This window comes from Burkholderia sp. KBS0801 (assembly GCF_005937855.2).
Taxonomy (GTDB): Bacteria; Pseudomonadota; Gammaproteobacteria; order Burkholderiales; family Burkholderiaceae; genus Burkholderia; species Burkholderia ambifaria.
Map to the genome: position 1 here is coordinate 915,840 of NZ_CP042179.1, position 55,859 is coordinate 971,698.

The following is a 55,859-nucleotide window of genomic DNA, read 5'->3' on the forward strand; positions in this document are numbered from 1 at the left end:
TCGTCATTCATCGCCATGCGGCCGAACGCCTCGCGAATGTCCTTTGCCGCGGCGACGGGATCGGGGTTGCCGTTCGGACCTTCCGGGTTCACGTAGATCAGCCCCATCTGGGTGGCCGCCAGCGGCTTCTCGAGCTTGCCGTTCTTGTCGCGGTTATCCGACATGAATTTCGTGCCGGCGCCCCAGTAAACCAGATCCGATTGCCAGTCGTCTTCCCGGCCGCCGCCAAAGCCGAAGGTTTGAAAACCCATGGATTCAAGTGCGACATTGCCGGTGAGGACCATCAAATCGCCCCACGAAATATTCTGGCCATATTTCTTCTTGATCGGCCACAACAAACGGCGCGCCTTGTCGAGATTGGCGTTATCCGGCCAGCTGTTCAGCGGCTCGAATCGCTGCTGCGCGCCGCCGGCGCCGCCCCGGCCGTCGTACGTGCGATAGGTGCCCGCTCCGTGCCACGCCATCCGGATGAAGAACGGTCCATAGTTGCCGTAGTCTGCCGGCCACCAGTCCTGCGACGTCGTCAGGGTCGCGCGGATATCCTTCTTCACGGCCTCGATATCGAGCTTGTTGAAGGCCTGCGCATAGTCGAAATCCTTCCCGTACGGATTCGACTCGACGTCGTGCTGACGCAGCGGCGAAAGATCGAGCCGCTCCGGCCACCAGAAGTCATTCGTGCGCGGCGCACCGTCGGCCCACGCGGCAATGGTGCCGGCACTCATCGCGATGATGGCGAGCGCGGCCACGACCGATTTTCCGATACGTTTTTTCTGCATATGACCCCTCCGTAATTGGGCGTAATGTTGGAATGCCGGAGGATTGTGGTCTTTGATGGAATTCGTCGGCCAATCGGTAGTTTTTATTCTTCCGATTAATGCGGACTATGGGCGCGATCCGGATGCCACGGGTTCAGATGGCACCGGGCGAGAACGAAGGCGCTCACGCAGAACGCGAACCGTCCGCGGTGAGCATGTAGCCAGAGCTACCGTGTCAGACCGCGCGAGCCTCGCGCAGACAGAAATAAAGTGGTCACCGTTTGCGACGTAAAGATGTCACTTCGCCGAGTGCCCCAGAAACCGCTCCACCAACCTCACGAAATAACTCGCCCCCACCGGCAGCAACGCATCGTTGAAGTCGTAACTGGCGTTATGCAGCAGGCAAGGCCCGCCGCCATGCCCATGCACGCGATGATCGCCCGCCCCGTTCCCGAGGAACGCATAACAACCCGGCTTCTCGCGCAGCATGAACGAGAAATCCTCCGCCGCCATGGTCGGATCGACGGCGGCGTTCACATGCGCGTCGCCCACCAGCTCGCGCATCACCGCCACCGCCACCGCGGTCTGCTCGGCGTCGTTCACGGTAGCCGGATACTGGCGCTGGAAATCCACGTCGCTCTCGCAATCGAAGGCCGTGGCCGTCGCGGCCACCACGGCGCGCATGCGCGTCTCGATCAGGTCGAGCGCCGCATCGGAGAAGGTCCGCACCGTGCCGCCGAGCCAGGCATCGGTCGGCACCACGTTCATCGCCTCGCCCGCATGCACCTGCGTGACCGACAGCACCGCGCCGTCGATCGGATTTCGGTTGCGCGTGACGATCCCCTGCAGAGCACTCAGCACCTGCCCCGCCGCGAACACCGGATCGCGGCCCAGGTGCGGCATGGCCGCGTGGCAGCCGGCACCGCGCAAGTTGATCCGGAACAGGCTGGTCGATGCCATCAGCGGCCCCGGCCGCACCGCGAAATCGCCGGCCGCGATGCCGGGCCAGTTGTGCAGCCCGAACACGGCATCCACCGGGAAACGCTCGAACAGGCCGTCCTCGATCATCGCGCGCGCGCCGCCGCCCGACTCCTCGGCCGGCTGGAAGAACAGCTGAACGGTGCCGTCGAACTCGCCATGCCGCGCCAGATGGCGCGCGGCCCCCAACAGCATGGTGGTGTGCCCGTCGTGGCCGCACGCATGCATCGCGCCGGCCACCGTCGAACGATGCGCGAAGGTGTTGGCCTCCTGCACGGGCAGCGCATCCATGTCGGCGCGCAGGCCGATCGCGCGCACGCTGCCGCCGCGCTTCAAGGTGCCGACCACGCCGGTGCGGCCGACGCCGCGCGTGACGGCATAACCCCATTGCTCGAGCCGCTCGGCGACGAGTTCGGCGGTGCGGAACACGTCGTAGCCCACCTCGGGATGGGCATGGATATCGCGGCGTAGCGCCGTCAGTTCGTCGGCGTGCGCGACGATGGAATCGATCAGTTTCATGCGGATGGGAGCGCTCTTGTCGGTCGTCGCGGCACGGCGGCAGGCCAGCCCATGCCGGCCGCCGCCGTGCCGCGAGGCATCAGATATGGAACAGCTGCGCCACCAGGGTCGCGCCGATGAAGGTACCGGCATTGGCCACGAAGGACACCAGCACGATGCGCCAGCCGAGCCGGCGGAAGGCCGGAATGTCCTTGGCGATCGACAGCCCCGCGAACACCAGCATCGGCGTGGTCACCCCCAGGAAATCGTTGTGCGAGCTGAGCGCGGCGATCTGCGAAGCCCATGGGCACCACGGCGAGGTCAGGAACATCGCCACCACCGATACCCAGCAGACCGCCGGAATCCGCCGCCCCGTCACACGCGCCAGCGCATCGCCGACGATCGTCGCGCACACCATGATCGCGATCCCCGGCAGTCCCGCCAGCGGTGTGGTGCCGTGGGCGATCCAGTCGCACACCAGCGCCATCGCGGCCGTCACGAGCCAGGCCAGCAGCTTGCCGCCGTAGCCGAGCGCGGGCGCCTCGGTCCGCACGTCGCCCAGCGACGGGCTGGCGACTTCGGGCTGCGCCGATGCCTTGGTGGTGCGGCCGATCAGCGGCTCCAGCACGCGATAGCCCCAGACCGCGAGCGGCAGCGAGATGAACAGCGTGAAGTAGGTACCGATGGTGGTGGTGATCAGGTTGCTGGCCGCGGCGAAGGCGAGCACGGATTTCGCCGTCTCCGGGTCCTGCTGCGCGGCGATCGCGCCCGAGGCGGCCGCCATCATGCTGCCCGAGCCGACGCCCGAGCCCATCGCCAGCGCGAGCGGATCGAAGATGCCGAGACTGCTCACGAAACCCGCGAACACGGCGATGAACACCGCACCGAACACGGTACCGGTCAGGTACTCGGCCAGCACGCCGCGGCCCTCGGCCGAATCCATGCCGTACTTCTCGCCGATGATCGCGAGGCTCGGCTCGCGGCCCACCGAGAAGGTCGCGCCGATCGCCTCGCGCTTGATGCCGAGCAGCAACGCGAGCGGCAGGCCGAGCAGGATGGTGCCGACGAAGTGGCCGAATTCCTGGAAGGCCAGCGCCCAGCCCGCCGACGCCAGCTTGGGCAGCGCGCTGCCCACCATCAGCCCGAGCTTGGAGACGAACAGCAGCAGCGCCGGCTGCAGGATCGCGGCCGCGAAGAACTGGTCGGGCACGCTCAGGCGCGCGCTGCTGTTCCAGCGCGCGCTGGCCAGCCCCACCGCGGCGCCGAGCAGCAGTGCCCAGATCATCGGCAGCAGCACGACCTTGCCCGGCCCGAGCTTGAACGTGAACGAGCCGATCCATTCGGCGACCAGCAGGATGCCGGCCGCGTAAAGCAGGACCTTGGCGGTGGCCGCGCCGCCAAGCTCGCGGCGCTCGATACCCAGTGCGTGTTCCATGACGAATCTCCCCTTGAAGCCCGGCTGCCGTCGAATGCGGGCCGGTGGTTACAGATAACCGAACGCGGTGGGCGGCGCTTCGGCCGTCTCGACCCACACGCTCTTGGTCTGCGTGTATTCGTACAGCGCCTCGACCCCGCTCGAGCGGCCATAGCCGCTCATGCCGTAGCCGCCGAACGGCGAGGCCACGTTGATGGTCTTGTAGCCGTTGACCCAGAAGGTGCCGGCATTCACCTGCGCGGCCACGCGATGCGCGCGCGCCACGTCGGTGGTCCAGGCCGCGCCGGCCAGGCCGAAGTCGGTGTCGTTGGCGATCGCGATCGCCTCGTCCTCGGTGTCGAACGGGATGGCGGCCACCACCGGCCCGAAGATCTCGGTGCGCGCCACCTCCATCGCGTTCGACACGCCGGCCAGCACGGTGGGCGCCACGAAGTAGCCGCCGCGGCCCTCTCCGACACGCTCGGCCGAGCCGGCGGCGAGCGTGGCGCCAGCCGCCACGCCGCGCGCGATCATCGACATCACGTGGTCGTACTGCTTGCGATTGTTGATCGGGCCCACCTCGGTCGCATCGTCGAGCGGTGCGCCGACGCGGATCTTCTTCGCGCCGGCAGCGACCATCGCGACGAATTCGTCGTAGACGGCACGCTGCACCAGCAGACGCGAGCCGGCCACGCAGCTCTGGCCCGCGCCGGCGAAGATCGCCGCCTGCGCGGTCAGCGCGGCGCGCTTGAGGTCGGCGTCGGCGAACACGATATTGGCCGACTTGCCGCCGAGCTCCAGCACGCAGGGCAGCACGCGGCGCGCGGCGGCCTCGGCGATGCGCGCGCCGGTGGCCGGCGAGCCGACGAATACCACCTTGCTCACCACGCGATGCGCGATCGCGGCCTGCCCGACGGTGTGACCGAAGCCGGCCAGCACGTTGACCAGGCCGCGTGGCAGCCCGGCCCGCTCGCCGAGGCTGGCGACCGCCAGCGAGGTGAAGGGCGTCAGCTCCGAGGGCTTGAGCAGCACGCCGTTGCCCATCGCCACCGCGGGCGCCACCTGCCAGCCGCAGGTGAACACCGGCGCGTTCCAGGGTGTGATCTGCAGCACCACGCCGGCCGGCTCGCGGCGCGTGTAGTTGAGGTGCGAGGTCGGTACCGGGATCACGCTGCCGTAGAACTTGTCGGTCCAGCCCGCGTAGTACTCGAACATCTCGGCGACCTTGCCCACCTCGCCCCGGCAGTCGCGGATCGGCTTGCCCGAGCCCAGCGCCTCCAGCCGCGCGATCGCCTCGGCCTCGGCGCGGATCGCGCGCGCCACCTCCTGCATCACGCGGCCGCGCGCGGCATGCGTGAGCGCCCACCATTCGCGCTGCGCGCGGCGCGCGCTTTCGGCGGCATGGCCGATCACCGCTGCGCCGGCGTCGCGATAGGCGAGCGTGGCCTCGCCCGTCGCCGCATCGTAAAGCTGGATCGTGTCGCCCTGGCCGGCGACGAGCTCCCCGTCGATATACGAGCCGATCGTGGCGGCGCCGGGGAAGAAATGCGCGAAGGCGGCGAGCAACTGGTCTGCGTGCTGGGTCATGTCAGGTTTCCGTATCTGTGGGTCGAGCGGGATCGTGGCGCGGGCTGCCCGGCCTCAGGCCGGGTCGAGGAAGTCGACGATGCGGTTAAAGTCCTCGCCGTCGGCGACGGATACCTCGCTGGCGGCCCACACGCGCGCCGCCTCGCGCGCTACCGGCGCGACGCTGTCGAACTGGTCGAGCAACCCTAGCGCGAGCCGCACGTCCTTGCGCATCAGCTTCATGGTGAAGCCGGAATCGAACTTGCCGTTGAAGATCCAGGTCGGGTAGTTGGTCAGCGTCGCGCTGTTGCGGCCGGAGCCGCCGTTGAGCGCCTCGACCAGCTTTTCCGGATCGACGCCGGCCGCGCGCGCGGTGCGCACCGCCTCGCTGGCGGCCAGCAGGTGCACACCGGTCAGCAGATTGTTGAGCAGCTTGGTGACATGGCCGGCGCCCACCGGGCCCACATGCACGCGCTTGGCGCTGATCGCTGCGAGGATCGGCTCGATGGCCGCGATATCGCTGTCCGAGCCGCCCAGCACCATGGTCATGGTGGCGGTGGCCGCGCCCTTCGGGCCGCCACTCACCGGGCCGTCGACGAAGCCGATGCCGCGCTCGGCCAGGGCCCCCGCCACGCGCCGCGTGCTGTCCGGATCGGCCGTGGTGGTGTCGATCACGATGCTGCCCGGCCTCGCGTTCTCGAGCACGCCGCCCGCACCCAGCACCACCGCCTCGACCACCGCCGACGTCGGCAGCGACAGCAGCAGCACGTCGGCGTCGCGCGCGATCCCGGCCACCGAATCGCGCGCCGACAGCACCACCTGCTCGGCCAGCGCGAGCGCCACCCCCGGCGCCGCGTCGTAGCCGAGCACCGTGTAGCCGCCGCGCCGCAGCGAACCTGCCATCCCGCGCCCCATGTTGCCCAAACCGATCACGCCCACCGTTTTCATCCGACGACTCCTGATAGCTGTTGGTTCGAGGCCGGCGCGCCAGCGTGGCGCCCGCCTTGCATGGCTACGATGTTCGGTCCGGCGATCCGTATAATCAATCAACGCCAATATTGAGATTGTTCTCTTTTTTAGAACACCTGGATCATGAGCGAAACCCTTACCGACAGCCGGATCGTCTATTTCTACGAGGCCGTGCGCTGCGGCACGATCCGCGCCGCGGCCGACTGGCTCGACGTGGCGCCCTCGGCCGTGAGCCGCCAGATCGGATTGCTGGAGAAGGAGCTCGACGCCACCCTGGTCGAGCGCCACGCGCGCGGCGTGACGCCCACCGACGCTGGACGCTGCGTGATCGAGTATTTCCGCGAGCAGCTCGCGCACCGCGACGACCTGATCTCGCGCCTGCAGGAACTGCGCGGGCTCAAGACCGGCCAGGTCAGCCTTGTGCTCGGCGAGGGCTTCGTCTCCGATCTACTGGCCGGGCCGATGCAGCAGTTCTGCCGGCAGTTCCCCGGAATCCGTGTCAACCTCGACGTGGGCAGCACCAACGACGTGATCCGCAAGATCTCGAACGACGAGGGCGAGATCGGCCTGGTCTACAACCCGCCCGCCGAGCCCAAGCTGGTGTCGCGCGCGTCGAAGCGGCAGCCGATGATGGCGATCGTCGGCCCCGACTTCCCGCGCCGCAGCCACAAGGTGCTGACGGTGCAGCAGCTCGCCACCTACCCGCTGGCGGCCACCCATCCGTCCTACGGCACGCGGCAGATGATGGAGGCCGTGGAATACGCCGAGCGCGTACGGCTCGCGCCGATCATCACCACCAATTCCTTCGCGATCCTGAAGGAATTCGTGAAATCGGGGCTCGGCATCTCGGTGATGCCGGCTTTCGCGGTGGCGGCCGAACTGCAGAACAAGGAACTGTTCGCGATCGAGATCGCGCATCCGATCCTCGAGAACGCCGAGGCGCACATGGTCACGCGCGTGGGCCGCAAGCTCTCGGTGGCCGCCAACAAGATGCTGCAGATGATGACGGGGCAGATGCGGGCGTTCCGTTAGCGGCTCTGCTCCTGCCGGCGACGCGAGGCCGGGCTGTCTCGCCAGCCTTCCCGGCGAAGCGTCACGTGCACGCGGGGTGCGCCGTAATGTCCAGCGACGGATCGGCCACGAGTCTGCCAAGCGCCGATGCCCGCATATCCGGACTGCGGATACCGGCAGCGTTTTACGGGCGCTCCACGACGGGCGCCGCAAGCAAGGCGTGAGCGGTGCGCGTCGCCATGACGTCGTCGGATCGGTAAGCCGCCGCATAGGCATAGGTGCGCCACGCCGCATCGCCAAGCGCATACAGGCAAACGGCCGCGAGCGCCATGCCGCGCGACGAAAGCACGCCGCCGCGCTCGACGCGGCGCAATTCGCTCAACGCCTCGCCCCACGCACGCGCGCGCACATGCCACCACGCCAGCACTTCGCGCATTTCCCCGTTCCCGGGGCGCAGCACCGCCATGGCGTCGAGCAGGTCCAGTACGTCGGACAACGTATCGAGCGCCGCACCGGCCCACAGCACGTCCATCATTCCCGTAGCGATCTGGTCGTCTTTCAACGTCTCGATCATATTCTTCTCCAAGCTGCTGCACGCAATGACCATCCGACGCGTGCACGCCCTTTCGGTGGCGCGCGCTTTATCTGCCGCCCGCGATCGCCCGTGCCTCGGCGGCCACGCCCACGAGCGAAAGCTGATCGCGCACCTGATCGATGAAGATGGCCGCCAGCAGCGCAAGCATCAGAATCGTAAGCGCGCCCTTCACGGGCTGCGCGAGCGACGGCAGATCGAGCTTTTGCGATACCTTTCCCGTAAAGCCGAAGCCGATGTCGATCAACAGCAGCATCAGCATCATCGGCGTTGCCAGCTTCGCCACCGTTTCCATCAGCGAATCGGTCTTCAACAGCACGAACGATTCGAGTACCGAGCCGCCCGCGGGCGCGAGGCTGCCGAGCGGCCACCAGGTGTACGACTCGTAAATCGCGCCGAGCAGAAACGTCATGCCGCCGAGGCACCAGAACGCCGCAATCGCGAACTGGCTCAGGAGCGTCGACGTCAGCGACGTCTGCTGCCCCTGGCTCGGGTTCTGCATCTGCAGTTGATTGAAGCCGGTCAGATCGTCGACGTACGTGCCGACGCTTTCCGCGGCCCAGAACACCGTCGATGCCGCGAAGCCGAGCCCAACGCCGATCAGCGCCTCCTTCAGGCCGATACCGACGAGTATCGTCGCATCCCCCTGCTCGAGCAGGCCGCGCTGCCCGTAGGCGACGAAGCTGCCCCACAGCAGCGCGAGCGCGGTGCGCACGCGGCCCTGCACGACGTTGTCGGACGTGGGCGGAAAGATCATCATCAGCACCATCAATCGCTCGCTGCAAAGGCCGAGCACGATCAGAAACCTGACCAGTTGGTGGCTCGATTCGATCGATGCAAAGGTGATTTCGCTCATGTCAGTCGTCTGTCGTTCAACGGATGTTTGCCTGCGAGCAAGCTCGCTGCTTCAAAACGCCGGGCTGGGCCGGCGGCTCTCCGATGTTTCCTCGTCCTGCGCGTCCTCGATCGCCAGCTCGATGGCCTTGACGAGCGCGTCGCGCCGCTTGCCGTAGATGTCGATGCGCGCGCGGTTGCGCAGAATTTCCGTGCGCATCGCACCGATCTGCGCCTGCTTCGCCGCCAGCGCCTGCGCGGCCTGATCCGCCTGTGCTTCGAGCATTGCTTGCTGCTCGGCCGCATGCGAGCGGAATTCGCGCAGCGTCAGATACGCGTCGGCCCTGAACGAAGCGCCGCCGAGCATCGTGTCGATCTTGCCGTCGTGCGCAGCCAGCTCGGCCGCATGCGCGCGCACCGCCGCCCGGCACTCTTCCAATACGCCCGCGAGCGCCTGCAACTCGCCGCGCAAAGCGCCGAGCGCCGCATTGAGCTTGCGATCGAGCTGGCGGCGGCGCGAGAGCACGCGCTCGAACGCGGCAACACGGCGGTCTTTCATCGCTCGCCTCCGGCATCAGGACTGGACGATCTCGCCCAGGGTCGCGATTGTGTCGTCCGGATCGACGAGCAGATCGGTCGGCTGCCCGAGGAAATCCCGAATCGCGTCGATCTTTGCAATGGCTTCGTCGGCAAGCGCATCGGTGCCGCTCTGATACTCGCCCACCTGCAGCAGCAGTTCGACCTCCTTGTGCTTGGCCATCAGCCGCCGCACGTGCCCGGCCGCCGCCACGTGCTCGCGCGAAACGACCTGCGTCATCACGCGCGAGAGGCTGCCCAGCACGTCGATCGCCGGATAGCGGTTCTGTGCGGCGATCTCGCGCGACAGAATCATGTGGCCATCGAGAATCCCCCGCACTTCCTCGGCGATCGGGTCGCCGCCCGATTCGTCCTCGGCCAGCACCGTATAGAGCGCGGTGATCGAGCCGAGCGCCGAGCGGCCCGCACGCTCGAGCAGCCGCGGCAACTCCGCGAAGATCGACGGCGGAAAGCCGCGCCGTGTCGGCGGCTCGCCCATCGCGAGGCCGATTTCGCGCTGCGCGCGCGCAAAGCGCGTCAGCGAATCCATCATCAGCAGCACGCGCATGCCGCGGTCGCGGAAGTATTCGGCCACCGCCGTTGCCGCATAAGCGGCCTTCGCGCGCTCGATCGACGAGCGGTCCGAGGTGGCGCAGACCACCACGGAGCGGGCCATTCCGTCGGGCCCGAGAATGTGCTCGCAGAATTCGCGCACTTCGCGGCCCCGCTCCCCGATCAGCGCGATGACGTTGACGTCGCAGCGCGCACCGCGCGCGAACATACCCATCAACGTGCTCTTGCCCACGCCCGCCGGTGCGAAGATGCCCATGCGCTGCCCCTCGGCCAGCGTCATCATGCCGTCGACGACGCGCACGCCCGTGGGCATCGGCGTGTCGACGACGGGCCGCGACATCGGATCGGGCGGATCGGCGATCACGGGCTGCCACTCGTCGCATTCGAGCGGCCCCTTGCCGTCGATCGGCTCGCCGAGGCTGTCGATCACGCGGCCGAGCAGGCGAGGGCCGATGCGCAGCGAAAGCGGCCGCCGAAGCCCCACCACGCGCGTGGCCCGCGACACGCTGCCGAGCCGGCCGAACGGCGAAAGCAGCGCGACGTCGCGCGAGAATCCGACCACTTCCGCACGCTGCAGCAATGCGCCTTCGGGCGAGCGCAGCTCGCACAGCTCGCCGAGCGTCGCGTCGAGGCCCGATACGCGTACCAGCGTGCCGATCACTTCCTGCACCTTGCCGCATGCCGCGGGTTGCGCGCGGGCGCGCAGTTCGCGCTCCATCGCATCCGCCAGCGCCGAAAAACCGCGCACGGCATGGTGTTGCGCTTCCGGCGTCCCGCTCGCTTCGCCGGTTCGGAGATCGTCCGCGCTGTCGATCATGGCGCTTCCTTCGTTGTCATGTGCTCTTCCGTGTGCCGTGTGAAGCGCGCTCAGACGGACATCGCGTCGGCGTCTTCATGCGCGACGTCGGCCGAACCATCAGCGGGCAGGTCGGCCGCCGTTTGCATGGCGCCACCGTCTTGCCAGCCTTCTTCGACGTCGATGTTCCCGCCCGCGTCGTCGCCAGCGCGTTCATCTGCTTCCTCGCGGCCCTCGCCAGCGCCGATGGCGTGCTCGCCGGTCGGCGTGCCGGCGTGCGCCGCGACATCCGCCAACGCGCCGAAATCGCGTTCGTCGGAGACTTGCGCATCACCCTCCGGCCGCGCATCGGGCGCGTCGCACCCGGGTGCCGGCGCCACGCTGCGCACCGCGCGCGCCAGTGCGCCGCGCATCGCGGCCAGGTGCAACGACAAGCTCGCGTCGATCGCACCAAGATCGGTTTCGGCGATGCACGCGCCGGGCGCGAGCGCCGCATCGGCCACGGCGCTCAGCCGCACGGCGCGCCCGGCCTCGCGCCATGCCAACGCGGCTTCCTCGAACGCCGCGCTCGCCGCGGCCAGATCCGACGGATGAACGCGCAGATGAATCGGGCTGCCGTCCGCGACGATGCGCTCGACCGTCGCGGACGCGCGCGCGAAGAGCGCCTTGGGATCCGCCGACGCAATGATCTGCTCCACGGCAAGCGTCACGAGTTCGGCCAGCCGGTTCTGCTGCCCGGGCTCGATCCGGCAGGCTTCGGCGCGCGCCGCCGCCGCGCGTTCGTGCCAATCGGTCAGCCCTCGCCGCAAGCCGTCGTCGTAACCCCGCTCGGCCGCCTGCGCAAACTCGCGCATGGCTCGCTCGACGAGGTCGTCCGCGCGGGCCTGCGCATCGTCGAGCAGCATGCGCGCTCGGGCGCGCGCCGCGTCCAGCGCCTCGTCGCATTGGCGATGCATCTCGGCATACGCCGCATCGATCTCGACGATCGCCGCGAGATCGGCATGACGCAGCACGTCGCCTTCGACACCCACGCCGAGGCCCGTGCCTTCGGCCTGCGGATTACGTAACCAGATCACCATGACCACTCCGGAAACAAGTCGGGCAGTTGCGAGACGATCGAAAGGCTCGGGTTCGAGCCCTCCGAAGGCAGTAATGAAGTCGGCAACGAAGGTGGCGGCAGCGCCCCCGCGTCGTCGCGCGCCGGCATGGCCAACTGCATGATCGCGAGCGGGCCGCTCGGCGCCCACCGGCAGTCGCGCTCGAAGAGCCGAAAACCGAGCCACGCGAGCGCATCGCCATCAGCCGAGTCGAGCGACACGTGCATGGCCGATGACGTGTCATGCGTGCGCGCGGCAAGCAAGCGGGCATCCCCGCCAAGGTCGCGCCCGCGCGCCAGGAGCAGCTTCACGCCGCGCGCCCCGATCCAGCTCGCCAATTTCTCGCGGCGCGGCCGGTCGATCCACGCGCGCAACGCGTCGGCCTGCTCCACGAGCGCGCGCAAGCGGAACACGGTCATACAATCCTGTGCCGGCAGCACGGCCAGTGCCGAGTCCGGCGCGTCGAACGCGGCGAGCGGCGGCACCGGCACGCCCCATTCGTCGAGCAGCGCGGCGGCGAGCGCCTCGACCTGCCCCGGGCCACATGCGTCGAGCAGGTCCGCGCAGGGCACCTGCGCGCGGCGCGCAGGATGCATCCAGTCGAATAGCGTGCGCCGGCGCCGATGATGGCTATCCAGCCGGGCCGCAACGGCCGCCGGCACCGCGACGCAGTCAAGCGCCGTCGCGCCGCTTGCGGCGGCGAGGCTGTCGTCAGTTGCGTCGTATGTGCTCATCGTGGGCTCACCCTGCTTGCCATGCCAGTCGTGCGATCGCGCGGGCCGACCGTCATGCCGGCGCTTTCGCCGCGCGCCCTGGCCGGCGCGCGAGCAGGCCCGCCAGGCCGCCGCCGCCCTTGAGCAGGGTGCCGCGCAAGAGCGCAAAGCCGCCGGCGATCATCAACAACAGCATGCCGAGCGCGCCGCCCGCATAAACGATCCACCCGCCCTGCCGGCGCGGACGGGCAGGCGCATCGGGGGCATCGGCCGGCACGCTCGTCACGCTGACCTGATCGTAGGTCAGCCCCTCTATGCTGTGCACGACGAGGTTCTTGATCGCGGGGGTCATCCGCTCGAGATTCGCATCGGGCCGGTACTTGATGAAGACCGACGCAGACGACGGCTTGACCGACTGCGCCAGCGGATCGTTGTTCGGCAGCACGATCTGCACGCGCGCCACGACCACGCCGTCGATCTTCGACAAGGTATCGTCGAGCTCCTGCGACAGCCCGTAGATGAAGCGCACGCGCTCCTCGGTCGGCGTGGATACGAGCCCGTCCTTCTTGAAGAGCGAGCCGAGGTCGTCGAACTTCTTGCGCGGAATGCCGCGTGCGCGCAGCACTTCCACGGCATGCACGATCTGCTTTTCGTCGACGCTGACCGACCAGGTCTTGCCGCCGTCCGGCGTGCTCTTTTGCGCATCGACGCCCGAGCTCAGCAGCGCGGCGACCATCTCGTTGCAGTCGCTTTCGCTCAACTGGCCGTACAGCTCCTGCTTGCAGGCCGCGAGCGACAGCACGAGCACCGCCGCCGCGACGAGCCGCCATGAAGCGCGCGGCCTTGAAGGCACGAGGTTCGATTTCATGTCATTGGTTCTTCATGAGCGTCTGCACGGCGTCCTTCGACGACTGGACGGTCGCCATCTTCACCTGCAGGTCGGCGTTCAGGCTCGCGATCTCGAGCTGGATCGTCATATCGGCGGCGGCGAGGCGCTCCATCGACAGCGCGCTCATGTGCTGGGTCATGTAGAGCACGTCGTTCGGCACCTGCCGGTAATAGTCGGCCTGCTCCTCGACCGCTTTCGTCACGAGGTCCGCGCGCTCGGTCGGGTGAACGGCTGCCGCGTGCTGCTGCGCCGAGGCCATCATCGCCTGGAATTTATCGACGAGGGGTTGCGACACGGCGTCCGCATTCGGCGCCGCGGACGACGTGCCGGTCACGCGGGCCAGCTCGTACTCGAGTTGCGATGCTGTCGTGATGCTCATTTCGTTTCTCCTGGTAGCGGCAACAGGCTCAGACGCGCATGTACTGCATCGTCAGCAGCATGTCGCTGGATGAGGGCGACGGCGTCGCGTCCGCCACGCTGTCCTCGGCATGCGCTCCGTTCTCGAACGCGAGCGCGGAATCCGGCGCAACGAAGCGCCCCGTGCGCTTCGCCGTCGCGACCGCCTGCTTCAGTTCCTCGCTCGCGAGCAACACCTTGGCGAGCCGTTCGACGTCTTCGTTGCCGCCTTCCTCCAGGAGGGTCCGGGCCTCCTCCTGCCACCCGAACTCCTGGCGGGCCTTCAGGCACTGCAGCAACATTCCCTTGCTCGCCGGCAGGCACACCGAGCGCTCGACCAAGTCTCGAAAGAGCCATTCGGCTTCGCTCCATTCCTGGCGCACCATATGCAGCCAGCCGTCGAAAAACGCGAATTCGGCGGAATCAGGGCGCAGCAGATGCAGCCCTTCGACGAGGTGCTCCAGATCGTCGATGTCAACTTGCTCCGGCGTGCCGGCGCGGGCCAATGCGACCCTGACCAGGTCGACGATCGCGCCGACGACTCCCGACGGGCACTGCGGCCGATCCTTCAGAACGTCCATCCTTTCCCCCAAGGAAATCAGATTCGATCCGATGAGCCGCACCCGATGGGGCCCGGCCTTCCGTTGACGCTAAGTTACGCAACGCGCCGCGGGTGCCGCGTGCCGCGCACGAAGTCGCACAACGAATTGCGAAGCTGCTGCAAGCGACAGGCGACGGCCAGCGTCGCTTTCGCTTCCGTCCGCGCTCACGCTGCGTCGCGTTGCACGTTGCCTCGTGCGTTGCCCGATTCGCGCAGTCCGCGCTTACCGTGAAGCGACCTTCCGTCACCTCGCTTCGCAGCCCTTGTCCTTGCTTCGCGTCGCCATCGCGCCGGCCGCGGCGCCGCCGCTAACGTTGCATCGGGGCGCCCCATCCCGGGTACCCGCCTGCGAACAGCAAAGGACAGTCCGTCATGAGCGACGAGAAAACCGAAGAGCCCACAGACAAGAAGCTGGACAAAGTCCGCGAGGAAGGTCAGGTCGCGAAGAGTTCCGACCTCGTCGAAGTCGCGTCGCTGGGCTCGATCGTGCTCGTGCTGACGGCGGGCCAGCACTACCTTGCCGATACACTGCGCGCGGTCGTCAAGGAGGCGATCGATTTCACGCACGGCCCGCGCGAGTTGCAGGACCTCTCGGTCGCGCTCGTTCATATGGGCCTGCAGGCGCTCGGCCTGCTGTGCGGGATCGCGGCCGTCGCGCTCGTCGCGGCCTTCCTCGCGCTTGCCCCGCAAACGGGGCTCAAGATCTCGCTGAAAGCCGTCATGCCGAAGCTCGCGTCGGTCAGCCCCGGGTCCGGCTTTCAGCGGATCTTCTCGATGAACTCGGCCATCGATCTCGTCAAGATGGTCGTCAAGGCCGCGATTCTCGTCGCCGTCATGTGGCAGACGATCAAAAGCGCGATGCCCGTCGTCGCGAGCGCGCTCGACCAGTCGGTACCCCAGTTGATCGCCGTGCTGTGGTCCGTGCTCATGCATGTCGTCGTGGTCGCGCTCGGCGTGTTCATCGCCATCGGCGCATTCGACTACAAGCTGCAGAAGTGGCTCTTCATCCGCAAGAACCGGATGTCGAAAGACGAGGTGAAGCGCGAGCACAAGGAAAGCGACGGCAACCCGGAAGTCAAGGGCGAACGCAAGCGCATGGCCAGGGAAATGTCGCAGGAAGGCCCGAAAGGCGGCGTATCGCGTGCGAACGTCGTGGTCGTCAACCCGGTTCACTACGCCGTCGCGCTGCGCTACGACCCGACGGAGTTTCCGCTGCCCGTCGTGCTCGCCAAGGGCCTCGACGAGCAGGCGCTGCGGCTGCGCCAGCAGGCGATGCACGCGCGCGTGCCCATCGTCGCGAACCCGCCCGTCGCGCGGATGCTGCACAAGGTACCGCTCAATCAGCCGATTCCCGAAGAACTGTTCGAAGTCGTCGCCGCGATTCTTCGCTGGGTGGACGGCCTCGCGCCTCAAACCGCCATCACGGAGTAGTGGACATGCTGAAGACCATCAAGCTGCCCGGCATCGGCGAGGCCGGCATCGCCATCCTGCTGATCGCGATCGTCTCGCTGATGATCCTGCCGCTGCCGCCCGCCATCATCGATGGTTTGCTCGCCATCAACATCGCGATCAGCATCACGCTGCTCATGGTGACGATGTACGTCGGCCATATCGCGACGCTTTCGGCGTTCCCGTCGGTACTGCTTTTCACGACGCTTTACCGGCTCTCGCTGAACATCGCGTCGACGAAGTCGATCCTGCTGCATGCCGATGCCGGCGAAATCATCGAGAGCTTCGGGCAGCTCGTCGTGGGCGGCAATCTCGTCGTCGGCCTCGTCGTGTTCGTCATCATTTCGGTCGTGCAGTTCATCGTCATCGCCAAAGGCTCGGAACGCGTCGCCGAAGTGGGGGCGCGCTTCACGCTCGATGCGCTGCCCGGCAAGCAGATGAGCATCGACGCCGATCTGCGCGCGAACATCCTGACACCGGAGGAGGCGCGCAGCAAACGCGCGCGGCTCGCTATCGAAAGCCAGCTGCACGGCGGCATGGACGGTGCGATGAAGTTCGTGAAAGGCGATGCGATCGCCGGCCTCATGATCACCATGATCAACATCGTCGCGGGCATTGCCGTGGGGGTCGCCTATCACGGCATGTCCGCCGGCGAGGCGGCCAACCGCTTCTCGGTCCTCTCGATCGGCGACGCCATGGTCTCGCAGATTCCGTCGCTGCTGATCTCGGTGGCCGCGGGCGTCATGATCACGCGCGTGGACGAAGGCGGCGAGCACGGAAACGCCTCGCTCGGCGAGGACATCCGGCGCCAGTTTACGAGCAGCTCGCGCGCGCTCTACTTCGCGTCGCTGCTGCTGCTCGGTTTCGCGGCCGTTCCCGGCTTTCCAGCGGCGCTCTTCGCGTTGCTCGCCGGGCTGCTCGGCTTCGTCGGCTACCGGCTGCAGAAAAAGCAGCACGGCCCCGCCAAAGGCGGCGGCAAGCCCGTCGTCGCTCTGCAGCGTGCCGGCGCCAGGGGCGACGCGCCCTCGATCCTGCCGCGCCCGCCGCAGTTCACCTGCCCGCTCGGCGTGCGGCTCGCGCCCGACGTCAGCACCCGGCTCGCGGCCGACGCGCTCGACCGCGCGTTCGATGTGCAGCGCCATGCGCTGCAGTCGGAAGTCGGCCTGCCGTTCCCGGGCATCATGATGTGGACCGACGGCAAGCTGCCCGAGGACAGTTACGAAGTGCTCATCTTCGACGTGCCCCAAGGGCGGTCCACACTCGCCGAAACACGCGCCGTACACGCAGCGGCCCACACGGGCGACGCGAAGCCCGATGCGGCTGCGGCCACGCCCGAGGGATTGATCGCTCGCCACACGATCGACCTGCTGCGGCGCAATGCCCATCTCTTTCTCGGCATACAGGAAGCGCAGTGGATGCTCGATCAGCTCAACGAGGACTACCCGGGCCTCGTCGCCGAGGTGCAAAAGGCGCTGCCGCTGCAGAAGATGGCGGACGTGCTGCGCCGGCTGCTGGAGGAGGACGTGCCCGTGCGCAACATCCGCAGCATTACCGAAAGCCTGATCGTCTGGGGGCCGAAGGAGAAGGACATGCTGATGTTGACCGAATACATCCGCATGGAGCTCGGCCGGCTCATCGCCTATCGCGCGACGGGCGGCCCACGGGATCTGCCCGTCCTGCTCGTGGACGTTCAGTTGGAGCAGCACATCCGGCAGTCGATCAAGCAGACGCCCACGGGCAACTTCCTCGCGCTGCCGCCCGACGAGATCGCCGGACTCGTCGGCAAAATCGCGGAGATCGTCGGCGACACGCCACGCCAGCCACTCGCGCTCGTCGCCTCGATGGATATCCGGCGCTACATCAAGCGCATGATCGAGGCGCGGCTGCCCTGGCTGCCCGTCTACTCGTACCAGGAGCTCGGCGCTCACGTCGATCTCCAGCCCGTCGGCCGCCTGGCGATGTGATCGAGCGAGCCGCGCCATGCACACCTCCCCTCATCGCGCACGCATCATCGCCGCGCCGACGCAGCATGACGAGCCGGCACCCGACATGCCGGCCGCGCAATTGAGCCGCCAGGCCGCGCTGTTTCAGCGCCTGCGCGAAGGCGCCCGCGCCCACGCATCGGAAACGGACGGCGACGAGCAACCCTGCTCCGCGCCCGCCGAACCGCAGGCCGCCAGTCCAGCCGATGCGGCTTACCCGATCGCCGGTCTCGCCGCCGACGAAGATCGCGACAATGCCGGCGGCGGCGAACGTGACGACGATGCACCGGCCGGTGCCGGCAACGAACACGACGAGCCTGACGCGCACGCCGGATCGGCCATGTCAGTATCCGCGCAGATTCATCCATTCATGCATTTTTCGACGCATTTGCCGGTCCGTTCATCCATGCACCCGCCCATGGACGTGCCGACGCGTCCGACAACGCCGACTTCACCTTCGCTTTCGACTTCGACCTCGATGCGCGGCGCGACGCCGCCTTCGTTGCCGATGCCGCCGAAAGGACCGGTGCCGACATCAGCGCTCACCGTACCTACCGTGCCCCGAGCGCAGGCCGCCAGTGAGACGCCAAGCCGGCAAGTCGGCGGCCCGCGCGTCGTGGCGGCCATCGCGGCACCGGCGCGAGCGGGCCAGGACATGAACCGGTTCGTCGACTCGATCGTCGCCGAAGTGTCCGACTTCTGCGCCAACCCGATCGTCCTCGAAAGCGGCGACTGGCAACTGACGATTCCCATCGATCCGGCGCTGCTGCCGGGCTGTACGTTGAACCTCGTGCTTTCGCATTTCCAATTGACGCTTCGCTTCGACACCACGGACGAACGGTCGCGCGAACTAATCTCACAACATGCGACGACGTTGCGCGAAAGCCTCGAGGAAGTGATGCAAAGCCGCTTCGACGGCACGCGCAGCGTCGAAATCATCGTCACGTAAAGCCAATATGGACACCACACGAACGCTACCGACCAACGACGTTCCCGCAGGCGGGCAACCGCACGCGGTTGCCGTTTCGCTCGATCCCGCACGGCTGCCCGCGCTTGCGGCCGCCACCGCGCGCCAGCATCGGCTCGCCGTCGACGAGCGCTTGAGCGCGCTTCTCACTCACACGCTCGGCGTCTCTGCCTTCGGCGTCGGCGCGCGCGATCTCGTGGACCCGGCGCGCGCCGCCATCGTGCGCCTGCGCTGGGGCATCGAAATGGCAGCGGTGCGCATCGACGTCGGACAGCACGCGGGGCTCGCGAGCGTGGTCGCATCGGACGAGCCCGCCAACGAGCCGCTGCGCCAGGCCGTGTGCGCCATTCTGCTCGATCCGGTGCGACGCGCGCTGCAGGCGCTCGGGTTCGACGGCGTGGACGTGCTCTCGCTCGAACGCGCCGCGCCGCAGACGCTGCGTGCGCCTTGCTGCGCGTTCACGTTCCGCGTGGGCGACGCACGCTTCGACGCAGCCATCGAGCACATCGACGGTGGCTGGCTCGACGCCCTCGAGGCACTCGTGGCCCGCCAATGCACGCCGTTCGCCACGCACGTCAGCGAGATCGCCGTTCCCGGCCGGCTGCAGATCGGCGAGAAAACGATGAACGTGACGACGCTCGATTCGCTGCGCGCGGGGGACGTCATCTTGCGTGCCGTACCCGAAGCCACTCGCGCGCTCTTCGCGAGCGAGCGCCCATCCGCCCCGATGCCAGTCGTCTGGGGCCGCTACGGGACGCGGCAACTGCGCGCCGTGGCAGACGTCACCCACCATCTGATGACCTTGAGCGAGGACCCAACCATGAGCCATGACACGCAGTTCAATGCGCCGCTTACCGATTCGATCGACACGCCCGTCGACATCAGCCAGCTGGACCTGCCGCTGAAGCTCGAGATCGACACGGTTTCGATGCCGGTCGCCCAGCTCTCGGCGCTGCGCGCGGGCTACGTGCTCGAGCTTCCCACCGCGCTGCCCGATGCACGCGTGCGGCTCGTCACCTACGGGCAGACGATCGGCTTCGGCGAACTCGTGAGCGTCGGCGATCATCTCGGCGTGCGTCTCGTTCAGCTGTCGCGCGGCCATGGTTCAGTTTAGCGATCTCACCGGGCTGCTGATCACCGTCGTCGCGATCAGCCTGATCCCGTTCGTCGCCATGGTCGCGACCTCGTACGCGAAGATCGTGGTCGTGCTCGGGCTGTTGCGCAACGCGCTCGGCGTGCAGCAGGTGCCGCCGAACATGGTGCTCAACGGCATCGCGGTCCTCGTCTCCGCTTACGTGATGGCGCCGATCGGCATGCAGGCCATGCAAACCATGCAGACGATGCACCGTACACCCGGCAGCGACACGTCGCTCGTCGTGCTCGATGCCTTCGATGCGGCAAAGGAGCCGTTTCGCGCCTTTCTGAAGAAGCACGCGCACGAGCGCGAAAAGCGGTTCTTCGTGCGCTCGGCAACCGTGGTCTGGCCGAAGGACATGGCGGCGAAGGTCCGTGAGGACGACCTCATCGTCCTCGCCCCGGCCTTCACGCTGACCGAGATGACCGACGCGTTCAAGATCGGCTTTCTGCTGTATATCGCATTCATCGTCGTCGATCTCGTCATCGCCAACGTGCTGATGGCGATGGGCCTGAACCAGGTCCAGCCGACGAACGTCGCGATTCCGTTCAAGCTGCTCTTGTTCGTCGTCATGAGCGGCTGGTCCACATTGATTCACGGTCTTGTCATGACCTATCGCTGAGGCACGCGCCATGGAAACCGATACGCTCGTTCGCATCACCTCGCAGGGCCTGCTGCTCTGCCTGTCCGTCTCGATGCCGGTGGTGGCCGTCGCCGCGCTCTCCGGCCTCGCGATTTCGTTCGTGCAGGCCATCACGTCGATGCAGGACCAAAGCATCTCGTACGCGGTGAAGCTCGTGGCCGTCGTGGCCACCGTGCTCATGACCGGCGCCTGGGGCGCCGCCGCGATCCTGCGCTTCGCCAATCAGATCGTCACGCTCGCGGTGCCGTCGTGAATTCGCCGATCCGCAACAACCACGGCCACCACGCCGCCGCTCTCGTGCAGCAGACGCAGGCCGGCGCCGAGCACATGGGGCAGCTGACCCAGGCGCGCGGCTTCACGGGCGTGAAGGTGCAGCACACGAAGATGCAGCGCGCGCGCATGCAGCACAACAAGATGCTCGCCGCCGCTTTCTACCGCGGCAAGCGTTTTGCCGAAGGCATGCACAAGCCGCCGCCCCCTTCCGCGCAAAAGCTGATGCGCCAGCTCGGCCAACGGCCGCGGCCGGCGGGCTCGGCGAAGGCGCAAGGCAAAGAGGCATCGGCTCACGAGCGGCCGGACGGCCAGCACGCGCTCGAGCCCCGGCACGAGCATGAGCACGAACACCCGCACGAGCGCGAACGCGAGCACGAGCAGGGTCGGCAGCAAAAGCACGGACAGCAGCAAAAGCGCGAGCGCGATCAGCAACACGGCGACGGGCAGCAACAACATCGCAACGGCCATGGGCACGATCGCGGCTCGAATCGGCAGGGCGAAGAGCAGGGACAGGGACAGGGGCAGCAGAGTGCGCCGCGCGACGGGCAGCCTCGGCGCGACAGCCGTCAGTCCGGCGAGGGCCGCGACAAACCGCGCAAGTTCGCGATCGGCAAGGCGGGCCGGGCCAAGGCCGCCGCGCGCAGCCAGCCGCTCGCGGCCACGATGCAGCTGCTCGCGAGGCAAAGGCTCGGTGCGCCGGACTTGCCGGCCGAACTCGCGGCGGCGTGCGCGAAGGAGGTGCTGCGGCTTGCCGCGCAGATCGAGCTGGGGCCCTTGCTGGCGGTGCCGATGCTGCTCGCGATGCGCTCGCCGATGGCGCTCCGGCGCAATGCTGCCCGGCTTCACGCGCACCGCCATGCGGCACTGATGCAAAGCGCGGCGACCCCGGGCAAGGCCGCCGCGGTGGCGGGGCTTCTCGGCGTATCGCTCGACAACACGCTCGCGCGCCAGAGCGCGGGCATCGAATACTCGTACGACGATCAATCGATCGCGGCAGTGAAGCAACGCATTCTCGACACGCAAGCCGCGCTGCCGGCCCGCGGGGCGCCAGCCGGTGGCGCCGTCACGGGCGGCGCGACGGGCGGCGCGATCGGTGGTCAAACCGGCGCCGCGCGGCAAGGGGCGGCCAAGCCCACGGCCGGCGCTTCGGATAAGACGTTCGAAGTTCGCATGGCGCCGGCTGCGCCAGCGGCAAAACCCTAAACTGATTTTGACGGTCAAGGCCCGGCGGCCCGATGCGCGAAGCAGCGAAACGCCGGAGCGGCGACCAGGAAGAGCAACCGCAACCGCATGACCCACGGCACGACCCACGTCGGATACACGGATACCACGATCATGAAAGCGCTTCGAGTACTGACCGGCACCCACGCCGGAGCCCAGGTCCGGCTCACGAGCGGCACCTACCGGATCGGCGCGACCGAGCACTTGGATGTCTGCATCAGCGACTGGACGGTCGAGGACATCGAGCTTTGCGTGGGCGAGGACGGTGTGGCGCGGATCCGCTCGGCGAACGGCGATGAGGTGCTCGTGGCGGACTTCGTGGCCGTGCCGTTCGGCGATGTCGTGTTGTGCGTGGGCCCCGATGGCGAAGCCTGGCCGCGCGATCTCGATTTGCTGGCGGGCCTCTGGAAGACGGCCGAGCCGCCTGCCGCCGACACCGCGGCGGAGGCTGACGCGGATAGAGACGCGCCGGATCGGGACCCGGCCCATGCGGACGAACCCGGCGCCGGCCATGCGCCGGCCGCTTCGCCCAAGGTGCCCTGGCGCACGGCCGTGCTGGCGCTCGCCTGCACCGCCGCGATCGGCGGCATCGCCGTGGCCGGTGTGATGTTCGCGGGCACGCAGTCGAGCGAAGCGGCGAGCGTGAGGTTCGACGCCGACGCACTCGCACGGCAGTTGCAGGAGGCCCTGCACCGCGAAGGCCTCGGCGATCTGCAGGCAACCGCACGCAAGGACAGTGTGGCGGTGCGCGGCATCGTGACGAGCGCCGACGAAAGCGCGAAGGCGCAGCGGATCATGGACAGCCTCGCGCGCGGCAAGGTGCGGCGCGAATACGACGTCGCGCAGCAAGACGTGGACAACATCCAGCAGTCGCTCGCCGGCACGGGCGCGGCAGTGAGTTACCAAGGCCACGGCATCTTCCGCGTGAGCGGCAGCGTGCAGTCGATGACGACCTTCCGCACGCTGATAGCAGGTGTCAGGGCCGACCTCGGCGACAACGTCAAGCGCGTCGACGTCGATGTCAAGGAAGCGCAGGCGCTCGCGCCCGATGTCGAGTACACGGCGGTGATCGCCACGGGCGGGCTGCGTTACATCGAGACGCCCGACGGCACGAAGCATCTGTTCGCGGGCAGCAAGGACGAAGCAAACAATTGACCTCGACCACCAAAGGAACCGACATGTACGACGCATTGCTTCCCATCGCGCAGGATCTGAACGCGCTGGATGCCACGCTCTCGGCGCCCGACGGCGCGCAACGGGTCGCGCGCATCGCGGCGGCCTTCGACGAAACCGCGCGCCGGATCAGTACGGCCACGCAGTCCGCGGCCGACGAGCGCGAGCGGCTCGATCTGCAAAAGCTCTATCGCGGGATGATCGCGGCGCGCCGCATCGTGCTCACGCTGCAGGAGCGCCACAGCGCCCGTGGCGCGGCGCTTTGACGGCATCCGCGGCGATACGGAAGACGGTTGAACAGTTTGCAGTTGCAGCATCCGGCTGCGCGTCAGCCGGTCCGGACCGGCGGCCACCACGGCCAAGGGCCTTTTACCGAAGCATCAGGCATCAACCAACAGCAGTGCTTTTTACATCACTTTCTTGATAAGGGGAATACATCATGTCTTCATCGATCGGAAGCTCGGGCGTCTCGCAAGCCGGTTCGCAAAACGCCGACATGGTCGGCCAGATGCAGGCCATGGCCAACCAGAACAACGCCATGACGATGGCCGCCATGCAGATCAACATGCAGCAGCAGGAAACGTCGGCGCTCGCGTCCGTCGGCAACAACGGCGCGAAGAACATCGCCGACGCCGCGAAGGGCCAGTAAGCCCCTCGCCTTCCGCAGTCCGTCCGCGCGGGGGCACGAAAGCGGAAAGCCCGGCTTTCCGGCTACGTGCCCCCGCTTTTTTGCAACCGGGCCGCCCTATTTTCGCCGGAGATTGCCGCCCATGAGCAGGGAACGTTTCGTCGAGTTGATTCACGAGGTTTGCGCGGTGGTCGGGCTGCCCGACGCCGAGTATGTCGTCGAGACGCAAACGCTCGAGATCGAAGGGTTCGACGTCCATCTCGACCACCACGAGACCGACCCCGATTCGGTCTATGTCAGCTTTCATTACGGCGCCGTCACGCCCGGCCGGTCGCTCGTCGTTTTCCGGCTCATGCTCGAGGCCAACCTGCTCGTCTACGCGCAGGACCAGGCGCAACTGTGCCTCGAATCCGATACGGGCAACATCGTGCTGCTCGTCCATCTGCCGATGGGCCCGACGATCACCGGCGATTATCTCGCCGATCTCTTCTCGCACTACGCCGAACACGGCCGCTACTGGCAAAACAACATCCTCGAGTCGCCCGACGAAATGTTCGAGGGCATCGCGTCGGGCAATTTCATGTGGCTACGGGCGTAAGCCCGGTGAGCGCAAGCGCGCGTCAGGCAACGGGCGCATCCGCGCGCGCATCGATGCCTGGCCAGCCGTCGCATCCGTTCGTACACGGCACGTCGCTTCGCACTCACGCCATCGCGGGCGCTCGCCCGATCGGCGCTATGCTGCCACGCGCGGTATCAGCAAGACGAGGCGGCGGCGCATGTCCCCCTCTCCCGCACCGCCGGAATCGGTATCGTCCACGCGACGCTCGACATCGCCCCTGTGCCGCGCCGGTCCCTCGATGACGAGGCACTCGCCCGGCGCCAGGCTTTCGTCGACGGCCCGATAGCCGCGCGCATCGTGGCGGCGCCCCAGTTCCACGCGCAAGCCGATACGCGGCATCGACGCGGCGCCTTCGACCGTCGGTGCAATCGAGAGCCAGAGATCGCGGGCGCCGTCATCGGACAGGTCATCCTCATCGCGGCGTGCGAGACGTGCCTCGTGGCGGTCGATGACGGCCGGCGAGCGATCGTGCGTCAGCGCCGTTTGCGACACCTGGATTTCGGCGCGGCCGCTCCTGGCCAATGCCTTGAGCTGCGCGAGCAGCGCGCGGCCGCCGTCGGGCGCGATACCTGCATCGCGGTGCTCGCGCGCGTCCGCCGTCGCCTGCGCCGCGCCTGCCCCGTCGGCCATGGCCGGCGGCAGCGCGGGCCGCAACGCGTCGAGCGCGTCGCCGTCGACATCCACCACCCACGTTTGGACCGATACGAGCTGCGCACGCACGTCCAGGCTGGCGACGAGCGCGCCGTCGGCGTCGATGCGCTCGGCCCGATCGCGTATCAGGATGGAATTCGTGGTCGCATCCGCTTCGATCGCCGGCAACGCCACATCGAACTCGACGATCCGCGGTGCATCGGAAACGGCGGTCCCGCTCGCCACGGCCGGGCGCTCGAAACGGCGCCGCAAGAGCGTGGCCACGCCGGGCACGACGAGCGTGCGGCCATCGACCACGCGCGTTTCGTCGGCGGCATTCGCGGCACTCAGGCGAAACACCCGCACGGACAAACGCACGCGCTTTTGCGCGTCGCGCTCGAAGCGCTCGGCCGCGGCACGAATGCGCTCCACGTAGGTCGCTGGCCCGCGCACGTTCACCGTTTGCGCGGCGGCATCCACCGCCAACGGAAAGTGCGTATCGGCAAGACCTGCCTGCTCGAGCGACGCACGCAGCGCATTCGCAGCAAGGAAGTGAGGCCGGATGGCGATATGCGCCTGCTCGTTCGCGGGCGACACATGCAGGACCGCACCGTCGTAGTACCAGACGAATCCGTACGAACGGCTCATGACATCGAGAAAGCGCTGCGGCGGCATGGCGAAACGGCCGCTCACGACACCCTCCACTTGACCGTCGATGCGCAGGGCAACGTGCTGCCCCGCTGCGAACGCATTCAGGACCTCCGCGAGGCCCGCGCCGTTCGTCACGTAGACGAAGCGGGCGCCGGGGCCGCCGGCCCACTCCATGCTCGCCGCCTGCGCATGCACGGCGGCCGCGCAGGCGAAGGCAGCGACGGCGCAGCGCGCGAGCGCTCGCGTTCGTGCCGCGCTCATGCGGCGCCTTCCGGCGACGCACCGGCGCCCGACGCATCGGCGCCCGACGCACCGGCGCCCGACTGATCCACATCCGGCTTGAGGGTCAGGCGGTAACCCGTCGCATAGACCGATTGCACGGTCCAGCCGACGCCGGCCGCCTTCAGGCTCGCACGCAGGCGGCTCACGTACATGTCGACGGAGCGGCTTTGCACGGCCGCATCCCAGCCCCAGACCACGCTCATCAGATCCTGCCTCAGCACGACGGCGCCCGTGTGCCGGGCGAGATGCCAGAGAATGTCGAACTCCTTGGTGCCGAGCTTGTGCGCCACGCCCGCCACCACGAGCGAGCGCGCCTGCTGATCGAGCGCGCATTCGTCGTCGACGAACATCTTGCGGCCCTGCACGTTCATCGGCGCGAAGCGCCGCAGCAGGGCGCGCATGCGCGCGAGCAGCACCTGCCTGTCGTAGGGCTTCACGAGATAGTCGTCGGCACCCGCATCGAGTATGCGCACGATGTCGGACTCCGCCGAGTGCACGGTCTGAAAAATCACGGGCATGATCGATTGCGAGCGGCTGCGGATCTTTTGCAGCAGCTTGTCGCCGGAAACGCCCGGCAGGTCCCAGTCGAGAATCGCGAGATCGGCCCACTGCTCCGAGAGAAATTGCTGCGCGTCGAGCCCGCTGTGAAAAGCGTCGATGTGGTAGCCCTCGCTCTTGAGCCAGGAATGGATGAGCGCGTGGTGCGCGACGTCGTCCTCGACGAACAGAATGCGTACGGGTTTGCCTGCAAGCGATTTCATTGTGAACCCTTGGTTCTGACGGCCGCGCGGGAGCCGGCGCCGGTCCGCGCAACGCGTGCCAAACGAATACGGGCCGCGCTCTGACGCCTCACTCGCGGCCCGCCGTGCGCAACGCGCGGTCGGCATCGACAAGCGATGTCGCGTGCGGCTTCGCGGCGACAGGATTCAGGCACGGCAGACGCAGCACGAACATGGTACCGCCTTGTCCGTTGAGCTCGGCGTAAAGTGCGCCGCCGTGCATGCCGACGATCTGCACGGCGAGCTTGAGCCCGAGACCGAAGCCCGTTGCCGTCCGCTTGCCGAGCTTCTCGAAGTCGGTCAGCCGATCGCCCTCGACGAGACCCGGCAGCCCGCCCGCGCGATCGTGGACGACCACCTCTGCGAAACCGTCGGCCTGCCGGACCGACACCGTCACCGCCTCGCCGCGCGGCGACGCGCGAACGGCATTGTCGATGACGTTCTGGACGGCGCGCGCCACGAAGTTGCGCATGCCGCTCACCCAGAGCGGCGCGCTGTCGGGCAGCCACAAGTGTAGCGCGACGCCGCAATAGACGGCGGTGACCTCCAGCTGCGAGATGATCTGGCGCAGCGTCGCGCGCAGATCGAACCGTTTGAAGTCGCGCGCCTGCAAATGCTCGGTCACCGACGAGAAGATGAACTGCTCGCCGAGCGAGAGCACGTACTGCGCGAGCGAGGTGATCTGCTGCATGCCGCCGCAGCGCTCGAACGCGTCGGGGTCGCTCGCATCGAGCTGCGTGAGCGCGCTGATCGAATTGAGCGGCGAGCGCAGATCGTGCAGCAAAAAGCGCAGCGACATGGCCCGCTCGTCGAGCGAGCGCGCGAACGGCGTCACGTCCGTCACGGCGATGACGGATTCGCCCGCCCCCGCACTGGCGCATGCACCGGCGGGGCCCTCCTGAATCCAGAAGGTCGAATCGTCCACGCGTACCTCGCGGCCCGCTTCGAGATCGCGCAGCCGCGGCACGTCCGTCATCTCGAAGCGCTCGCTCAGCGCCACGCTGAAATCGACGCCCGCGGGCAGCGTCATCGCCAGCATCTCGAGCGCGCGCGCGTTCGCGTGAACGACCGCGCCCGCGCGATCGAGCACGATCACCCCGCACGGCAGCCCGTGCAGCGTGCCGCGCAGGCGGCGCGCGTCGTCGTCGGACAGGCGGCGATCGGCGGCGCCCTCGCCGCATGCGTCGGCGGGCAAGCCCGATTGAGCGGGCCGCGGCTCGGGCTGCTGCCCGGGCTGCACGCCGGGCAGCGAATGCGGCTGAGCATCGAATTCGTTCACATGGCCTCCTGCATTCCCCGGTGCGGGCGGTTGCGGTGAATCACGGCGAGATGACGCGCGGCGACAGCAGGAAGAGCCGCTCCATGTGGCTCTTCTGGCGGCTGTCGGTCCTGAAGAGCGCGCCGATCAACGGAATCTTCGAGAGCCCGGGCACCCCGGTCACGCCCATCGTCGCGGTGTCGGCGCGATAGCCGGCGATGAGCAGCGCCTGCCCCTCCTCGATGAACGCCTGCGTGTTGATCGTGCTGTTCTGGATCACCGGCAGGTTGCTGACCGTACGATCGGTGAGCTGGCCGTCCTGAATCGCCACGTCGAGCTTGATACGCGTGCGCCCGTCCTCCTCCACGACCATCGGCAGCACACGCAGCGAGATGCCCGTCGACACGCTGTAGAGATCGCCCGACGTGTATCCCGACACCGGCACGAAAAACTGCGTCTGGTTGTCCATCACGGCCTCGATGTTGTTGAGCGTGACGACCTTCGGGCTCGCGTCGATCTTGGCGGCCTTCGTCTCCTGCAGCGCCGAGATGCGTGCCATCAGATAGCGGCCGGCGTCGCCGAGCACGGCGGCCACCGATGCGCCCACGGGCGTTGCCGCCGCGAGCACGTTGCCCGCCAGCGCCGTCTGGCCGAAGTTCTGCGAGAGCGTGCCGTTGTAGGTGTTCTGTCCGAGCGTGCCGGTACCGGTCTGCACGTCGATGTGGCTGTTGTGCGCGGTCCAGTCGACGCCGAGCTGACGCAGCGCGTCGTCGTCGATCTCGATGATGTGCGCCTCGATCTCGATCAGTTGCGGTTTGACGTCGAGGCGATCGATCAGTTTGCCGTACTGATCCATCCGGTCGGCCGTATCGCGAATCACGACGGAGTTCGTGCGCTGGTCCGCGACGATGACGGGCAGTTGATCGTCGCTCGCCGGCGCGGTGCTCGTGTTCTGCGGCGGCGGCGGCTCGCCCACCGCCGCCGCCACGGCCGGCGAAGGCTGCCCGGTGAGCCCGGCGAACATGCCCTTGCCGGCCGCGCCCGACGGCACCGGCGGCGGAATGTACGGGCCGTTGTAGGCGTTGCCGTTCACGTCGTTGATCGGCGTGTTGCGTTTCACGCCGCCCGCCGCGCGGCCGCCCTCGCCCTCGCCGCGCTTGTCGGCGGCCTTGGCCATGTGCGGGTGGTAGATGCCGTTGAGCACGGCCACCACGCCCTGCAGCGTGACCTGCCGGCCGTCGATGGGCACCGTGCGGTCGTGCGCCCACGCGTGAAAGAGCGGAAAGACGCGTACCTGCGTGCCGCTTCGATGCGCCGCGTTGTTGTCGAGCCGCGAGGCCACGTTCGTCACCATCTGCACGTAGCGAGGCGGCCCGCTCACGAGCGCCGTGCCCTGCGCGCTGTCGTAGACGATCGGAAAGCGCTCGTCGGAGATGCGCAGGCGGTCGAGCGCATCGCGCAGCGCGCCCGTATCGGCCGAATCGAGCTTCACGAGCGTGCTCTGCAGTTCGGCGGCCGTCGTGATGTCAAGCACTTCGCCGTCGTAGTACCACACGAAGCCGAACGACGACGCGAGCGTATCGAGAAAGCGCCGCGGCGGCAGATGGAACTTGCCGCTCACGGTGCCGCTCACATCGGCGGCGATGCGCGTGGGGATGCCCTGGCTCGCGCCGAAGTCGCGCAGCACATCCTTGATGTCCTTGCCCTGCGCTTCGTAATCGACGATCGACGCCTTCCAGCGCACGGCCGCCGCCTCGGCGACGGGGGCCGTCGCCCCGAATGCGAGCGCGGCGGCGAGGGCCACGGTGCCCAGTCGGCGAGCCCAGTTCATGACGCGCCGCCTGCGATGAAACGTACGCGGCGCCGCCCGGTGCTTCTCCGACACATAGACAAAGTTTTCATGTAAGTTCCGACTATCTTTCATAGGAAGGGCATTGACGATGAACGTTCCGAGTCACGAACGTCGCGACCTGACGCGCGAGATTCTCGAATTGATCGACCTGCGGCAGACTTTCACCGACATCCATATCGAGCAGGACCGGCCGATCATGATCAAGGCGCCGCGCGGCTGGCTCGCCGTCGGCGAGGAGCCCGTGCTCCACGACGAAATGCTGCCCACACTGGCCTCGATCGAACCGGACTGGGAGGCGCTGCTTCAGCACGGCGCGATCGATCGCCCGTTCGTGCTCACGCGCTGCCGCCTTCGCTGCAACATCTACCGCACCAATGGCGGCCGCAAGCTCGTCATCTCGATCCGCCGCCTGCCGCTGCAGCCGCTCGCGCTCGACAAGCTCGGCCTGCCCGCCTACGTGCGCTCGATGATCGACAGCGCCAAGGGGCTGATCCTCGTGACGGGCCCGACCGGCTCGGGAAAGACGACGACCATCGCCTCGCTGCTCGAGCACATCAACCGCACGCGCAACAGCCATATCGTCACGATCGAAGAGCCGATCGAATACGAACTCGAGGGCCGCACGTCGATCGTCTCGCAGCGGCAAGTGCCCACCGACACGCCGAGCTTCTCGGCCGGCCTGCGCGAGGCGCTGCGGCAAAAACCCGACGTCATCATGGTGGGCGAGGTGCGCGACCCCGAGACGGCGGAGACGGCGCTGCAGGCCGGCGAATCGGGCCATCTCGTGCTCGCGACGATGCACACGGGCAGCGCGATCGGCACGCTCACGCGTCTGCTGTCGTTTTTTCCGGCCGAGCAGCGCGAGCGCTATGCGGCCGCGCTCGCGAACTGCCTCATCGGCGTGATCTGCCAATGCCTCGTGCCGACGGAGGATGGCGAGAACTTCGTGCTCGCGAGCGAACTGCTCTTCAACAATAATCAGCAGATCAGCGGCCTGCTGACCGATCCGGGCAAGCTGCCGTACCTTGCCGAGTTCATGAAGCGCAAGGAAGACAACATGTCGCGCATGCTCAACGATCACCTCTTCAGCCTCGTATCGAAGCAGCAATGCCTGCCGCGCGACGTGCTGCGCGCGACCTACAACCGGCTCGAGCTGCACGAAATGCTGCAGACGCTCGCGCCGCACTGAGCCCGCGCGAAGGCTGTGGCGGCGCAATGGCGCCGCTTGCGCCGGTCGCGACGTGCGTGGCGGTGCTGCGAAGGTGTGCGGTGTCGATGGGCTCACGGTCGGGCGCTCAGTAGTAGGAGTTGATCGTCCAGCCCGCCGCGACGGGCGTGTTCCAGACCGTCTGGCCGGACTCCCCGCAAAAGCTGCTGACCCACGGCGTCGTGATACCGGCGTACGTCGCCCAGTTCGTCGTCACGACGATCGTATAGGCGCCAGATGTGCCCGCCTGGGACAGCGCGTTGTTGATCCCGCCCGAATCGTCCTGAAGCGTCGGCGTCTGGCTCTCCGTATGCCCGAGGTTGTGGTTGCCGCTGTCGGTGATGTCGATGCTCTGCGAGAGCTGCGCCCGGTTGCCGGTGGGGCCGTTGCACATGCCGTCGTTCAAGTGCGCCCAGGTGGACGCGACGATGATCCCCGGCTTGGTGAGGTTGACGGTCGTCCTGAACGTATACGAGTACGTACCGTTGCTGCCGTTGTACGAATAGGCGCCCGATTGGAAGTTCGTCGCCGGCTGGCCCGTGCAGGCCGAGTAATCGCCCGCGCCGTTCGGGTTGGCCATCACGAGCTGACAGCCCGTGAGCGATGACGCCGGCTCGATTTCGCTTTGCGTTTGCCACTTGCCGCCGCGGCACGACAGCACGCGCCCGTTCGCATCGGTGGAGACGAGCGTCGTGCTCGCCGACGCGGGGGCGATGGCCGAATTCTGCGGCGCGGGCGGGCACGGGTCGCCGACGTTGTGCGCGTTGCCGAGCGCGAGATTGCCCGCTTCGTCCACCGCCAGCGCCTCCCATGTGGCGCCGTTGTACGCATAGGCCCGATTCGTCGCGGTGGTGAGCCGCACGTCGCCCTGATGCGCGGCAACGCCCCCGAGCGCCGCTTCGTCGGCCACCGGTTCGCGCCAGTGATAGGCCGCCTGCGGCACCCAGAGATTCTGCGTTCCATCGCAATTCAGGACGTTGCCCGAAGCGTCGGCCGCGATGGCGCCGGGCTGCGTGCAGGCGGCATAGTCGATCTGCCGCGCGAGCACGATCGGCACTTGCATCGTGTTCGCCTGCGGATTGCCCGGCACGGCCACGCGGTACAGATAGTCGACGTTCTGCGCCTGCGTGCCGTCGTAGAAAATCAGGCTCGCCAGATGTCCCGTGCCCGTTTTCGTGCCTGTGCAGGATGTATTCGCCGGGTTGGGCGCATCGATCTTCCAGGTGCCGAAGGCGCCGATGGCCGCGCCGATCGCATTGTTCGCCGCCTGGATCGAACCGCCACCGGGGCCGGCGTTCGCCGCGATGTAGCCGAGTTCGGGATCGGCAATGGTCCGGCCGCCCTCCGTGACGAGCAGCGCCTGCAACGCCGCCGGGTTGGCGCCGCCCGGAGCCGCGTAGACGAGCAGGCACGGCACCTGACCATAGGGGTTCGTGCCGCTCAACGCATTCGACAGGTAGGTCGACAGCTGATACGTCGAGCCGGTCATTTTCGCGATCACCGGCGAGGTGGTCGTGGCCTGGGCCGCGAGCGCCGTGTAGTTCTGTTGAATGAGCCGCGTGGCAGCCGCCGTCAGCTGCGACTGATAAAGCGCGGCCTGCTGCGCGCGCGTATCGTCGAGCGACGAGTTCGTGAGCGTTACGACGCCCGCCATCATCAACGCGGCGAGCGCAAGCACGGCCAGCATCTCCACCATCGTGAAGCCGGACATGCGGCGACCCGGCCGCACACGGGGGCCGGGGCGCCGCATGCCGTTGCGGGCAAGGGTGCGGGTGCGGGTGCGGGTGCGCTCAGTCATACGCTTGCGCCATCCATACCGGCATGCCGTTCGGGATCGTGTTCGCCAATGCGGCCGGCAGCGGCACGGCCGGGTTGCCGGGGGACACGAGGTTGGCGCCGAGCGCCACGCCGGCCAGCGCCGAGCCCTGCGCAATCTGCTCGATGCCGTCGACCGCGGCTGCGGCCGACGCCGACGCCGCATAGACCACGACCAGGCTGCCCGCATAGCCGGTATTGGGCTGGACGTAGTTCCGCCACACCGGATTGGGAACGCTCGCCCCGAGGTAGGGCGCGAGGCTCGCCGCCGGCACGCTGCCAGCGAACGACGGGTTGGCGCGCGCGAAGGCCACCACGGCCTGCCGGTAGGCGCTCATGTTCGCCGCGAGCGCCATCGCCGACGGTGCGAGCGGTGCCGGCGCCGCCTCGGCGCCGAGCAGCGCGTAGGCACCGGTAAGCATCGCGAAGGCGGCGACGATCCAGATCAGGAACATGGCGGGCGGCTCGTGGCGTCAATCGGAGCGAAGGCCGATACTCGGGCCTCGATCAGGCGGAGGTCCAGATGATGTTCTTCGCACCACCGGCACAAGCCGCCTGAGCGGCGGCGGGCGTGACCGGCACGGTTTGCGCCGAGCCGCCGATCGAGACGGCTGTCCAGGTTCCGCCAGCAGATGCCGCGTTGATGCATACGTCCGTCGGCACGGAATCGAATTCGATCGTGAATGTACCGGTGCCAGTGCCCGTAATGGTTACGGCGCCACCCCAGGCATCGGTGACGGTATTTGCCGCGGTGTCGATGACGAGCGTAGTCGGGATGATGCCGGCGCCAATGGCGACGGTGGTCGTCAACCCGGTGTAGCCGTTGGTCTGCCCCATATACAGCTTCTTGACGCCGGTTTGGATAGCCGTCACCTGCTCGGCCGTCTGATTCGACGAAGCACTGCCGAATGCGCCGCGCAGCAGCGCAATGGCACCGATGACGACGATTGCGGCGATCCCGAGATAGGCGATCGCTTCGAGCAGGGTGGCCCCACGCTGCATGCGCCGCGACCTACGGCTACCCACCCTGGCGCGAATCGATGCGACGGTCTTGACATTCATGTTGCTCTCCTTGGTTTCCTCAATCGACACTAGAGAAAGACGTGCCATCTGCTTTCAACACCCGTTCGTTTGCACTGCGTCCGCACTGCGCTTGCACGTCATTACACGGCACGCTCAATGCAGACTCCGAGCCAAAGCCGCAATTTCCTGCTGAATTCCGAAGAAGCCGCTGATGAGCCACGACAGCACGAGCGCGAGCACGACGATCGCCGCGCCGTTGACCACGCGCATCTGCGCCTCGATCGTCTCCACGCCGTCGGTCATCCATTCGCTGGCGATCGCGTGCAGCGCCTCGGCGAAGCCCTTGTATTCGGCATACACACACAGATCGTCGACGATCTCCTCCGAAGGAAACCGGTAGCCGGCGTTCTTCATCGCCTCGCCGACGTTGAGCCCCGACTTCACGCCGAAGAGCATGTCGTCGATTCGCTGCCTGAGCCACGGCTTCGCATCGGTGGCCAGCCGCGCGAGCGAGCGTTCGACCGTGAAGCCCGCCGCCTGCAGCGACGAAAACGCGACGAGAAAACCGCAGCCCGTAATGAGCCGATAGATCGAGTAAGGCGGGTAGCGGTCGAGCCAGACCCGCACGTTGCCGGACCAGCGCGGCATCGAGTAAAAGAGCGCCGCGACGAGGATCGCGAGCACCACGAGGCAGTAGATCATGCCGCCCTGCACGAACCGGGACAGCTCGTAGAGCGACTTCGCCACGCCGTGCCAGCGCTCCGGGCTCACGATCGACGCGAAGCGCGGAATCACGAGCTTGCCGAACAGGTACACGTACCCGATCGTCATCGCCACGATCACGCACGGGTAGGTCAACCCGCCGACGATGGCCGTGCGGATCCGGCGGCTGTACTGCACGACGGTGCACACGTTCAGCAGCGCGGCCTCGAGGCGTCCCGACTGCTCGCCGGCCATGACGATCATCTGCTCGGTATGCGGCACCCACCACGCCATCGCCTCGGCCAGCATGCCGCCGTTTTGCACGACGCTGCGCCAGTCCGCGAGCGTCAATGCCAGCGGCTCGTTCGGCTTGCGGCCCTCGTGCGACGCACGCAACTCGAGCTCCTCGAGAATCTTGAGCAACGGCAAACCGTTCGCGAGCATTTTCGCGATCTTGCGATAGAGCCGCAGGCGCGGCTGCGTCGTGAATTGCAGGCGCGCCCAGCGTCGGTTGAGCTCAAGTGCCATAGCCGCTTCCGAGCGGCTGCGGCCGCCCCCCGCTGCCCTGCATGAACGGGCCGACCACGCGCTCCGCCATGCGCGGATCGATGAGGCCCGCCGCCACTTTTTCGAGCGCGTGCTGCGCGACCGTCTGCCCCGCGAGCTCGCTGAGCCAGTACGCCTGTGCATCGGGCTTGCGCCCGGCGCGCAGCAATTCGCAAAACGTCGCGTCGGTACGCACGACCTCGGCCACCACGGTCCGGCCGACCGTGCCGTTCTTGCAATGCGGGCAACCGGGCCCGGCCACGCGCACCGCGTCGAACCGCGCGCCGACGGCCCGCCTCACGCGCGCGACGAGCCCCATGTCGAGCTGTGCCATCGCCTCGGCCAGCGGGCGCGAGCAGTGCGGACACAGCAGCTTGGCGAGCCGCTGGCTGATGAGCCCCGTGACGAGCGATTCGTCCGTCACCATCGCGATCGGCAAGCCGAGATCGACGAGACGGTCCACGATCGCGAGCGCGCCGTTCGCGTGCACCGTCGTCCAGACCTGATGGCCCGTCATCGCGGCGCGCAACGCGCTTTGCGCCGAAGCGCGGTCGCGCACCTCGCCGATCATGATCGTATCGGGATCGAGCCGCATCGCATTCGCGATCGCGGCGGCGAACGCGAGCGAGCGCGCCTCTTCTGTCGGCGCGTTGACGACGGGCGTCTGCACGGCGCCCTCGATCGGGTACTCCACCGGGTCTTCCACGGTGATGACGTGGATCGAGCCGGCCATCTCGCGGAGTTGCTTCGTCAGCACGCGCTGCAACGTCGTGGATTTGCCCGAGCCGGTCGGCCCGCTGATGATGTTCATGCCGTGCGGCTGCTGCGCGAGCAGCTCGAACGCGTTCGCCTGCGCCACCGTGAAGCCGAGCTCGGTCAGGGCCGTCGCCTCGCCCGCATCGTTGTAGAGCAGCCGCAGCACCATGACGCTGCCGACGCTCGTGGGCGCCGTCGCGATCCGCACGCCGAAAAGCCGGTCCGGCAGCTTGTCGCGATCGCCGATGGCCGCGTCCTGGCGTTCGTTCGGCTTGTAGGTGTTGTCCGATACGCTCGACATCGCCGCATAAAGCGTGGCGAGCAGCCGCTCGCCGTACTCGCGCGTCTGCTCCGAAATGCGCACGAGTTCGTTGTGGATGCGAAAAAGAATCTCCGTGCTGAAGCGGTTCACACGGATATGGATATCCGACGCACGCTCGTCGCACGCCCGCGCGATCAGGTTCTTCGCGAGGACCTGCATCCGCGTGTGATCGATGCGCTCGGCACTGCCGTCGCGGCGCTGGCCCTGATAGCTGCGTCGGATCGCATCGAGTGTCACGAGCCGCGTCGCATAGCGGCAATTGAGCCGTTCGAGCCTCGCGCAGTACGACAGTACGAACGGATTCATTTCGTGCCCTTCGGCAACGAGCAGCGTACCGTCGTCGAGCAGACAGAGAAACTTGCGCTCCTCGTCGCTCGCGGCGAACTCGCCGCTGTCGGAAAGCGGGCGCGCCACTGCGGCGAGCGGCAGCGCCTGCCCCTGCGGCTGGCTTTGCGACGCTGCTTGCGCGGGCTGCACCGAAGCGGCGGCGGCAGCGGCCACGGCGCTCAGCACCGGCTCGCGTGGCCGCGCAACGGGCGCGAGAGCCGGCCCGGCCGGGGCCGCCGGCTGACCCTGCGTGAGAGACGGATCGGTTTCGACCGGCTTCACGGCGCGCGAGAGAATCAGTGGCGTCACGCTTGTGCGCGTCTTGCCCGGAGGTGTCGGAGACGAACTCATGGCGTCACCTCGCAGGCATCGGCAAAGCAGGCAGCGTCGGCACCGGCGGCACGCCGGGCGAGCCTGTCGACGCCACGTTGCTGCGCGCGGGCTGCTGCCGCGCGCTCGCGGAGACGGTCAGCGTCGTGCGCCGTCCGTCTTGCGATGCAAGGACGATCGCACCCGGGCGAATGGCCGCCACGCGCATGCCGTTGGGCAGCGCATCGCCGGGCCCGACGTCGAACTCCGCGCCGTCGCTCGTGGCCACCGTTGCGCTGAGCTTCTTGCCGAGCCCTTGTGTCGCCACGAGCGACACGTCCGAATACGAGGAGACGGTGCTGCCCATCCGGTGCAGCGCTTCTTGCCGCTCCGCCACTTGCGCCTGCGCATCGAGCTTTTTCAGCTGTGCCTTGAGGATCATCGTTTCCTCCTGCAGCCGCATCAGTTCGTTGGCTGCCTGCACGGCGGCCGGTGTCGGAACGACGTTCATGCGCGGCGCCGCTTCAGCCGGCGCGGCGGCCGTGGCAGCCGCGGCGCTGGCCGCGCCGGACGCGGCCAACGGCCACGCCCAGCAGCAGGCGAGCACCAGCACAGTCAATGCATCGTCATTTCTCATAGAGCACTCCGTCGAGCGTCCACTGCCCGGATTTGTATGAAAGCGTCTCGACGCGCACGCCCGGCTCGTCGAGATACCTGATGAGGCTGTCGGGCCGCACGCCGCCCAGTTGCGCCGACATGCGCCAGGTCTGCCAGCTCGGCGCCGGGGGCGGGCCGCCGCCCGGATGCAGCCGGTCCAGCGTTTGCGAAGCGAGGCTGCGCTGCGGCGCGCTTGCCGGCTGCAGCGTGAACGTCAGGCCGATGCCCAGCAACTGGAAGGCGGACAGCATGCGCAAGCGCACGCCGCGCACGCCATCGATCACTTCGTCTCCCCCCGCGGGCAATGCCAGCGGCTCCACGTAGCTCGCATGCTCGCCGTTGCCGTCGATCGTCGCGCGCGGCTCCGCCGCCATCAGCATCGCCACGTTCGATCCGTCCCGCGACCAGCTGTAGCTGACGTTCGACGCGCGGCAAACGTAGTCGTCGAGTTCCCACCCGCCCGGCGCGATGTGCGTGAAGTGATCGACGCACGCGCGAACGAACGCATCGGGCCGCGGCTCGCCGGCCCACGGGTGCGCGGCTTCGGGCGGTGCCGCGGGCTTGGGCGGATGCAGCGCGAGCTCCGCGCGCATCCGCTCGAACGCCTGCTGCCGCTCGACTTCCATACGGTGGCGCCGGTACGCGACGATGCCGGCCACGACCGCGGCCGCCACCACGATCGCGACGGCGGCCAGCAGCACCTCGCGCCGCGGTGCGCGCCGCGAGACACGCGACAGATTGAGCCAGCGCGGCAAATGCGGCTTGCCGCCCCGGCGCGGGATCATGTCCTCGATGCGCCGCGCGTAGAAGTTGTGGAACCCCTGCACTTCCAGCTGCGGATCGCCGATGACGACGTTCCAGCCGCCGAGGCTGTAATCGCTGTGCAGCCGCTCGAACACTTCTTCGCTGGAACCGATCCGATCGCCGTTCGGCAGGAATGCGCCGTCGCGCACGGCGAAGTAGGCCCAGCGCCCGTCGGGCAGATGGAACGCACCGAGCCAGTTGGGCGCCGGCTGCTGGCGTCCGTCGTAGAACGCCCCTTCGGCCGCGATCGTCTTCGACACGAGCGCGCCGAGCGACGGCAAGCCCAGTTGCGCGCCCTCGCGCGTGCTCGCGAAACCCGCGCCCGCGAAGGTGCGATCGATACGCAGCACCATCGCATCGAAATTCAGGCGCGCGGCGAGTTCCACTGCCTCCGCGCGCAGCGCGTGCCGGCGCGACAGCGATTGCCAGAAAAGGCCGCATATGAAACGCTGCCGGCCGATCTGGATGACTTGCGTCGCCATGAAGGATCCTGTGCCCGAGCGCGCTTCAAGCGCCGTTGATCGCGATCGGCGAGAGCAGGATGACGATCACCTCGCGCGTGCCGGAGGCGTTGAACCCGCCCATCGCGTAGTTCGACGGATGGCCGACGCCTTGCCGGTTATCCTGATCGGTGATCCCCTCGTAGCCGCTGATGACGAGCGTCTGCCCCGACTTCACGGCGATGCGCTGCAGGAAGTTGCGCGTATCGACGGTCGGCAGCTGGATCTGCTGGTTCGCCGGGCCGAACGGCACAAGGTTCACGAGCGACGAAATGTTGCTGTAGAACTGCATCATGATCGTGCCGTCGTCGAGGATGTGCGGCAGCACCGTGAGGTTGAAGCCGGTCGTGATCGTGCCCGGCGTGAGCGACGTCTGGCTGCCGATGTTGACGGTGTTGGTCGTCGAGATCTGCGCGAGATAGCCTTGCTGCTCGGCCACCTGCACGGGAACGGGCTGATCGTTGAGCGTCGTGATCGAGGCCGAGGTCTTGCGGTGCACCGTGCCCTGCGTCGACAGCGCATCGATGACGGCCGTCGTGCTCGACGCGCGGCTCGACGGTGTGATGACCGAGGCCGAGAGCTCGCTCGGGTTCTGGATCATGCTCGTGAACGCGGTGGTGATGCCGAACTGCGTGCCGAGCGCCTGATAGACCGCGTGCCAGTTGATGCCGTAGCTGTCCGCCGCGGAAAGCGTGACCGAGAGCACCGTCACGTTGATGAGCACCTGCCGCGCGAGCACGCGGTTTTGCTGCTCCATGAACTCGCCCACGCGCTCGAGCACATCGGGCGTATCGGTGACCGCGATCGAGCCCGTGGCTGGCGAGGTGATGACCGAGCCTGCCGGAGAGAGCATCGCCTTGATCGCCGTCTGCAAGCCGTTGTACACAGAGAGCTGCGCGTTCATCGTGATATTCGCGGTGTTGTCCGACGACACGGAGGGCGAACCGGACGTCCCGCCGCCTCCGCCGCCGATGCCCGCGCCGCCGGCGCCCGATCCGCCCGCCGCCCCCGCGCTGTTGCCCGAGGCGCCGCCGCTGTTGCTCGCACCGCTCACGACGTTCGTATCCAGCTTCGAGTCGCCCGGAATGGCAACGACCTGATAGACGCGCGTGGCCGTGTAGAAGAAGACGATCGCGCCGTCCTCGTACTTCCAATAGACGCCGAAGCGAGCCGACGCCGTGTCGAGCAGCCCGCGCAGCGTGCCGCGCGAATACGCGATGCGCACGGGCGAGGATACGCTCGGCACGCGCGCGGCCACCGTCGCCGCGCTCGTGCTCGGCGCGGGCCCCTGCAGCAGGCCGGCGGGCAGCGGCGGCACGCCGGGATAGGCTCCGGCGCCCCCCGTATCGACCGCGGTCTGCGTCGCGCGCGCGGCCGCTTCGCTCGTGCCCGGCGCAACCTTGGCCGGCAGGTGCGCGAGGCGCGAAATGCGATCGGCGAACATGCGCAGCGAATCGACCGTGCCGTCGAAGCTCGCCGGCTCGTCGAAGAGCTTCGGCAGCGTCGATTTCGTCGCGATCTTGATCGTCTTGCCCGAAAGCCAGAGTTCGTCCTTGACGATGACGTCGTCACTGCCCGGCACCGCGCGGTTGTCGCCGTTCGAGAGCTTGCCGAGCAATTGCCCCGCACGCGCGGTATCGGATTGCGAGTTGCGCTCGATCTTGTCCAGGAGACCGGTGCACCCCGCGAGCAGCGAGAGGCATGCGGCAAGGATGACGAAAGGACGACGGAGGACGCTCATCAACTTGCTCCTTTGGGAACGACGCGCATGACGTGGTTGCGCTGGTACAAGACCACCTGAATCGGCACCTGCGAGCCGGCGAGCGCATTGGTCACCTGACGCAGCGCTTCGGCGAGCGTGCCGTGTATCGTGGCCGTCGCGTCGACCTGAAAATCGGTCGGCACGTCCCAGATGAATTGCCAGCCGGCTTCGCTCGCCCAGCGCGCGAGCGCATTGCGCACGGAGCCGTCCGACAGGCGCATCTGCCACTCCGTGCGCTCGGGCGCCGCCGCGGGTACGAACGCCGGAGTCGCGGCGGGCGCCGACGATGGCGCCGGGGAGGCCGGGCCGGACGCCGGTTGCGTGGCGGCGAGCAACGGGGGCTCGATGGCGTCACGCTTTGCGGGCGCGGGTACCTGCGCTCGCGGCGGTGCTGAAACAAGTACCGGTACCGATGCCGGCATGGCCGGCCCGGCTGCCGGTGCGGGCGGCATCGCCAGAGCGGGCGCGGGTACCGATGCCGGCATGGCCGGCCCGGCCGCCGGTGCGGGCGACGTCACCGGAGCGGGTGCGGGTGCGGGTGCCGGCACGGGCGGGACCGCCAGTGCTGCCGCCGGTGTGCGAGCCGATGCCGGTGTTGCGGGTATCCACGTCGAAACGCGCGCCTGCGCCAAGGTCTGCGCCGGTGCAATGGCGGGTCCCGCCGCGGGAGCCATCGCCGCCGCGCCCGCGGGCAAGGTGGAAGACGCATTCGTGGCGGCACTGTTCATGCGCGACGCCGCGCCGGCCGCCGGCGAGGAAGGCTGCGGCGCGTCAACGTTTGCGCGCCGCGCATGCGCGGTCACCGTGAGCAAATGCATATCCGTATCGACGCGCGCCTGCAGTGCAGGATCGACCGACAGCACCTCGCCGAGCGCGTGCACGACCGACGAGCCGGCGCGCCAGCTCACGGACGCGTCGGCCCATGCGCCCGCGTTCGGCACATTGATGCTGTAACTCGTCGGCATGATCTGCTCGAGCGCGCGCAGCAACGGAACGTCGTGGCCGCCCGTGCGCACGACGCCGCCCAGGCGCTGCCCGCCGTCGACGATTACTTGCTGATCGGAAGCGTGCGCGACCGTGCAGGCGAACCAGACGCCGCACAGCAGCGCCCGAATTGCCGGCGGCATCGCCGCTATCCGAACATTCGCCCTCGGCCGGCTCCGCCTGTTGTCGCTCACGCATCTCGGATGGACCGGGAGTTCTATTTTTTTTGTTGCCACGTTCTTTTCACTCTGCTTGAACCATTACACCTGCCGGAACAAACCGAGCAACGGCAAGCCGACCCCTCGCTTTGTTCCGGAAACGCCAATAATTGCCCTAAAAGAAGCAGTACCGAATGGCGTCCGGAATTCGAAAGCAAGTATGCAAGAAAACAATACCGACTTGTAAGGATAGCTACAGCCCAATGGGTATTTACGGCAAAGTACACCGCACCTTTAAGTAAAAAAATACCCCTCGAAAATCATCCTTTCTCAGCCAGCATGGATGATACAGGCACCGGCGCAAGAATGTCGCCTTCGCGTCACAAGCCCCGCCCAGCATGGCGCTGTGGCAGCCGCCGCATTTTTTTGGACGTTTCGGCGCGAATCGCGGAATGGCCGCCCGCAGAAATATGCCAGATACAAACATGTGCTATGGCGACGTTCGCGGGCGAGCCGCCGATTGGGTGCCGTGCACCGCGCCAACAGCGTACGGCGGCGGCAAAAAGTAACAAAAAATCATCAAAAAAAGCGACGCAGGCCTCCCGCTCGTGCGTGAAAGCCCACCGCGGCACCGCCCTCTCCGGCAAATGCCGATGCCAAACCGAAGGTAACAAACCATCACAAACACGAGCCTAAATCGGCCCGCGATGAAAACATGCGCTCACTGCTTCACGAATCGTTTCACGCCGCTTAACGCATCGCTCATTGAATCAGGAGCACGACATGTTCTCGACGATCTACTTCGCCGCGGCCTCGGCCCTCGCTTTCGACGACACCCCTGCGGACGTCGCCTCGAAAATGCTCCAAGGCCAGTTTCTCGACGCTGTCCGCCACGCCGCACGCCATGCCGATACCGACACGGCGCAAGCTCAGCCCGGCTACGCACAACTGCAAGTCTGCGCCGACCTCGAGCTGATGCTCGGCCGCCATGAAGAAGCGGAGGAAACGTATCGCCGCGCGCAAAAAGCCATTCGCGCCCAACGCGACGGTCTGCGTATCGCGTCGTGCCGCAATACCGGCTGGCAAGCCTTCTTCCGCAACCAGTTCAACGTCGCGCTCAGTTGCTTCAAGCGCGTCGGCGAGGAAAAGGCGGCCACGCCGCACCAACGTCTCGACAGCCTCGTCGGTGCGACACTCGTTTCGTTTCATCTGGGCTTGATCCAGGCGGCGTGCCATCGCCTCGGCGAGCTGGCCGCGCTGGCGGCAACGCATGGCGATCGCCGCTGGAGCTACCTCGTGGAGGCGCTGCGGCGGGACCTCTTCGCGCAGCACGAACTGCACGGTGCCGAGCGACTCGCCGACCACATCTACTGGCGCTCGGCTATCGGGGAGTTCGAGCCGAGCGAGGCACCGGTACCCGGCTCGCAGCCCGCCGGGACCGTGCTGCCGCTGCTGGCCGAACGACTCTCGCACCTGAACCGGCTCGTTTCGCTGGCCGACGGCCGGACGAGCGCGGGCGAAACGCTCAAGCAATACGTAAGCTGGAGCCGCCAGGCCGGCCTCAACGATTATCACCGCAGCCTGTGCCTCGAAATCACGTTGGCCGCGATCGCCGGCCACGCGACGCCGTTGGCCGAAGCGATGCTCGATGCGTCCGGCGCGGCGAATTCGCAAGGCAGCCAGCATGCGCGCTGGTACCTCGACTACCTCTACTGTCGCGCGAAGATCATGCAGCAGCAGATGCGCACGCAGGAATTCGCACAGTTCTACGGCCGCTACGCGCTCGCGTCGATTCAGCACGTGCGCGCGGACATGTCGATGCCCGCCGCCGCGGCCGATCACATGCAGGCATCGCGCACGGCGCAGCGCTCCGACGACGTGAGCGCCCGCTTGCCGGCGAAATACCGCCGCGCCTATCGCTACCTGATGGACAACCTCGACCAAAAGGACCTTTCGGTGCGCGAAGTGGCATCGCATGTGGGCGTGACCGAGCGCGCGATGCAGGCAGCGTTCAAGAACCACCTCGGGCTGTCGCCGAGCGAGCTGATCCGGCGCCAGCGGATGGAGCGCATTCGCGACGACCTGCTCGACGACGGCGCACCGGCCACGCGCGTGCTCGACGTCGCGAACAAGTGGGGGGTGCGCCATCGTTCGACGCTGATCAACGGCTACCGGCGCGTGTTCCAGGAAGCGCCCTCGGAGACGATGGGCCGCTGAGGGCAGCGGTGTGCGGCGCCAAAGCGCCTGCACCACCGATCGGTAACACGGCCGGCCCGCGGCTTTTTTCCGCCAACGCCGTCCGACGAAACGCAAACGCGTGGGTCGGACGGCGTTTTCATTCCCACGTCGGTGCGAAGCGACTCCCGCACCGCTTCTCTTACCGGATGATCCATGATGCGACTATTCACGCCCAAGCCGGCGCTCGCGCTGGCGCTTGCCGTTCTGTCCGCGCGGCCCGCCGAAGTGCGCGCGCAGACCCCCGACTGCTTTGCGGCGGCCGCAGCCTATCAACATGTGAGCCCCGTCGTGCTGCGCGCGATCGCGTGGCAAGAATCGCATGGCAACGCGAACGCGCTCCATCGCAATCGGAACGGTTCGACCGATTACGGCATGATGCAGATCAACTCTATTCACCTTCCGCTGCTGTCGCGCTACGGCGTCTCGGCTGACGACCTCATGAACCCATGCTTGAGCGTGTACGTGGCTGCGTGGCACCTGCACAAGATGATGGTCAAGTACGGGAACAACTGGGCGGCGATCGGTGCCTACCATTCGGAGACACCTGCCGAGCGCGACCGCTACGCGCGTTCGGTGCAAAGCATCGTCGAGCGCATGAAGCTGGCGGACGACGGGCAGTAGGACGAGCAGGGGCAGCCGGGGAGACCCGGCTGCCCGCGAACGTCATCAAGAGAGAAAGCGACGTTGCATGAGGAAGTCGTCTCGTATGGCGAGCGCCAAGGCAAGCGCGAAATGGAGACGAAGCAGGAACGAAGCAGGCAGGAAGCGTGGACGATCAGACCGGGGCGTTCGCGAGCCGCGCGCGAAAACGCCGCGGCCCGCCGTAGCCGTTACTGCCCCTTGGCGGCGTTCGAAATGTTGCTGGCACCCTTGTTACCCACCGACGCCAGCGCCGATGTGAGCTCCTGCGACTGCTGGTTGACAGCGGCCGCCAACGTGTTCGCGTTGTTGAGCCGCGTCATCTCGCTTTGCTGCTGCATGAAGTCGTTTTGCATCGCAGCCATTTGCGTCACGGGATTCCCTGCACCGAGGGCCGATGGACGCATCATGTCACCCGCCGCATGCATTGCGGTGGACGCGACGCCGGGCGGCAGAAAGTGACTTCCGGCATGAAGCGCCGAACTCAGAAACTGTGCACCGACGTTCCCCGTGCGCCCCGGCAGGCTGGCAAAGTTGCGCGGCGGTGGTGGCGGAGGTGGCGGCGCGCCGTCGGCCCCCTTGAAGCTGGATAGCCCGTCCAGTTGGCCTTTGCTGCGCGCGGGCGCTTGCTTTTGTGCGCCGTCGGTCGCACCGTTCTTCGTCCCTTTCTCGAACTCCGCGATACGGGACCGGACGAGCCCCGTTTGAATTCCTAGGTTTTTCATGGCGAACTCCTTGAGTGACATGACGATTTCCGTCGCCAGCAACATCGCTCGATGTCGGCGCGGCACGGTCCCCGCATCCCACTCACGCGGAGCGATATCGAGGAATGCAAGCACAAGCTTATGCGCCACTGCATTGCGCAACGCAAGCGACGCGACGCGGCGAGCGAAATTGCGAAGTGCGCATGCGGCAAATTCTGATGAAGTGCGCAAATGGATTCGCAGTCGTAGCACCGGCGCCGGGATCGACGTGCGTTTTTTTGCACGCCACTTCGGAATCGGCAGGCTGCCACCGTTATGTCGTTTTACCTTTCCAACACGAGAACCCACGTTCGCAAAGCGCGAAGACGGAATCGACGGGCGAACGCACGTCGACCGCCTGGACGCGATGAGGCAGCGCGTCAGTCCATCAAGGCCTTTGTCGCGAGGCGACGTCGAACGATCGAAATCAACCGAAAGGAAACGTCATGACGATCAGCAACAGCACGCAAGTACGGTCATCATCGCTCGACCTCCCGCGCAACGACACGCAGCCCGCGCCGGCCCCGCGCCAACGAAGCGCATCGATGACCGGCCCGCGCCCCTCCGGCGGCGCATTGCTCGGCGCTCTGAGCAATGCACCCGCCTTTCCGGCGCACACCGGCAACCATGCACCGGCGCAGGCGGGCCCGCTTTCGACAACATCGCAATCGGTTGGGACGGCGCAGCCTCCATCCCCGCCGCTGCCGGCGCCAGTCAGGCGCAGCTCGCTGCCTGCGCGCGCATCGTCGTCAGGCTCCGCGATCGGCCGCCAAGGCGGCTCACGGTCGCTGCCCAGTTCGGGCAAGCTGGGCGCTCAACGTGCAGCCCTGGCAGACGGGACGATACCGATGCTCAACTTGTCGGGCGGCGGGGAGTCGAGCGAAGAAGTGCCCGTACACGAGGAACCGCAACCACACACGCCTGCATCGCAGCACGACAGTGCGACGCCCGTTCGACATCAGGAGACCGCGGAAACGAAAACTGCCGACAAGCAACCGGCCACGGCGCGTTCGGGCAGCCCGTTGCCGCACGAGAAGGAGGCCACGGGGCTGACAGCCGCGACGACGAGCGAGGCCGAATCGACACCCGACACGTCGCGCGCGGCCAGCCCGGTGCCGCTCCCGAAAGAGACGCTGGCGCTCGTGGACGAGGCAACGACGAGCGCCGCGCCACCGCAAGACGACCAGGTGCCGACAAAAAACACTTTCACGACGCCTTCCCACGCGGAAGCGTCATCGTCGCGCCTGCCCGACACACCTTCGTTGTCCGAGGGGCACGACACGGCGTCCCGGAGCCCTCTCTCCCCGAATCCGGCCAGCTTCTCGGCGCCTCACCTCGTCGCGCACGACATCGACAGTCAGGAGCCCGAAAGCCCGCCCGAAGCAACCGTTTCGAGCTCGTCGTCCCGGGTAGCACCGGAAACCCGCACGCCGGCCCCCGCCGGGACATCGGTGATCGCGGAGACGGAGGACACACGTCCGGCATCGGCCGCGGCGGTCACATCGGCGGTCGCGGAAACCCAAGACATACGTCCGGCATCGGCCGCCTCGATCAGCAGCCACCTGTCGGCCGCGCTGTCCCGGCCGGGGCAGATCCAATCGTTCATCTCGAACGTCGGCGACATGCTGACCCGGAACCCCTACGGCGCCGCGCAACCGCTCAAAGGGTGGACGGCCAACCTCGTCAACGCGTTCAGTCATGAATTCGTCGCAACCGGCGGCGCCACGCTCTTCCGGGAGTTGTGCTCGATGGCGACCGAAGCAGTCCTGGACAAGACCGGCGCGGGGCCCGAAACACGCGGCGCAATTACGGCCTCGCTGTTCACGGCGGCGGCGATGGGCAACCTGGCCGCGATGTTGCACAAGTATCACACCGGCGCCGCGGACAACAAGACCTACGCGGGCCACGGTGCGCAGATCATCGCGCTGATAGCGACGGTGGCCGCCGCAGCCTATACCGGCAAGAACGACGCGGGCAACGGGCATCTTGGGCAGCTCGCCGGCATACTGCCTAGCGCGATCAAATCGTATGCATACCTGGCACGCGACGTGATCAACGTGTTCCGCCCGCTCGAAGGCAATCACGACGCAGGCTACGAGCGCCCCGTCAGAGGCCAGATGCTCAACGACGTTCCGTATTTCGGAAACCAGCTCGCCGTGAACACCGCACAGGGCAGCTCGCAATGGTCGGCCACGTCCTACGTCGACAGCCTCATTCACCACACGAAGACCAACGCTGCGATCAAAGGCCTGTTCGGCTATTCGGCAGCGAATGCCGCCGGCGAGGGGCTGGATGCAATCGGGGGACGCGTGGCCTCGGAAATCTCGACGCACGGCTTCACGGGCAAGGCGCTCGATGAACTGAAGACGCTGCGCCTGAGCTGGGGCAAGATCGACACCTCCGCAACCAGCACGGCCAGGCAGCTCGGGGACAAGGCGGCCGGCGCGGGAATCGCGCGTCTCAGCCTGTTCCTCTCCCTTTATGCCGCCACCGCCGTGGTCAATCACGCCGTGGAGGGAGGCGATTGGTCCGCGGGCACCAAGAGCTTCGCGGAGAACGCGTTGGGCGCACTGCTCATCATCGCGGGATGCCTGCCGTTTGCCGCGAGCACGTCGAGCCCGTCGAACCGGTCGAACGAGGGGCGAACGATCGGCGCCGACAACGTGATGGAACTGGGCGTGATGCATCGCACGACCGCCTGAGCAACCGGGCCGCGCCGAGCAAGCGAAACGACGAAGGTTCGCGCAGGTGGCCGCATCGGTGGCGCGGCGGCTCGCCTGCCGCAAGCCGCTTGCATCGGCATCGCGGCCGCCCCCGGTTCGGCAGTTCGGCAATCCGACAACGACTTCGCATCCGTCAAGGCGCTGTAAGCGCCGGGCAATACATTAGGTTTCGCAGGCGGCCGTTATCGGCCCTCCACCAGCAACTGACGAATACCGTCATTCTCACGCGGAGAAAATCATGTCCACCACAGCAGTGCAAGGCTATAACGCCGGCTATCTGAACGGCATCGACGATGTCGGCGGCATTGGCGGCACGAACGAATCGCAGCTCGCACAACTGCTCGAGTTGCTCATCGAAGAAATCAAGCAGATTCTCGATCCCTCCAGCCAGAATTCAGGCGATGCGGGCGGTGTGGGCGGCATCGGCGGCGGTACGCCTTCGTACGCCGCGCCGCCCGCGTATGCCGGCGGTGGCGGCGGCGCACCCGCTGGCGTGAGTGGCGGCGGTGGCGGCCACGGCGGTGGCGGCGCGTCGCCGGGCATAGGCGGCGGTGGAAGCGGTGGCGGCGGCAGCCACGGCAACACGCTGCCCACTGTATCGGGCGGCGACGCCGCGCACGCCATCGCACAGGACCTCAAATCGCGCTACGGCCTGACCGACGCGCAGGTAGCCGGCGTACTCGGCAACCTGCAGCAGGAAAGCGGGCTGCAAGGCAACGTCAATCAAGGCGGCGCGAAGGGCGCGCCCTCCGGCAACTTCGCGGACGACAACGCCAACGGCTGGGGTCTTGCGCAATGGGGCGGCACACGCAAACAAGGCGAAATCAACTATGCGAAGGAGCACGGGCTCGACCCGGGCAGCCTCGAAGCCAACATCGGCTTCATGAATCAGGAACTCGACACCACGTACAGCAAGACGATCACGGACATCAAGCAGACGACGACGGCGGAACAAGCGGCACTGGTCTGGGACAAGGACTACGAACAGGCCACCGATCCGCAAATGGAAAACCGCAACAAGTACGCCGAGCAATTCCTCGCGCAAGGTTTCTGAACGCGAACGCGTCCGCCCCCCGGGGCGTCTAAAACTCGCACGATCCCGCCCGATGTCCCGGCGGGATTTTTTTGCCCGGCGTATTTTCCGCCGCGCGGAAACACCGCTCGTCGGCAATACACGAACTACCCGGTCGCGCCAACGCAGATCAAATCGCGACGCGATGGCACTGGCGGCGGTGCGCCATATTCATGAGGAGGCTCGTCGAAGCTACGGCAGCAGGAGGATGTCGCAAGCGTTGCGCTTGCTCGGACACGACGTCGGCCTTGTCGAGCTCGATCGTTGATGCGTCAGGCCCGGCTGGTGCGGTCCAGGCGCGTACACCGTTATCGGGTGGCAGGTTGAGAGCCCGATCGCGCCGAATCTGCTTGCACGACGATTCGATCCGGCGCGGCGCAATCGGGCATCAGTCTCTTTCGAGCAGGCGCCGCATGGCAAGGCGCACGTAGGGATCGGCACTGTCCTCGTGTGCCGTCGCATAGCCATGCCACGACGGATCGTCGAGGACTTTCAGGCAGATTGCCTTCAATTCGGGCGCGCGATCGTCGGGCAATCCGTTCACGATCTGCCACGCCTCGTGCGGACGCCCGCGCACCAATGCGATCGTCACGGCAAACACGTGCACCTCGCGCGTTTCGGGGTAGACATCGTGCATGCGCGCCAGCAGCGCCTCGGCCTCGTCCAGCTCGTTGGCCTCGATATGCTCGATGATCGCCTGCGCCATGGCCGGCGCATCGGCCGGCAGTTCGGTAAGAAGCTCCATCATGCTCGTCACCGTCCGTGCATCAGGCTGCGCCAGTGCCTGAGGTCAGCGTTCGCACCGCCTCCTTGCCGCCCGCCAATGCGAGCGCGGTAGCGGCGCCCTCCGGCGTCAGGTTTTCCGCGAGCGCCGTGCCGCCCTCGAGCGCCTCGAGCCCACCCGTCGCAATGGCCCCCGCCCCCGCAAGGGCTTCCTTCGGGTTGCCGCTCAGCAGCCCCTTGCCGAACGTCGCCGCGCCGTGCAGCGCGTTGCCGACACCATGGAGGACACCCCCGGCAGCCTTGGTGACATCCCCGACTACGCTTTTCACAATATTGCCGATGAAGCTCATTCGTTTTCTCCTTGATCGTGAACGAAGCGCGCGTTCGATGAAACGCGCGAAACCGAACCGCGTGAAGCCGGCCCTCGTTCCAATCTAATGAATGCGGATGCGAAAGCGTTCGCGCGCGCGAAGCCGCACCGCGAAAACCGAATGAGCGACACCCGCGAGACGGCTCGGCGGCAGGCCGCCGCGAACCTGCTTCGCCAATCCGAACGATGCTTCGCGCGGTTCACGGGAGTGTCATGACCGGCCCGCACAGTGCAGTCCATCTTGTCTCCCGGTCCGAGAACATCATGGCGCCCCCACCCAAGATCGAGTTCCACTCGCATGCGATCGAATCCGCGTCCCTCACCCGCACGACGAGCGACCCCGGCCCCTCCACGGGCGCGAAACCCGCGCCGGTGCCGACCCGGCGCGCGAGTGCCGGTGTGCTCATCGAGGAACTCGGCAGCCTCGGCAAGCGCCCGTGCGCGGAAGGTCTGCCCGCCGCGCCCGCTGCTCCCGCTGCCCCCAGGCCCGCAGCGGCTATCGCGCCGCAGAAGCCCGGTGTGGACGACATCGGCGCATTCGTGCCGGGTGCCGGCGGCAAAGGCCGACGCTTCGCCGATTTCGCGCACGCGATGGGCGTCAACCGCAAAGGCATGACGTTGACGGCCTTCGCCGCCAAGCGGCCCGCGAAAGACGGCCTGAACGGCGTATCGACGGCGACGCACGGGCAGTTCGGCTACGACGCGGCGCCCGCCACCGACCTCGTGAACGCGCTGGCCTCGGGCTCGAACGCCGCCGCCGCGCATTCGATCCATGGCCGTTACGAAAACAAGGTCAAGGCGATGCTCGCCGCCGACGTCGAACGCTTCGAGCACCCCGAAAAACGCCCTCCGGGCGCGCCGATGCCCAACCAGGTCGAGAATCTGCTGCTGACGAAAAACAGCAATGGAGAATGGCAATACGACAAAGGCAAGCTCTCGCGCATTGCGCGAGACGACGCGCATCCGCTCACGCAGCATGCCCGCGACGTATTGACCGCCATGAGCATCGCGGAGAACAAGGGCAAGCAACGTAACGGCGCGCTCTACCAGTCGGTCACGTCCGCCATCGGTCTGACGGCAAGCGGGCTGCTCATAGGCGGCTCGCACGGCGCGCTGGCACCGCTCGCGGCATCCGGGCACGTGACCAATGCGGTCAAGGAAGCGCTCGATTTGAAGAAGCCGTTTGTCGAAGGACGGCAAAACCTGCGCAATGCGAAGGCCGCCACGATCCAACGCTACGTCGACACGGTATTGGCCCCGCACGACTACACCGGCCAGACGCAGGACGAGCGCCTGCGCGCGGCGCTGCAAACGAGCCGCGCGAAGATCGACGATCTGCGCGCCATGGAGGCGCGGCCAGCGGACGAAGGCCTGCCTGCGGACTTGCGCAGCCCGCAGGCGCAGGCGGGTATCTATGCGTCGCTCTATGACGATGCACGCCGCTACGCCAACAGCACGACGTCGTTCGGCAAGCGCTTGATCTCGGGCATGCACGCTGAAGACAAGGCGAAGGTACACAAGGATGCCGAGCGCGACATCGTGGTCAAGCACATTCTGTCGATGGTCACCAAGAGCATCGGGCGCCTCGATCCAGCCTCGCTTGCGGCGCTCGCGGGTGCCGACATGGCAGTCGATGCATCAGGCTCGCAGCGCGCGAAGCAGGCGCTCGCGATCGTGGGCAATCATCCGCGCGCGAGCCGCAATCAGGATCTGATCGCCGCGCACACGCTGCTGACGGACAGCGGCATTCCGAAGGGCGAAGCGGCACTGCTGCTTTCGCAGCTTGCACGCGCGCGGCGCGAAAAACCGCAAGAGGCGCCGGCGCCGAGCGATACATCGGCTGCCAGCCGGAGCGCCGCACCGCTGACCGAAAGCGAGCGGCTCAAACAGATCGCCAACATCATCGGGCAGCCCGGCCTCACGGCAACCGCCGCCAAGACGGCGGAGGACGCCATCAAGAAAAGCCTCGGGCTGAGGTCCTGACGCGCGGCGCGCAGTCGGCGATTTACTTGCCGGTTCGCGGCACTCGACGAAACTTCGGAATGCGCAGGCTGTCCTCCACCGTGCGCGCTTACCGTGAAGCGGGGTGGCCGTCGGCCGTCATCGCCGTCCATGCCGCCATGACCTTCATTGCGAAAGGGAGAACCGATCATGCGATTCGCATTCGCCGGCTTCGATCGCTGGCGCGTCGTCTTCGACGCGTTCGTTGCCGCCGGCTGGGAGCCTGTGGCGCTCTACTCGATTCCGGTCGACAACCGGCTGGACTTCAATAGCGCACTCGTCGAGCGCGCGGAGAAGCTGCGCATTCCGGTGCAGCTGTCACGCATCGACGAAGACGATCTGCGCTGGCTCGCCGAACGGCAATGCGACACACTGATCGTGGCCGGCTACAACCGGAAGATTCCGGCGTGGCAGCCCTATCTGCGCCATGCGGCGAACTTCCATCCGTCACCGCTGCCCGACGGGCGCGGCCCGTACCCGGCCATGCGCGCCATCCTCGAGGGGCGGCGCGAGTGGGGCGTCAGTTGCCATCGAATCGATGCCGATTTCGATACCGGGGAGATCGTCGATTCCGAATGCTTTCCGCTCGATGCCGACGAATGGCACGAGACGCTGCAGTTGAAGCTGCAGATGGCCGCCCATCGGCTGGCCACGCGCGTGGCCCGCGACTTCGATCGGCTTTGGAACGAACGGCGTCCGCAAGGTGCGGGCAGCTACTGGCCGCGCCTTGCCGACGCCGAGCGCACGATCGATTTCGCGCAGCCCGTGGCCGAGGTGATGCGCATCGTGCGGGCCTGCGGGAACGTCGAATCGATCGCGCCGCTCTTCGGCACGACCGTCCACGTGCGGCGCGCCACCGCCTGGCAGGAAGCACACACGTACGCGCCCGGGCAGATCGGGCATCAGTACCGGCGCTGGGTCGTGGTCGCCGCGCAGGACGGCTTCGTCGCGTTGCTCGAATGGAGCCCGCTGAACGCGTCCCTTCGTCAGCAGATGGAGGGCTGAATCGGGACATCGGTTGCGCCGGTAAACAACGAAGCGGCCGCGCTGCGGTGTTTCGCAGCGCGGCCGCCGATTGTCGCCGCTGTCCCCGATCGTCGCTTCCTGCAGCCCCCGATCGGCGGCCGCTCGGGTCGCCGATCGGGATGATCGCCGGAACTGCCGACGACGTTACTTCGTGCTGACGCCGGCGATCGTACCCGTGTGAATGCCGGTGATGTTCTCGAAGGCAACCGCGGCGCGCGTCTTGCCCGGCGTCAGCACGTTCGCGCCGCCCAGTGCATCCGAAAGCGCCTTGCTCGCGTCGTGGCTGATCTTGCCACCGCCATGCGCGTTCGCCGTCTGCTGCAGTTGTGCGCCGATCGCCGCCGCATCCGACTGGCTCAGCTTGCCCGACTTCACCGCGTTGGCGAGCGTCTTCGCCGCGGCATTGCCGTCGCCGTGCGACAACGCGCTTTCCATGGCCTGGAAGTCGGCACCATCCTGCGCGTTGAAGTTGGCCAGCGCCTTGCCTTCGTCGGCCATCTGCAGCGGCTTGCCGTCCTTCAGGAGGTCGCCTGTACCGGGTGTGAAGCCTGCCGTCGCGCCCGTTGTCGGCAAGCCACCCGTCGTCGGCAGCGTACTGGTGTTCGCCGGAAAACCGCCCGTGCCGGGCAAGCCGCCGGTCGTCCCCGACTGCCCCGCCACGCCGCCCGCGCCGCCCGCGCCACCCGTTGCGTTGCCCGCCGCGCCGAGTCCGCCTTGAGCCGCCCATTGGAAATTGCTGACCGCGGACTTGCCGTCGGTGCCCGCCACGTCGTGCGTCTCGATCTGCTGGTAGGCGCCCGGGTTCGCGAGCATTGTCTGCGCCGCTTGCTGCACCGTGGGTGGCGTGCCGCCGTCGGCGTTCGTCGAGAGTTTGTACATCGTGTTCGGGTCCGACGCGCTGAGGCCATGCTGCCCCATGTACGAGGCCAGCACGCCCGCCGCGTTTTGCACCGTCATCCCCCCGCTGCCGCCCGGCATGGCGCCCGCGCCCCCCATGCCGCCGGGCGTCGCCCCCACACCGCCGGGCATTGCGCCCGCGCCGCCACCGGACATGCCACCGGGCGTGCCGCCGGGCATGCCACCGGGCATGCCGCCAGCACCGCCGGCGCCGCCCGGCATGCCGCCGGCCTGCCCGTTCTGCCCGGCCTGCATCTGCTTGAGCAACTGGCTGATGAGGCCGATGAGATCCTTGAGCACGTCCTGCGTCGAGCCCGTCGAGGCACCGTTGGTCAGCCGTTGCAGATAGCTCGCCGGATCGGTGGGGTAGGTGTTCATACTCGGAACGTTCAGATTCATGATGTTTCCTTCCTGTCGGGTAAGTGGTTGCGTGACCGTGGGTACTACGAGGCAAAGTCAGTCTAGGTTGCTGTCGCTGCTACAAGCGCACCGATGCGAAGGCTGCGATTGAAATGCGAATCGCCCGGCGCGCGGAAAGTGAAAACGGGTGCTCATGCGCGGACCCACGTCATCGACGCGGAGAATCCGCTGTTGTCGGCCGGCACGCCGTGCGTACTCGCCGGTGCGTCGGTGGACGCAGGCGCTTGAACGCTGGCGTCGAGCTTTGCGGCACGCTCGAGCAGACGCGCGCCGATCGTCGCGCCCTCGATGCTTTCGCGCTGCTCGGCCGCGCTGAGCGCATAGCTGTGCCACAGCGGGTCTTCGAGGCCGAACAGACACACCGCCATCAGTGCGGCATGAAGCCCCGAGCGCTTCGCTTCGGTGTCGTCGTCCTCGAGCACGCGGCGCGCGTCGCCCCATGCCTGGCGCCGGACGTAGCGCCACGCGGCGACCGTCCCCGCCCCCGGCCACTTGGGCCGAAGCACGCGGATCGCTTCGAGGAGATCCTCGAAATCGGCTTCGTCGTCGAGCTGCGAAGCCGTCCACAGCACCTTGGTTAGGCCGCCGGCAATCTCATCCCTGCATCCTGTGTAAGTCACGATGTCCTCGTCTGCTGGAGTGCTGCAATCAAAAAGCGCACGGCGGCGCCGCGCACAGCCGCGCCGCGCTTGCTGCCGGCTCGTGCGTCGTGGGCGTCCCCTGGCGGTTAGTCTCTTGTATCGGGTCGGCTTTCGCCGACGCGACGCGAACGGAACGATCGGGATGCGAAGAGAGAACGGAGAAGAAAACCGACCGCGGCGATGGGATCGATCGGTGCGATAGGCCGGATCGGGCATTGGACCGTGCAGCTCGCTTCCGTGGCTATGCCAAGACGGTGCGAACAGACCAGGGGCCCGAATTGACGAGTCAGCGCGGCATGGCGTCGGGACTACAACGGACAAAGGCCGCACAGTGCACTGAACGACCTTGCGCCGTCAGAGTTTGCGGCGAAACATCGGACAACCGCGGATGCTCCTGCCGCTTTCCAGGAGTTGGTTCAAAGGGACTTTGCCGGAAGCTCATTGGCCTTATTGAAGGGGGCAGCTCAGGGGGCAGGTCAATCGCGCTCCATTTTGACCTCGGCCAGTTCGCGCTTGACCTGCGCCCGCTCGACTTCCATTTCCGTCAGTGGCTTCCGGTGCCGACCGACATCCTTCAGCTTACCGGCCTTCGCCGCGCGTACCCGGTTTGCCAGCGCACACAGCCCCCCGTGACGGCTCAGAGATCCAGCACGAGCCGTTCGCCGCGGCATCGCGACACGCACGGCATCATGCA

General features: G+C 67.3%; 53 protein-coding genes and 3 pseudogenes (2 of these 56 cut by a window edge). 22 read left to right on the forward strand and 34 right to left on the reverse strand.

The window, feature by feature from the left end; genetic code table 11:
* The 5 genes from katG to FFI87_RS33675 form a co-directional block, all read right to left on the reverse strand.
* On the reverse strand, positions 1–722 hold the start of the coding sequence (gene katG / locus FFI87_RS33655; protein ID WP_138850885.1) for a catalase/peroxidase HPI. The gene continues 1,450 nt to the left of window position 1, outside the view; 722 of the gene's 2,172 nt are visible here — the first part of the coding sequence; the start codon lies at positions 720–722; its stop codon lies beyond the left edge, outside the window.
* A 330-nt stretch (positions 723–1,052) separates the two neighbouring features.
* Positions 1,053–2,252, reverse strand: coding sequence for a M20 aminoacylase family protein (locus FFI87_RS33660; protein ID WP_138850665.1), 1,200 nt, complete (start codon positions 2,250–2,252; stop codon positions 1,053–1,055).
* Between the two features lie 79 nt (positions 2,253–2,331).
* A complete protein-coding gene (locus tag FFI87_RS33665; RefSeq protein ID WP_138850666.1) occupies positions 2,332–3,666 on the reverse strand; it encodes a DUF3100 domain-containing protein in 1,335 nt (444 codons plus the stop codon).
* Positions 3,667–3,714: 48 nt separating this feature from the next.
* Entirely contained in the window at positions 3,715–5,232 is a 1,518-nt protein-coding gene (locus tag FFI87_RS33670; protein WP_138850667.1) for an aldehyde dehydrogenase family protein, read from the reverse strand.
* A 54-nt stretch (positions 5,233–5,286) separates the two neighbouring features.
* Positions 5,287–6,267, reverse strand: a complete 981-nt coding sequence (locus FFI87_RS33675) for an NAD(P)-dependent oxidoreductase (protein WP_261378665.1) — start codon at positions 6,265–6,267, stop codon at positions 5,287–5,289.
* Positions 6,268–6,303: 36 nt separating this feature from the next.
* On the opposite strand from FFI87_RS33675, the gene FFI87_RS33680 reads away from it, so the two are divergent.
* Positions 6,304–7,212: a LysR family transcriptional regulator gene (locus FFI87_RS33680; protein ID WP_138850669.1), complete on the forward strand. Its 909-nt coding sequence runs from the start codon at positions 6,304–6,306 to the stop codon at positions 7,210–7,212.
* Positions 7,213–7,375: 163 nt separating this feature from the next.
* Here FFI87_RS33680 and FFI87_RS33685 read toward each other — a convergent pair whose 3' ends face one another.
* From FFI87_RS33685 to FFI87_RS33725, 9 genes are all read right to left on the reverse strand, one after another.
* The gene (locus tag FFI87_RS33685; protein WP_138850670.1) at positions 7,376–7,765 is read right to left on the reverse strand and encodes an HrpB1 family type III secretion system apparatus protein; all 390 of its coding nucleotides are present in this window, start codon (positions 7,763–7,765) and stop codon (positions 7,376–7,378) included.
* 67 nt (positions 7,766–7,832) lie between these two features.
* Positions 7,833–8,639, reverse strand: a complete 807-nt coding sequence (gene sctT / locus FFI87_RS33690; protein ID WP_011660742.1) for a type III secretion system export apparatus subunit SctT — start codon at positions 8,637–8,639, stop codon at positions 7,833–7,835.
* 51 nt (positions 8,640–8,690) lie between these two features.
* Entirely contained in the window at positions 8,691–9,176 is a 486-nt protein-coding gene (locus tag FFI87_RS33695) for a type III secretion system protein (RefSeq protein ID WP_012372013.1), read from the reverse strand.
* 15 nt (positions 9,177–9,191) lie between these two features.
* Positions 9,192–10,583 carry a type III secretion system ATPase SctN gene (gene sctN / locus FFI87_RS33700; RefSeq protein WP_138850671.1) on the reverse strand — a complete coding sequence of 464 codons (1,392 nt, stop codon included), beginning with the start codon at positions 10,581–10,583 and terminating at the stop codon, positions 9,192–9,194.
* 50 nt (positions 10,584–10,633) lie between these two features.
* Positions 10,634–11,641: a type III secretion system stator protein SctL gene (gene sctL, locus FFI87_RS33705; RefSeq protein WP_138850672.1), complete on the reverse strand. Its 1,008-nt coding sequence runs from the start codon at positions 11,639–11,641 to the stop codon at positions 10,634–10,636.
* The gene (locus FFI87_RS33710; RefSeq protein ID WP_138850673.1) at positions 11,635–12,393 is read right to left on the reverse strand and encodes a type III secretion protein HrpB4; all 759 of its coding nucleotides are present in this window, start codon (positions 12,391–12,393) and stop codon (positions 11,635–11,637) included. Before FFI87_RS33710 ends, sctL begins: the two co-directional genes overlap by 7 nt.
* A 52-nt stretch (positions 12,394–12,445) precedes the next feature.
* Positions 12,446–13,240: a type III secretion system inner membrane ring lipoprotein SctJ gene (sctJ, locus tag FFI87_RS33715; protein WP_138850674.1), complete on the reverse strand. Its 795-nt coding sequence runs from the start codon at positions 13,238–13,240 to the stop codon at positions 12,446–12,448.
* Between the two features lies 1 nt (position 13,241).
* Positions 13,242–13,640 carry a hypothetical protein gene (locus FFI87_RS33720; protein WP_006750693.1) on the reverse strand — a complete coding sequence of 133 codons (399 nt, stop codon included), beginning with the start codon at positions 13,638–13,640 and terminating at the stop codon, positions 13,242–13,244.
* A 28-nt stretch (positions 13,641–13,668) separates the two neighbouring features.
* Positions 13,669–14,280, reverse strand: a complete 612-nt coding sequence (locus FFI87_RS33725; protein ID WP_244097046.1) for an HrpB1 family type III secretion system apparatus protein — start codon at positions 14,278–14,280, stop codon at positions 13,669–13,671.
* Positions 14,281–14,630: 350 nt separating this feature from the next.
* Between FFI87_RS33725 and sctU the strand changes: the two genes are divergently transcribed.
* The 11 genes from sctU to FFI87_RS33780 all read left to right on the forward strand — a co-directional run bounded on the left by sctU (position 14,631) and on the right by FFI87_RS33780 (position 24,327).
* A complete protein-coding gene (sctU, locus tag FFI87_RS33730; protein WP_138850675.1) occupies positions 14,631–15,689 on the forward strand; it encodes a type III secretion system export apparatus subunit SctU in 1,059 nt (352 codons plus the stop codon).
* Between the two features lie 5 nt (positions 15,690–15,694).
* Positions 15,695–17,671 carry an FHIPEP family type III secretion protein gene (locus FFI87_RS33735; RefSeq protein ID WP_138850887.1) on the forward strand — a complete coding sequence of 659 codons (1,977 nt, stop codon included), beginning with the start codon at positions 15,695–15,697 and terminating at the stop codon, positions 17,669–17,671.
* Between the two features lie 85 nt (positions 17,672–17,756).
* Entirely contained in the window at positions 17,757–18,638 is an 882-nt protein-coding gene (gene sctP / locus FFI87_RS33740) for a type III secretion system protein SctP (protein ID WP_261378666.1), read from the forward strand.
* A 7-nt stretch (positions 18,639–18,645) separates the two neighbouring features.
* Positions 18,646–19,770: a type III secretion system cytoplasmic ring protein SctQ gene (gene sctQ, locus FFI87_RS33745; protein ID WP_138850677.1), complete on the forward strand. Its 1,125-nt coding sequence runs from the start codon at positions 18,646–18,648 to the stop codon at positions 19,768–19,770.
* Positions 19,757–20,413: a type III secretion system export apparatus subunit SctR gene (gene sctR / locus FFI87_RS33750; protein WP_138850678.1), complete on the forward strand. Its 657-nt coding sequence runs from the start codon at positions 19,757–19,759 to the stop codon at positions 20,411–20,413. The genes sctQ and sctR overlap by 14 nt, the downstream gene beginning before the upstream one ends.
* Before the next feature lie 10 nt (positions 20,414–20,423).
* Entirely contained in the window at positions 20,424–20,687 is a 264-nt protein-coding gene (sctS, locus tag FFI87_RS33755) for a type III secretion system export apparatus subunit SctS (RefSeq protein ID WP_012372025.1), read from the forward strand.
* Positions 20,684–21,910: a helicase gene (locus FFI87_RS33760; RefSeq protein WP_138850679.1), complete on the forward strand. Its 1,227-nt coding sequence runs from the start codon at positions 20,684–20,686 to the stop codon at positions 21,908–21,910. The genes sctS and FFI87_RS33760 overlap by 4 nt, the downstream gene beginning before the upstream one ends.
* An 87-nt stretch (positions 21,911–21,997) precedes the next feature.
* Positions 21,998–23,083: an HrpD5 family protein gene (hrpD5, locus tag FFI87_RS33765; RefSeq protein WP_138850680.1), complete on the forward strand. Its 1,086-nt coding sequence runs from the start codon at positions 21,998–22,000 to the stop codon at positions 23,081–23,083.
* A gap of 23 nt (positions 23,084–23,106) precedes the next feature.
* Positions 23,107–23,367: a hypothetical protein gene (locus FFI87_RS33770; protein ID WP_011660757.1), complete on the forward strand. Its 261-nt coding sequence runs from the start codon at positions 23,107–23,109 to the stop codon at positions 23,365–23,367.
* A gap of 173 nt (positions 23,368–23,540) precedes the next feature.
* A complete protein-coding gene (locus tag FFI87_RS33775) occupies positions 23,541–23,750 on the forward strand; it encodes a hypothetical protein (RefSeq protein WP_006765597.1) in 210 nt (69 codons plus the stop codon).
* Positions 23,751–23,871: 121 nt separating this feature from the next.
* A complete protein-coding gene (locus tag FFI87_RS33780) occupies positions 23,872–24,327 on the forward strand; it encodes a molecular chaperone Tir (protein ID WP_012372029.1) in 456 nt (151 codons plus the stop codon).
* Between the two features lie 135 nt (positions 24,328–24,462).
* Here the strand turns inward: FFI87_RS33780 and FFI87_RS33785 are convergent, their stop codons facing one another.
* The 4 genes from FFI87_RS33785 to sctC all read right to left on the reverse strand — a co-directional run bounded on the left by FFI87_RS33785 (position 24,463) and on the right by sctC (position 29,779).
* Positions 24,463–25,890, reverse strand: coding sequence for a secretin N-terminal domain-containing protein (locus FFI87_RS33785; protein WP_138850681.1), 1,428 nt, complete (start codon positions 25,888–25,890; stop codon positions 24,463–24,465).
* Complete coding sequence (locus tag FFI87_RS33790) at positions 25,887–26,672, reverse strand: response regulator transcription factor (protein ID WP_138850682.1); 786 nt, start codon at positions 26,670–26,672, stop codon at positions 25,887–25,889. The genes FFI87_RS33785 and FFI87_RS33790 overlap by 4 nt, the downstream gene beginning before the upstream one ends.
* Positions 26,673–26,760: 88 nt before the next feature.
* Positions 26,761–27,969 (reverse strand): PAS domain-containing sensor histidine kinase, encoded by a 1,209-nt coding sequence (locus FFI87_RS33795; RefSeq protein ID WP_144594429.1) that lies wholly within the window; start codon positions 27,967–27,969, stop codon positions 26,761–26,763.
* 40 nt (positions 27,970–28,009) lie between these two features.
* Complete coding sequence (sctC, locus tag FFI87_RS33800) at positions 28,010–29,779, reverse strand: type III secretion system outer membrane ring subunit SctC (RefSeq protein ID WP_012372033.1); 1,770 nt, start codon at positions 29,777–29,779, stop codon at positions 28,010–28,012.
* Between the two features lie 109 nt (positions 29,780–29,888).
* On the opposite strand from sctC, the gene FFI87_RS33805 reads away from it, so the two are divergent.
* On the forward strand, positions 29,889–30,989 hold the full coding sequence (locus FFI87_RS33805; protein ID WP_006750710.1) for a type IV pilus twitching motility protein PilT: 1,101 nt from the start codon (positions 29,889–29,891) through the stop codon (positions 30,987–30,989).
* A 106-nt stretch (positions 30,990–31,095) separates the two neighbouring features.
* On the opposite strand, the gene FFI87_RS33810 is transcribed toward FFI87_RS33805, so the two are convergent.
* From FFI87_RS33810 to FFI87_RS33850, 9 genes are all read right to left on the reverse strand, one after another.
* A complete protein-coding gene (locus FFI87_RS33810) occupies positions 31,096–32,757 on the reverse strand; it encodes a prepilin-type N-terminal cleavage/methylation domain-containing protein (protein WP_409995139.1) in 1,662 nt (553 codons plus the stop codon).
* Between the two features lie 40 nt (positions 32,758–32,797).
* On the reverse strand, positions 32,798–33,277 hold the full coding sequence (pilM, locus tag FFI87_RS33815; protein ID WP_138850685.1) for a type IV pilus biogenesis protein PilM: 480 nt from the start codon (positions 33,275–33,277) through the stop codon (positions 32,798–32,800).
* A 52-nt stretch (positions 33,278–33,329) separates the two neighbouring features.
* A complete protein-coding gene (locus FFI87_RS33820) occupies positions 33,330–33,884 on the reverse strand; it encodes a type 4 pilus major pilin (protein WP_138850686.1) in 555 nt (184 codons plus the stop codon).
* A gap of 114 nt (positions 33,885–33,998) precedes the next feature.
* Positions 33,999–35,075 (reverse strand): type II secretion system F family protein, encoded by a 1,077-nt coding sequence (locus FFI87_RS33825; protein ID WP_138850687.1) that lies wholly within the window; start codon positions 35,073–35,075, stop codon positions 33,999–34,001.
* Entirely contained in the window at positions 35,065–36,849 is a 1,785-nt protein-coding gene (locus FFI87_RS33830) for a GspE/PulE family protein (RefSeq protein WP_138850688.1), read from the reverse strand. Before FFI87_RS33830 ends, FFI87_RS33825 begins: the two co-directional genes overlap by 11 nt.
* Positions 36,850–36,853: 4 nt before the next feature.
* Positions 36,854–37,444, reverse strand: a complete 591-nt coding sequence (gene pilP, locus FFI87_RS33835; protein ID WP_012372038.1) for a type IV pilus biogenesis protein PilP — start codon at positions 37,442–37,444, stop codon at positions 36,854–36,856.
* On the reverse strand, positions 37,434–38,750 hold the full coding sequence (gene pilO2, locus FFI87_RS33840) for a type 4b pilus protein PilO2 (protein WP_126223945.1): 1,317 nt from the start codon (positions 38,748–38,750) through the stop codon (positions 37,434–37,436). Before pilO2 ends, pilP begins: the two co-directional genes overlap by 11 nt.
* Before the next feature lie 25 nt (positions 38,751–38,775).
* Positions 38,776–40,509 carry a PilN family type IVB pilus formation outer membrane protein gene (locus FFI87_RS33845; protein WP_138850689.1) on the reverse strand — a complete coding sequence of 578 codons (1,734 nt, stop codon included), beginning with the start codon at positions 40,507–40,509 and terminating at the stop codon, positions 38,776–38,778.
* Positions 40,509–41,708: a toxin co-regulated pilus biosynthesis Q family protein gene (locus FFI87_RS33850; RefSeq protein WP_261378668.1), complete on the reverse strand. Its 1,200-nt coding sequence runs from the start codon at positions 41,706–41,708 to the stop codon at positions 40,509–40,511. The genes FFI87_RS33845 and FFI87_RS33850 overlap by 1 nt, the downstream gene beginning before the upstream one ends.
* Positions 41,709–41,717: 9 nt before the next feature.
* Between FFI87_RS33850 and FFI87_RS33855 the strand changes: the two genes are divergently transcribed.
* The 3 genes from FFI87_RS33855 (at position 41,718) to FFI87_RS33865 (ending at position 44,531) form a co-directional block, all read left to right on the forward strand.
* On the forward strand, positions 41,718–42,368 hold the full coding sequence (locus FFI87_RS33855) for a hypothetical protein (RefSeq protein WP_138850690.1): 651 nt from the start codon (positions 41,718–41,720) through the stop codon (positions 42,366–42,368).
* Positions 42,369–42,455: 87 nt separating this feature from the next.
* Positions 42,456–43,889 carry a helix-turn-helix transcriptional regulator gene (locus tag FFI87_RS33860; protein ID WP_012372042.1) on the forward strand — a complete coding sequence of 478 codons (1,434 nt, stop codon included), beginning with the start codon at positions 42,456–42,458 and terminating at the stop codon, positions 43,887–43,889.
* 174 nt (positions 43,890–44,063) lie between these two features.
* The gene (locus FFI87_RS33865) at positions 44,064–44,531 is read left to right on the forward strand and encodes a lytic transglycosylase domain-containing protein (protein ID WP_012372043.1); all 468 of its coding nucleotides are present in this window, start codon (positions 44,064–44,066) and stop codon (positions 44,529–44,531) included.
* A gap of 209 nt (positions 44,532–44,740) precedes the next feature.
* On the opposite strand, the gene FFI87_RS35190 is transcribed toward FFI87_RS33865, so the two are convergent.
* Positions 44,741–45,601 (reverse strand): hypothetical protein, encoded by an 861-nt coding sequence (locus tag FFI87_RS35190; protein WP_244097040.1) that lies wholly within the window; start codon positions 45,599–45,601, stop codon positions 44,741–44,743.
* 236 nt (positions 45,602–45,837) lie between these two features.
* On the opposite strand from FFI87_RS35190, the gene FFI87_RS33875 reads away from it, so the two are divergent.
* From FFI87_RS33875 to FFI87_RS33890, 3 genes and pseudogenes are all read left to right on the forward strand, one after another.
* Positions 45,838–47,994 carry a hypothetical protein gene (locus tag FFI87_RS33875; RefSeq protein WP_138850890.1) on the forward strand — a complete coding sequence of 719 codons (2,157 nt, stop codon included), beginning with the start codon at positions 45,838–45,840 and terminating at the stop codon, positions 47,992–47,994.
* Positions 47,995–48,253: 259 nt separating this feature from the next.
* A complete protein-coding gene (locus FFI87_RS33885; RefSeq protein ID WP_186381770.1) occupies positions 48,254–49,069 on the forward strand; it encodes a phage tail tip lysozyme in 816 nt (271 codons plus the stop codon).
* Between the two features lie 130 nt (positions 49,070–49,199).
* Positions 49,200–49,467: pseudogene (locus FFI87_RS33890) on the forward strand (IS3 family transposase); the annotation flags it as partial.
* Positions 49,468–49,475: 8 nt separating this feature from the next.
* Here the strand turns inward: FFI87_RS33890 and FFI87_RS33895 are convergent.
* Both FFI87_RS33895 and FFI87_RS33900 read right to left on the reverse strand, forming a co-directional pair.
* Positions 49,476–49,835: an HrpB1 family type III secretion system apparatus protein gene (locus tag FFI87_RS33895; protein ID WP_138850891.1), complete on the reverse strand. Its 360-nt coding sequence runs from the start codon at positions 49,833–49,835 to the stop codon at positions 49,476–49,478.
* Between the two features lie 19 nt (positions 49,836–49,854).
* A complete protein-coding gene (locus FFI87_RS33900; RefSeq protein ID WP_012372048.1) occupies positions 49,855–50,160 on the reverse strand; it encodes a hypothetical protein in 306 nt (101 codons plus the stop codon).
* 233 nt (positions 50,161–50,393) lie between these two features.
* Here FFI87_RS33900 and FFI87_RS33905 point away from each other — a divergent pair, with 233 nt between their 5' ends.
* Entirely contained in the window at positions 50,394–52,163 is a 1,770-nt protein-coding gene (locus FFI87_RS33905) for a hypothetical protein (protein WP_138850693.1), read from the forward strand.
* 168 nt (positions 52,164–52,331) lie between these two features.
* Positions 52,332–53,186, forward strand: a complete 855-nt coding sequence (locus FFI87_RS33910) for a methionyl-tRNA formyltransferase (RefSeq protein WP_138850694.1) — start codon at positions 52,332–52,334, stop codon at positions 53,184–53,186.
* Positions 53,187–53,351: 165 nt separating this feature from the next.
* Here FFI87_RS33910 and FFI87_RS33915 read toward each other — a convergent pair whose 3' ends face one another.
* Positions 53,352–54,503, reverse strand: a complete 1,152-nt coding sequence (locus FFI87_RS33915) for a hypothetical protein (protein WP_138850695.1) — start codon at positions 54,501–54,503, stop codon at positions 53,352–53,354.
* 152 nt (positions 54,504–54,655) lie between these two features.
* Positions 54,656–55,144 (reverse strand): HrpB1 family type III secretion system apparatus protein, encoded by a 489-nt coding sequence (locus FFI87_RS33920; RefSeq protein ID WP_006750733.1) that lies wholly within the window; start codon positions 55,142–55,144, stop codon positions 54,656–54,658.
* A 230-nt stretch (positions 55,145–55,374) separates the two neighbouring features.
* Between FFI87_RS33920 and FFI87_RS33925 the strand changes: the two are divergent.
* Positions 55,375–55,546: pseudogene (locus tag FFI87_RS33925) on the forward strand (integrase core domain-containing protein); the annotation flags it as partial.
* A gap of 98 nt (positions 55,547–55,644) precedes the next feature.
* Here FFI87_RS33925 and FFI87_RS33930 read toward each other — a convergent pair.
* Both FFI87_RS33930 and FFI87_RS33935 read right to left on the reverse strand, forming a co-directional pair.
* Positions 55,645–55,779: pseudogene (locus FFI87_RS33930) on the reverse strand (IS3 family transposase); the annotation flags it as partial.
* 23 nt (positions 55,780–55,802) lie between these two features.
* Positions 55,803–55,859 carry the 3' end of a PDR/VanB family oxidoreductase gene (locus tag FFI87_RS33935; protein ID WP_138850696.1) on the reverse strand. The gene runs 915 nt beyond the window's last position, so 57 of the gene's 972 nt are visible here — the last part of the coding sequence; the start codon falls outside the window, past its right edge; the stop codon is at positions 55,803–55,805.

Excerpts from the sequence above, each read along its gene's own strand:
- FFI87_RS33660 (WP_138850665.1), bottom strand. The coding sequence starts at position 2,252 with ATGAAACTGATCGATTCCATCGTCGCGCACGCCGACGAACTGACGGCG.
- FFI87_RS33665 (WP_138850666.1), bottom strand. The coding sequence starts at position 3,666 with ATGGAACACGCACTGGGTATCGAGCGCCGCGAGCTTGGCGGCGCGGCC.
- FFI87_RS33670 (WP_138850667.1), bottom strand. The coding sequence starts at position 5,232 with ATGACCCAGCACGCAGACCAGTTGCTCGCCGCCTTCGCGCATTTCTTC.
- FFI87_RS33680 (WP_138850669.1), top strand. The coding sequence starts at position 6,304 with ATGAGCGAAACCCTTACCGACAGCCGGATCGTCTATTTCTACGAGGCC.
- FFI87_RS33685 (WP_138850670.1), bottom strand. The coding sequence starts at position 7,765 with ATGATCGAGACGTTGAAAGACGACCAGATCGCTACGGGAATGATGGAC.
- sctT (WP_011660742.1), bottom strand. The coding sequence starts at position 8,639 with ATGAGCGAAATCACCTTTGCATCGATCGAATCGAGCCACCAACTGGTC.
- FFI87_RS33695 (WP_012372013.1), bottom strand. The coding sequence starts at position 9,176 with ATGAAAGACCGCCGTGTTGCCGCGTTCGAGCGCGTGCTCTCGCGCCGC.
- sctN (WP_138850671.1), bottom strand. The coding sequence starts at position 10,583 with ATGATCGACAGCGCGGACGATCTCCGAACCGGCGAAGCGAGCGGGACG.
- sctL (WP_138850672.1), bottom strand. The coding sequence starts at position 11,641 with ATGGTGATCTGGTTACGTAATCCGCAGGCCGAAGGCACGGGCCTCGGC.
- FFI87_RS33710 (WP_138850673.1), bottom strand. The coding sequence starts at position 12,393 with ATGAGCACATACGACGCAACTGACGACAGCCTCGCCGCCGCAAGCGGC.
- sctJ (WP_138850674.1), bottom strand. The coding sequence starts at position 13,240 with ATGAAATCGAACCTCGTGCCTTCAAGGCCGCGCGCTTCATGGCGGCTC.
- FFI87_RS33720 (WP_006750693.1), bottom strand. The coding sequence starts at position 13,640 with ATGAGCATCACGACAGCATCGCAACTCGAGTACGAGCTGGCCCGCGTG.
- sctU (WP_138850675.1), top strand. The coding sequence starts at position 14,631 with ATGAGCGACGAGAAAACCGAAGAGCCCACAGACAAGAAGCTGGACAAA.
- FFI87_RS33735 (WP_138850887.1), top strand. The coding sequence starts at position 15,695 with ATGCTGAAGACCATCAAGCTGCCCGGCATCGGCGAGGCCGGCATCGCC.
- sctP (WP_261378666.1), top strand. The coding sequence starts at position 17,757 with ATGCCGGCCGCGCAATTGAGCCGCCAGGCCGCGCTGTTTCAGCGCCTG.
- sctQ (WP_138850677.1), top strand. The coding sequence starts at position 18,646 with ATGGACACCACACGAACGCTACCGACCAACGACGTTCCCGCAGGCGGG.
- sctR (WP_138850678.1), top strand. The coding sequence starts at position 19,757 with ATGGTTCAGTTTAGCGATCTCACCGGGCTGCTGATCACCGTCGTCGCG.
- sctS (WP_012372025.1), top strand. The coding sequence starts at position 20,424 with ATGGAAACCGATACGCTCGTTCGCATCACCTCGCAGGGCCTGCTGCTC.
- hrpD5 (WP_138850680.1), top strand. The coding sequence starts at position 21,998 with ATGACCCACGGCACGACCCACGTCGGATACACGGATACCACGATCATG.
- FFI87_RS33770 (WP_011660757.1), top strand. The coding sequence starts at position 23,107 with ATGTACGACGCATTGCTTCCCATCGCGCAGGATCTGAACGCGCTGGAT.
- FFI87_RS33775 (WP_006765597.1), top strand. The coding sequence starts at position 23,541 with ATGTCTTCATCGATCGGAAGCTCGGGCGTCTCGCAAGCCGGTTCGCAA.
- FFI87_RS33780 (WP_012372029.1), top strand. The coding sequence starts at position 23,872 with ATGAGCAGGGAACGTTTCGTCGAGTTGATTCACGAGGTTTGCGCGGTG.
- FFI87_RS33785 (WP_138850681.1), bottom strand. The coding sequence starts at position 25,890 with ATGAGCGCGGCACGAACGCGAGCGCTCGCGCGCTGCGCCGTCGCTGCC.
- FFI87_RS33790 (WP_138850682.1), bottom strand. The coding sequence starts at position 26,672 with ATGAAATCGCTTGCAGGCAAACCCGTACGCATTCTGTTCGTCGAGGAC.
- sctC (WP_012372033.1), bottom strand. The coding sequence starts at position 29,779 with ATGAACTGGGCTCGCCGACTGGGCACCGTGGCCCTCGCCGCCGCGCTC.
- FFI87_RS33805 (WP_006750710.1), top strand. The coding sequence starts at position 29,889 with ATGAACGTTCCGAGTCACGAACGTCGCGACCTGACGCGCGAGATTCTC.
- FFI87_RS33810 (WP_409995139.1), bottom strand. The coding sequence starts at position 32,757 with ATGCGGCGCCCCGGCCCCCGTGTGCGGCCGGGTCGCCGCATGTCCGGC.
- pilM (WP_138850685.1), bottom strand. The coding sequence starts at position 33,277 with ATGTTCCTGATCTGGATCGTCGCCGCCTTCGCGATGCTTACCGGTGCC.
- FFI87_RS33820 (WP_138850686.1), bottom strand. The coding sequence starts at position 33,884 with ATGAATGTCAAGACCGTCGCATCGATTCGCGCCAGGGTGGGTAGCCGT.
- FFI87_RS33825 (WP_138850687.1), bottom strand. The coding sequence starts at position 35,075 with ATGGCACTTGAGCTCAACCGACGCTGGGCGCGCCTGCAATTCACGACG.
- FFI87_RS33830 (WP_138850688.1), bottom strand. The coding sequence starts at position 36,849 with ATGAGTTCGTCTCCGACACCTCCGGGCAAGACGCGCACAAGCGTGACG.
- pilP (WP_012372038.1), bottom strand. The coding sequence starts at position 37,444 with ATGAGAAATGACGATGCATTGACTGTGCTGGTGCTCGCCTGCTGCTGG.
- pilO2 (WP_126223945.1), bottom strand. The coding sequence starts at position 38,750 with ATGGCGACGCAAGTCATCCAGATCGGCCGGCAGCGTTTCATATGCGGC.
- FFI87_RS33845 (WP_138850689.1), bottom strand. The coding sequence starts at position 40,509 with ATGAGCGTCCTCCGTCGTCCTTTCGTCATCCTTGCCGCATGCCTCTCG.
- FFI87_RS33855 (WP_138850690.1), top strand. The coding sequence starts at position 41,718 with ATGGACCGGGAGTTCTATTTTTTTTGTTGCCACGTTCTTTTCACTCTG.
- FFI87_RS33860 (WP_012372042.1), top strand. The coding sequence starts at position 42,456 with ATGTTCTCGACGATCTACTTCGCCGCGGCCTCGGCCCTCGCTTTCGAC.
- FFI87_RS33865 (WP_012372043.1), top strand. The coding sequence starts at position 44,064 with ATGATGCGACTATTCACGCCCAAGCCGGCGCTCGCGCTGGCGCTTGCC.
- FFI87_RS33875 (WP_138850890.1), top strand. The coding sequence starts at position 45,838 with ATGACCGGCCCGCGCCCCTCCGGCGGCGCATTGCTCGGCGCTCTGAGC.
- FFI87_RS33885 (WP_186381770.1), top strand. The coding sequence starts at position 48,254 with ATGTCCACCACAGCAGTGCAAGGCTATAACGCCGGCTATCTGAACGGC.
- FFI87_RS33895 (WP_138850891.1), bottom strand. The coding sequence starts at position 49,835 with ATGATGGAGCTTCTTACCGAACTGCCGGCCGATGCGCCGGCCATGGCG.
- FFI87_RS33900 (WP_012372048.1), bottom strand. The coding sequence starts at position 50,160 with ATGAGCTTCATCGGCAATATTGTGAAAAGCGTAGTCGGGGATGTCACC.
- FFI87_RS33905 (WP_138850693.1), top strand. The coding sequence starts at position 50,394 with ATGACCGGCCCGCACAGTGCAGTCCATCTTGTCTCCCGGTCCGAGAAC.
- FFI87_RS33910 (WP_138850694.1), top strand. The coding sequence starts at position 52,332 with ATGCGATTCGCATTCGCCGGCTTCGATCGCTGGCGCGTCGTCTTCGAC.
- FFI87_RS33915 (WP_138850695.1), bottom strand. The coding sequence starts at position 54,503 with ATGAATCTGAACGTTCCGAGTATGAACACCTACCCCACCGATCCGGCG.